This is a genomic window from Pseudomonas graminis (assembly GCF_900111735.1).
GTDB classification, from domain to species: domain Bacteria; phylum Pseudomonadota; class Gammaproteobacteria; order Pseudomonadales; family Pseudomonadaceae; genus Aquipseudomonas; species Aquipseudomonas graminis.
On record NZ_FOHW01000005.1, the window covers coordinates 1 to 56,621 of the forward strand.

Genomic DNA, 56,621 nt, shown 5'->3' on the forward strand with positions numbered 1-56,621 from the left:
CAACGTTGCGTTGAGCTTCTCGCTCGAGGCGTCGGCTTGACTGGATGCGGTTGAGATAGCCATAGATGTAGATCTTCAGCAGGACTTCAGGGTGATAAGCAGGTCGGCCTGTATCAGCAGGAATAGCGCCGTCAAAACCCAAGTTGACCAGGTCGAGTTCGTCGACAAACACGTCAACCACGCGCACCGGATTGGTATCGCTGACGTAGTCGTCGAGGCTTTCGGGAAGCAAAGTGCTTTGGCCTCGATGTTCACCTCGGATGAAACGCTTCATGGGCGATCCTTTCGATGAAATCCTCAGAAATCATAGCAAGGGTTTGCGAAGGCGTTTTCACACACTCTGGGCCGAAAGCGGTCGTTATTGACCGGCAATAGTCAATGCCTAATGGCGTTGCACGGGTAAAGGGAAGCACACGACTGAACACCTCTCACCAACATGAGAGAATTTTTGAGCTATCCTTTTGGTAAGGAATCGCATACAGAAATTGTAAAATATTTAGATTTAAAATCTAGCACAAATATCGTGGAGACAGATGATGGCTGATCAAACGGACAAAAATGCTTACTCAATCTTAGGCTTAGAATGCCCGGAGGAGATGCACTTTAAAGCAAACTTAGTGGCGGACATATTGCTAAAAATGCAGAGTGCAGGTATAAATGTAAGAGAGGCCTCAATTACCTTAAGAGTAGAAGAGTCGGTAATTTACAACGCCTTGTCAGGTCAATTCCACAATATCGAGCGGGCGGAAATTTGTCGGTGGGCGGACGAGATTTTAACTAAATAGTCTAACTCGAAAACTTATTCCAAACATTTTTTTCCACGAGTGCGAGACACTTCCATTGTGCGTACCAAATCTTAAATTCTTGTGCGCTCTCGATAACCAGTAACTCTTTATTCTTATTACGATAAAATTTTGCAGTTTCATAGCCGTTTACAGCCCGCGGTATGCGAGTTTCTTCATTGTCGTGCCAAGCAATTCCTTTACTATAAAACAAAACCTCCTCGCCTTCACAACCAAACAAAAGATAGTATTTATTATCTAGTTTAGGACTCCTTTTAAAACACCGCATCCGGACTTTATCTTCAACATGTCCGTCACCACTGATATCTAAAATTGACATCTAACATATCCGATTCAATTAATTGGATGCTGCGCTGGTTGAAAGTACCGCGCGGCTTCACGATATTTCATGAATGCGCGAAACACCAAGAATATACTCTATAGAGCATAGTGTTTTCTAGCCATAGACGGCTTCATTTTCTCTTTTTTTGAGACGTGAAAATGACGCCGGACGAAGCTATCGGAATCGCCATTAGACAGAGCCGGATGGCTCAACGTCTGGCGCAGGAGGAAATCGGTGCAAGCCAGAGCTTTGTAAGTGATGTGGAGCGAGGCAAGAAATCTTTGACGGTGCAAAGGCTCGACGCTTTTGCAAAGACGCTAGGAATCCAACCCTCAACCCTGATGATACATGCAGCGCTGATTTCACAGCCAGAGATGACTATAGATGAGCTGTTTGAAACAGTCCGCAGTGAGCTAAGGAGAAGCTGCATAGATAGCCAACCGCCCCCATCCTTGGCAAAGTGAGCACCTTCAACCAGCCACCCTTTTCGTGAGCCTCGCTACGCGCCATGCAGAAACCCTGCTCCGAACTCGAATATTCCGGCAATAAAAAGCAGACTCGTCGCAATCGCTTCTTGGCGGACCTCGAACAGCTGGTGCCGTGGGCACAACTGGAGGCGCAGGTAGCCTCGTTCTACGGCGACACCACAGGCAAGCGCGGGCGCCGCGCGATTGGTTGTCGCGAATGCTGCGCATATATGTTGTGCAGCAGTGTTTCGGTTTCTCTGATGAAGGCACCGAAGATGCCGTTTACGACAGCCAAGCCATTCGTGGCTTTACGGGCATCAACCTAGGCCGCGAGTCGGCACCGGACGCCACCACCTTGCTGCGTTTTCGCCGCTTGCTGGAAACCCATCAACTGACGCGGGTGCTGTTGGAAACGATCATTCAGCATCTGGCTGGTCGTGGCTTACTGCTCAAGGAAGGCACTATCCTTGATGCCACTCTGATTGCCGCGCCGCCCTCGGTGAAGAACCGAGAAGATAAGCGCGATCCTGAGATGCATCAGGCCAAGAAAGGCAATTAGTGGCACCTCGGGATGAATTGCCACATTGGCGTCGACGCAACGCCGGGACTGGTGCACAGCCTGGTAGGAACGGCGGCCAACGTGGCCAATGTCAACCAAGTCGACAAGCTGCTGCACGGTGCCGAAACCTATGTGTCGGGACACCCTGGATACACCGGTGCGGCTATCACCATTTCCGGAACTCTTCACCAGCGTGACCGGTAGACGAACCCTTTCGCGGCGGTGACAAAACCGGGCGTTTTGTCACCGCAATGGGCATCATTTCGGTGACATTTGCAAATCTCCGCAAAATGAGGCGATAAAAGGCTTAGGGGTATATCACTGCATTGGTATGTAATGGGTGGCGAAAGGATCAATCCCGCCGAGTTGTGGGCCAGTGCCCGTTTGACTACCTGCCGCGCGTGAACATGCGCCGTGTTGATCGTGCCATGAAACAGCACTTCAAACGTCTGAACCCGGTTCTTGCTGTCCAGAAACAGGCAGCCAAAGACTTCATGGGGCTCGTGCCGCAACAGCGCCTTGAGGTAGCGACGCACCTGAGTCGGGTTTTCCAACACAGAATCGCGCTTCAAATCCTCGCCCATGTTGCGCCGGGCCATTTCCATGACCGCCTGCAACTGCGCGAATTTGGCGGGCCCAAGGCCCAGCTCGCTACTGAACGCCGTCAGGTTTGCTTCGAGCAAAGCGCGAAGGCTGCCGAACTGATTCAAAAGGTGCCGGGCCAAGTCCACGGCACTTCTGCCCGAGACGCCCGTGCGCAAGAAAATCGCCAGTAATTCGGCGTCCGACAGACTCGACGCCCCCCGTTCCAGCAGCTTCTCCCGCGGACGCTCTGCCGCCGGCCAATCGCGAATACTCATAGCAGCTCCCTGTCTGTGGCGCCGCTGTTCCCGTGCGGTCGCTGTGCTATCTTAGCCGCTCTTTTTTGCGCGACAGTCAGGCCTGGGGAGGCGTAATGATTGCCGCGTGTTAACCGACCAAAAGGCAGGCCTATGCAGCGGCTGTATCGAAAACGCATCGTTCTCGGCGTCGGCGGTGGCATCGCGGCCTACAAGAGCGCGGAACTGGTCCGCCGTTTGCGCGACCACGGTGCAGAAGTCCGCGTCGTCATGACCAAAGGCGGCGCCGAGTTCATTACCCCGCTGACCATGCAGGCCTTGTCCGGCCATCCGGTTCACCTTGATTTGCTCGACCCCGCAGCCGAAGCCGCCATGGGCCATATCGAGCTGGCCAAGTGGGCCGACATGATCCTCATCGCGCCGGGCACCGCCGACCTCATGGCGCGTCTGGCACAAGGCATTGCCAACGATTTGCTGACTACCGTGGTGCTGGCGACCGACGCTATCGTCGCCGTCGCGCCCGCGATGAATCAGGCCATGTGGCGCGACCCCTCCGTGCAGGCCAATCTGCAACTGCTCGAACAGCGCGGTCTGCGCATGTTCGGCCCGGCCAGCGGAAGTCAGGCCTGTGGCGACGTGGGCTACGGGCGCATGCTCGAACCCAATGATCTGGCGCAATCTGCCGCCGATTGCTTCCAGCGCCTGACACTGACCGGCAAGCACGTACTTATAACTGCCGGCCCGACTCAGGAAAACATCGATCCGGTTCGCTACATCACTAACCACAGCTCCGGAAAAATGGGCTTCGCTCTGGCCGAAGCCGCTGCCGAAGCGGGCGCGCGCGTCACCCTGATCACCGGCCCGGTGAACCTGCAGACGCCTGATCGGGTATCGCGCGTCGACGTCGTCAGTGCCCGTGACATGCTCGCCGCCTGCGAAGACGCCATGCCTTGCGATCTTTTCATCGCCTCGGCAGCCGTTGCGGACTACCGGCCGGAAGTCGTCGCCACACAGAAATTGAAGAAAGATCCCACGACCGGTGATGGTCTTCTGCTGCAGATGGTCCGCAACCCGGACATTCTCGCCACCATTGCCCAGCGCCCGGATCGCCCGTTCAGCGTCGGCTTCGCGGCCGAAACCGAACACCTGCTCGACTACGCCGCTCGCAAGCTCAAGGACAAGAACCTTGATCTGATCGTCGCCAATGACGTCGCCAATCCCAGCATTGGCTTCAACAGCGAAGAAAACGCCTGCAGCGTGATCGACCGAGCGTTGCAAGCGACGCTCTTCGCCCAGACCAGCAAAGCCAAGATCGCGCGGCAGCTGGTGACTTTTATCGCCGATCGCATGAACCAGGTTTAATCACGAATGCACGCTCTACAAGCCAAGATCCTCGACCCACGCATTGGCAGCGAATTCCCGCTTCCCGCTTACGCCACTTCAGGCTCGGCCGGCCTGGACCTGCGCGCCATGCTGAAAGAAGACACTCTGCTCGAACCCGGTCAGACCCTCTTGATTCCTACCGGACTGTCGATATACATCGCAGACCCTGGCCTGGCTGCGTTGATTCTGCCGCGCTCAGGCCTGGGCCATAAACACGGCATCGTGCTGGGCAACCTGGTGGGCCTGATCGACTCCGATTATCAAGGCGAGCTTATGGTCTCCTGCTGGAACCGCGGCCAGAGCGCCTTCAAAATTTCCATCGGCGAGCGTATGGCCCAGCTTGTACTGGTGCCTGTGGTGCAGGCGCACTTTGAAATCGTCGAAGAATTCGATGAAAGTCAGCGCGGCGCTGGCGGCTTCGGTCACTCCGGCAGCCACTGATCCTGCAGCGAACACTCACTTTGGCTAGCGCATCGCTTTTGGCCTGACGGGCTTTGAGCGGTGCGAAAACAACAAGAACGCGTCAGGACGACCCAGCAGGGAGAGTTAGTTTGAAAGGCATCAAACGCACAGCCAAAGCGACCCCCAATACGGAAACAACTGTCCCTGCTGGCAAAGACGCCAATCTGAGCCTGGCGAGCCCTGGTCTCATTCCTGCGCTCATCGGCCTGATCGCGGCAATGGTGCTGGTGTGGCTTGCCATTCAAAGCCAGCCGCAGCAACAGGAGCAACTGGTTCAGGCCTGGGGAAGCGCGCAGGCAGGGGCCGTCAACAAGGCCCTGCGCCAGATCAACGCCGACACCCAGGCCGCGGCAATGGACGTCGGGCTAAGCCAGGCTCTGCTGAGTAACGATCCGTCGCTCATCGAAAACGCGCAGAATCAGCTGCGTTACCGAGACGGTGTGGTGGGCGCACGGCTCAATCCGGTGGGGTTCAACAACGTAGACACCCAAACCACGCTGCCGATCAGCTTCGCCACGCTGGACATGCTGGCCAAGGCCGCCAAGGGTGAAACGCCTGTGCCCGAAGCACGCAAGGTCGGCGAGAAATGGCTGATTTACAGCGCCGCGCCCCTGCGCACGGCGCCAGATGCGCCGATCACCGGCACTCTACTGCTGGCGTTCAATCCGCAGCGCCTGATCAACGCACTCCCCGAGACACCCGCCGATGTGGGCCAGGTGGTACTCGTTCAACAGTTTGGTAACGCCACTGCGCAGACTTTTCTCACCCGTGGCGAGGACGATGGTAGCCGTGCGCAGGAATTCTCCACGGGCTACCCCAACTGGAAACTGACGTTTGCCGCCGGTCCCGCGCTGCAAGGCTCGACGCCCTGGCTGATGCTGCTGCTCGCCTTGCTAGTTGCCGCCGGCGCGATGCTGTTGGGGTTGTATCTGAACGAGAGTGGTCTCAAGCGCCGGGTCGCGGCGGACGCGCGGCAGCTTGAGCAGCTGCTGCAAGAACTCTCCGGGGGCAAGGCCGTCAAAGCCTTCAGTTTGAGCCTGCCCGCGCTGAACGGGCTTGCCCAAAGCCTGGCGCGGTTCTCGCTGCGCAATAGCCCCACAGGCGCTGGGTCGGCTGATCACCCATCGACAACCGGGACACCGCTGCATGGTCCTGCACCGGGCCTTCCGGTCGTGTCGGAAGAAGACCACCTGACCGATCCGCTGTTCCAGGACACCGATATTCTTGACCTCGACTTGATCGATGATCCCCAGGAACTTACGCAGCAGGCGTCATCCCACGCCATGAGCAGCAGCACTTCCAGCGCCCCGTCCTTTCCCGAGACGATATTTCGCGCCTATGACATTCGCGGCATTGTTGGCGATACGCTGAGCGCCGAGACCGCCTACTGGATCGGCCGAGCCGTCGGCGCGGAAAGTCTTGCGCAGGGCGAGCCGCATGTTTCGGTAGGCCGTGACGGTCGGCTGTCAGGCCCCGAACTGGTCGCGCACCTGATCAAGGGTCTGCACGACAGCGGCTGCCACGTCAGCGACATCGGCATGGTGCCCACTCCCGCGCTGTATTACGCCACCCACGTGCTGGCGGGCAAAACAGGTGTGATGCTCACGGGCAGCCACAACCCAAAGGATTACAACGGTTTCAAGATCGTCATCGCCGGCGACACGCTGGCAGACGAGCAGATTCAAGCGCTGCACGAACGCATCAAGGCCAATGACCTGCCATCCGCCAAAGGCAGCATCATCAAGGTCAATATTCTCGAACGTTATGCCAGCCAGATCATTGGCGATGTCGTGCTCGCGCGGCGCATGAAGGTGGTGGTGGACTGCGGCAACGGTGTTGGCGGCGTCGTCGCCCCGCAATTGATCGAAGCGCTGAATTGCGAAGTCATCCCGCTCTATTGCGAGGTCGACGGCAATTTCCCCAATCATCACCCTGACCCGGGCAAGCCGGAGAACCTTCAGGACCTGATCGCCAAGGTCCGGGAAACCGGTGCCGATCTGGGGCTGGCGTTCGACGGTGATGCCGATCGTGTCGGTGTCGTCACCAATACCGGCACCATCATCTACCCTGACCGCTTGCTGATGCTGTTCGCCCGCGATGTGGTCAAGCGCAATCCCGGGGCCGACGTGATTTTCGACGTCAAATGCACACGCCGCCTGATACCGTTGATCCAGGAATACGGCGGCCGCCCGGTTATGTGGAAAACTGGGCATTCGCTGATCAAGAAGAAGATGAAAGAAAACGGCGCGCTGCTGGCAGGCGAGATGAGCGGACACATCTTCTTCAAGGAGCGCTGGTTCGGTTTCGACGACGGCATCTACAGCGCAGCACGGCTGCTGGAAATCCTCAGCCAGGAAAAGCTCAGCGCCGAGGAGCTTTTCCAGACCTTTCCAAACGATCTATCAACGCCCGAGATCAACATCAAAGTCACCGAGATCCGCAAGTTCAGCATCATGGAAGCGCTGGAGCGCGACGCGCAGTGGGGCAACGCCAACCTCACCAGCATCGATGGTGTGCGGGTTGATTATCCGAAAGGCTGGGGCCTGGTTCGCGCGTCCAATACCACCCCGGTGCTGGTATTGCGCTTCGAGGCCGAGACAGAGCTCGAGCTGCAACGGATCAAGGACGTCTTTCACACCCAGTTGAAACACGTAGCACCGGATCTAGAACTTCCTTTTTGACCCTATTTTGAGTGGAGCCCAAATGACCCTCGAACGTGATGCCGCAGCCAATGCCGCCAAGGTCCTCTCCGAAGCGTTGCCCTACATCCGACGCTTTGTCGGCAAGACGCTTGTTATCAAATACGGCGGCAACGCCATGGAGAGTGACGAGCTGAAAACCGGCTTCGCCCGCGACATCGTGCTAATGAAGGCGGTGGGTATCAACCCGGTCGTGGTTCACGGCGGCGGCCCTCAGATTGGAGACCTGCTCAAGCGTCTGTCCATCGAAAGCCACTTCGTCGACGGCATGCGCGTGACCGACGCAGAAACCATGGACGTGGTGGAAATGGTGCTCGGCGGCCAGGTCAACAAGGACATCGTCAACCTGATCAACCGCCACGGCGGCAGCGCGATCGGCCTGACCGGTAAAGACGCGCAGCTGATTCGCGCGAAAAAGATGAACGTCACGCGCCAGACCCCGGACATGCTCAAGCCGGAAATCATCGACATCGGCCATGTGGGTGAAGTCGTCGGCATCAACACCGACCTGCTGAACATGCTGGTGAAGGGCGATTTCATTCCGGTGATTGCGCCGATTGGCGTGGGTGCAGATGGCGAGTCCTACAACATCAACGCCGATCTGGTGGCAGGCAAAGTCGCTGAAGCCCTGAAAGCTGAAAAGCTGATGCTGCTGACCAACATCGCCGGCCTGATGGACAAGGAAGGCAAGGTGCTGACCGGCCTGACCACCGAGCAGGTGAACAGCCTGATCGCCGACGGCACTATCTACGGCGGGATGCTGCCGAAGATCCGCTGCGCACTGGAAGCGGTTCAGGGCGGAGTGAACACCTCGCACATCATCGACGGCCGTGTACCGAATGCCGTGCTGCTGGAGATCTTCACCGATACCGGCGTCGGCACGCTGATCAGCAACCGCAAGCGTCACTGATTGATGCTGTAAAAAGCCCCGCTCGGCTCAGTGCCAGGCGGGGCTTTTTTGTGGCCGGGTCTTAGCAACACCCGTGGACGGTTATTACCGACCGAGAAGCTTCTGCAATCGCGCCCGATCTTGCGCAAACTCGGCCTCAGCCTGGGTTCGCGCCGTCTGGTACCGCAGGATGTCGACTTTCAGGTTTTGCTGCTGATCACGTAGATCATCCATCTGATCAAGCAGCGTCTTCGGCACCGGGTGCCCTGCCCGCTCCTGATCAGCCGCCTGTGTCTGGAGCGTGCCTTGCTGGGTAACGAGGTTCTGGATATTGCCTTGCGCCACGACGATCAGGCCGTCGAGTTCGGCGAGCCGACGATTCTTCGCCCGGTCGACGTCCTCAACGCTGCTGTAAAACCGCAGCAGATGCGCGTCGGCGTCAGACTGAAGCTTGGCGGCCTGAGCGTCGCGCAACTCATCGGCGGACGGTGCGGGCGGGACCGTCTGCACCACGCGACCGCGCTGATTGAGCACTTCATAACCCTTGCCGACGTACTCCGGAGGCACGCCCTGGCGATCGAGCACGGTCACGCCGCGACTGTCGACGTAGCGATAAAGCACGATGCCTGGGGTCTCGTCCGCATGAACGCTCGCGATGCAACCCAAACCCAGCCACAGACAAAAACCCAACGTGCCCAGCTTGAGCATAAACCGCATCCTTTTGGAGGCTCAGATTCCGTATTGGGCCCGGTACGCTTCGACGGCGGGCAAATGCTGCTTGAGCTGCGGATCGTCGGCCAGGAATTCCAGCACCTGATTCAACGATACGATGCTCACCACCGGAATGCCGAAATCACGCTCGACTTCCTGAATTGCAGACAGCTCGCCGTTGCCACGCTCCTGGCGGTTCAGCGCAATCAGCACGCCGGCAGCGTTCGCGCCCTGGGCCTGAATGATCTGCATGACTTCGCGAATAGCGGTGCCTGCGGTGATGACGTCATCGATGATCAGCACGTTGCCGGTCAACGGCGCGCCCACCAGGCTGCCGCCTTCGCCATGGGCCTTCGCCTCTTTGCGGTTAAAGCACCAAGGAAGGTCGAGACTGTGATGCTCGGCAAGCGCTACGGCCGTCGCCGCTGCAAGGGGAATACCCTTGTAGGCCGGGCCGAACAGAACATCGAAGGAGATACCGCTTTCAACAACGGCGGCGGCGTAGAACTTACCCAGCTGGGCAAGGGCCGAACCACTGTTGAAAAGACCGGCATTGAAGAAGTAAGGGCTGGTGCGCCCAGACTTCAAAGTGAACTCACCGAAGCGCAAAACTCCGCGATCGATGGCAAAACGAATGAAATCGCGTTGATACGCCTGCATGAAAAAAGCCCCGAATACCACGGATTTAGCTAATTAGGTAGAGCTCGGGTATCATACACGCACGTGATTTTTGGGGCCATTTATGCGGATCATCAGTGTGAACGTTAATGGTATTCAGGCTGCAGTCGAGCGTGGTTTGCTCAGTTGGCTGCAAGCCCAGAATGCCGACGTCATCTGCCTTCAGGACACCCGCGCCTCCGCCTTTGAACTGGACGACCCAGCCTTCCAACTGGACGGCTACTTCCTATATGCCTGCGAAGCCGAAGTGCCTGCCCAGGGTGGCGTGGCGCTTTACTCGCGGCTGCAACCGAAGGCGGTCATCAACGGTCTTGGTTTCGAGACGGCCGACCGTTACGGGCGTTACCTGCAGGCAGATTTCGACAAAGTCAGTATCGCAACCTTGCTGCTCCCCTCTGGGATGAACGGCGATGAAGACTTGAATCAGAAGTTCAAGCTCATGGACGATTTCGGCAAGTACCTCGACAAGCAGCGACGCAAACGTCGCGAGTACATTTACTGTGGCTCGCTGTACGTGGCGCAACAGAAGCTGGACATCAAAAACTGGCGCGACAGTCAGCAATCTCCGGGCTTCCTCGCACCAGAGCGTGCTTGGATGGACGAGATCGTTGGCAATATGGGTTATGTCGATGCCCTGCGCGAAGTCAGCCGCGAAGGCGATCAGTACAGCTGGTGGCCGGATAACGAACAGGCCGAGATGCTCAATCTGGGCTGGCGCTTCGATTATCAGCTGCTGACCCCGGGCCTGCGCCGTTTCGTACGCAGTGCACGTCTTCCACGCCAGCCGCGCTTTTCGCAACACGCGCCACTGATCGTGGACTACGACTGGACGCTCACCATCTGACGTTCAGTTGCTCAAAAAAAAGCCGACGTGAAGTCGGCTTTTGTTTGTCCGCAGATCAGGCCATCGCCCGATCTCTGGAAGCGCTTACTTCAGCAACCGCCAGGTGAACGGATAGCGGTAAGCAACACCGTCATTGACCTTGACGCCCGCGATGATCGTCAGCACCAGCGCGCCGACGCCCACCAGCATCAACAGCGGAAAGCCAATGATCACCACCATCAGCAAAAAACAGATCATCGCGGCAATGGCCACCGTGATCTGAAAATTGAGGGCTTCCTTGCCCTGGGCATCGATGTACGGGTCGACTTCTTTCTTGAGCTGCCAGACGATCAGCGGCCCAAGCAAATTGCCGAACGGAAAGATCAGGCCGAAAAACGCCGCGAAGTGGCACAGCATTGCCCACTGACGGACTTCCTTGCTCGGCGTTGGCAACGGCGACTGACTCTCGATCATCATGCTTTCCCTGTTTTGATGTAGTGCTCTGAGGTAATGGAAACCGCTCAGTCGGCCAGTGCCGCCTGTTGCAGTTCGAAGATTTCGTTCATGCCTTTTTGAGCCAGTGCCAGCATCGCGTTCAGGTCTTCAGGCTGGAATGGCGCGCCCTCGGCAGTACCCTGCACTTCGATGAAACCGCCCGCGTTGGTCATGACCACGTTGAGGTCGGTCTCGGCCGCAGAGTCTTCCAGGTAATCGAGGTCCAGGACCGGCTCGCCCTGATACATGCCCACCGAGACTGCAGCAATCATCTGCTTCAGCGGATCGCCGCCCTTGAGGCCGCCACGTTTTTTGATGGACTTGAGAGCATCGATCAGCGCGACCATGGAACCGGTGATCGACGCCGTGCGCGTCCCGCCGTCCGCCTGGATGACATCGCAGTCGACGTACAAGGTGATTTCACCCAGCTTGGACATGTCCAGTGCCGCGCGCAGAGAACGACCGATCAGGCGCTGGATTTCGAGGGTACGGCCGCCCTGTTTGCCACGGCTGGCTTCGCGCTGGTTACGCTCGCCGGTTGCGCGAGGCAGCATGCCGTATTCAGCCGTCAACCAGCCCTGGCCCTGCCCCTTGAGAAAACGCGGAACGCCGTTTTCAACGCTGACGGTGCAGATCACCTTGGTATCACCGAACTCAACCAGCACAGAACCCTCAGCGTGCTTGGTGTAATTGCGCGTGATATTGATCAGGCGAAGCTCATCGGCAGCGCGGCCACTTGGACGTTTCATCTGGAATACCTGTACTGGGAGACGGAAAACTGGCGTGCATTATAGAGGTGCAGGCACGGTTTGGGACATCTAATGACACATTGCTCACGGCGGGCGCCGCAGATTCACACTGCCAGGACGCAGGATCACCGCACCGCGCATCGCTTGCGACAATGCCACATTTGGGCGCATGCCTTGCACTGAGCTACAATCCTGCGCCTTTATAGCCAGTCGTTTCCCCACGACACTTCGCCGGGCATGCGTCCCGGACCGGCTACCCGCAAATGCCTGAATTTATAGAGGTACTTCCCATGGTGCACAGCATGACGGCTTTTGCCCGCGCTGAACGAGCCGGCCCACAAGGCACGCTGAGCTGGGAAATGCGCTCGGTCAATCACCGTTACCTCGAACCCCATCTGCGCCTGCCGGAATCATTTCGTGACCTCGAAGGCGCCGTGCGTGAGGCGCTGCGCCAGGGACTTTCCCGGGGCAAAATCGAATGCACCCTGCGCTTCACCGAAGAGACCGCAGGCAAACCGCTGCAGGTTAACCGCGAACGCGCCGGTCAACTGGTCGCGGCAGCAGAGGTCATTGCCAGCCTGATCAAGCAGCCTGCTGCGCTCAACCCGCTTGAAGTGCTGGCCTGGCCCGGTGTTCTGGTTGCCGATGCTGCCGATCCGCAAGCGCTGAACAACGACGCACTGGCGCTGTTCAACGAGGCGCTCGAAGAACTCAAGGCCGGTCGCGCCCGCGAAGGCGCCGATCTTGCCAGGCTTCTCGACGAACGGCTCACCTCGATCAAGACTGAAGTCGCGACCTTGCGTACCCTCGTGCCGCAGATGCTCGCCGCCCAGCGCCAGAAGGTGCTCGATCGTTTTGCCGACATGAAGGCCGAACTCGATCCGCAGCGTCTGGAACAGGAAATGGTCCTGCTGGCGCAAAAAAGCGACGTCGCCGAAGAGCTCGACCGCCTGAGTACTCACGTCACCGAAGTGCGCCGCGTACTCAAGGCCGGCGGACAAGCCGGGCGCCGGCTGGATTTCCTGATGCAAGAGCTCAACCGCGAAGCCAACACACTGGGCTCCAAAGCCTTTGATCCTCGAAGCACGCAAGCCGCCGTCAACCTCAAAGTGTTGATCGAGCAGATGCGCGAACAAGTGCAGAACATTGAGTAAGGCCACCTCCGACATGACCCACAGCACCGGCACCCTGTACATCATTTCCGCCCCATCGGGCGCGGGCAAGACCAGCCTGGTCAACGCCTTGATCAACGCTCAGCCGCAAATCCGCGTGTCGGTGTCCCACACCACCCGGGCCATGCGTCCGGGCGAAGTGGACGGCGTGAACTACCACTTCGTCGATCGCGCCGAATTCGTGCGCATGATCGAGCACGGTGACTTTCTCGAACAGGCGGAAGTCTTCGGCAACATGTACGGGACTTCACAGAGTCGTTTGCAGCAAACGCTGGACGAAGGCCATGACCTGATTCTGGAGATCGACTGGCAGGGTGCGGAGCAGGTTCGCAAACTGATGCCCCATGCGCGCTCGATCTTCATTCTGCCGCCGACGCAGCAGGCGCTGCGCCAGCGCCTGACCAATCGCGGCCAGGACAGCGACGAGATCATCGAAGGCCGCATGCGCGAAGCCGTCAGCGAGATGAGTCACTACGCCGAATACGATTACATTGTGATCAACGACGATTTCGCCACGGCGCTGGAAGACCTGAAAGCGATCTTCCGCGCCAATTTGCTGAGCCAGGAACATCAACAGCAGCGCCACACCGAGCTGTTGGCTCAACTGCTGGCCTGACCGGTTCTTACACGGCAAAACCTATCCATTCGAAATCAGCGCGTCCCTAAACGCTGGTGATTTTTTAGACTGTCGAGTCCGCTCGCCCATTCGGGCACCGCGCATATCGCATTTGCTACGAGGAATACCCATGGCTCGCGTGACCGTTGAAGACTGCCTGGAACATGTAGATAACCGTTTTGAGCTGGTCATGCTCGCCACCAAGCGCTCGCGTCAACTGGCGACCGGTGGCAAAGAGCCAAAGCTGGCATGGGAAAACGACAAGCCTACCGTAGTGGCCCTGCGTGAAATCGCTGCAGGCCTGATGGATTACGCTGTTATCGCAGAAGCCGAAATCGTTGAAGATGAACCACTGTTCGCCGCATTCGAGGACGAGTCCAGCGAGGCCGTCTAAGCCTATGCCTGGTCGACGTAGCAAGGCGCAGGGTCGAAGCCTTCGGCAAGGAGTTTTATCTTGCCGAGCATAGACGCCCTCGCCGATCGCCTGTCGACCTACCTCGGCGCAGACCAGGTCAATCTGGTCCGCCGGGCGTACTTCTACGCCGAACAAGCCCACGACGGCCAACGCCGTCGTAGCGGCGAAGCCTACGTCACGCATCCGCTGGCAGTGGCCAATATTCTTGCCGACATGCACATGGACCATCAGAGCCTGATGGCCGCCATGCTGCATGACGTGATCGAAGACACCGGCATCGCCAAAGAAGCGCTCTGTGCGCAGTTTGGCGAAACGGTAGCCGAACTCGTCGATGGGGTCAGCAAACTGACCCAGATGAACTTCGAGACCAAGGCCGAAGCTCAGGCCGAAAACTTCCAGAAGATGGCGATGGCCATGGCGCGGGACATCCGCGTGATTCTGGTCAAGCTCGCCGACCGCCTGCATAACATGCGCACCCTGGAAGTCCTTTCCGGAGAGAAGCGCCGTCGCATCGCCAAAGAAACCCTCGAAATCTACGCACCTATCGCCAACCGCCTAGGCATGCACAGCGTGCGTATCGAATTCGAAGACCTGGGCTTCAAGGCGATGTACCCGATGCGCTCTTCGCGCATCGGCCAGGCGGTCAAGCGCGCGCGCGGCAACCGCAAGGAACTGGTCAACAAGATCGAAGAGTCGCTGAGCCACTGCCTTGCGGTTGATGGCATCGAAGGCGAAGTCAGCGGCCGTCAGAAGCACTTGTATGGCATCTACAAAAAGATGCGCGGCAAGCGTCGGGCCTTCAACGAGATCATGGACGTCTACGCGTTCAGGATCATCGTCGACAAGGTCGACACCTGCTATCGCGTGCTCGGCGCTGTACATAATTTGTACAAGCCGCTGCCCGGCCGCTTCAAGGATTACATTGCGATTCCGAAAGCCAACGGCTATCAGTCGCTGCACACCACCTTGTTCGGAATGCACGGCGTGCCCATCGAGATCCAGATTCGTACCCGCGAAATGGAAGAGATGGCCAACAATGGCATCGCCGCGCACTGGCTGTACAAGTCATCTGGCGATGAACAGCCGAAAAGCACCCATGCGCGGGCCCGTCAGTGGGTCAAGGGCGTGCTGGAAATGCAGCAGCGCGCGGGCAATTCGCTGGAGTTCATCGAGAGCGTGAAGATTGACCTGTTCCCGGACGAGGTCTACGTGTTCACGCCCAAGGGCCGGATCATGGAGCTGCCGAAAGGCTCCACGGCCGTCGATTTTGCTTATGCCGTACACACCGATGTCGGCAACAGCTGCATCGCCTGCCGCATCAATCGCCGGCTGGCACCGCTCTCCGAACCCCTGCAAAGCGGCTCAACCGTCGAGATCGTCAGTGCGCCCGGGGCGCGCCCGAATCCGGCATGGCTCAACTTTGTCGTCACCGGCAAGGCCCGCACGCACATCCGTCATGCGCTCAAGCTGCAGCGCCGGTCGGAGTCGATCAATCTCGGCGAGCGCCTGCTGAACAAAGTACTCAATGGCTTCGACAGCACGCTGGACAAGATTCCGACCGAACGCGTGCGCCTGATCCTTGCCGAGTATCGGGTCGAGGTCATCGAAGACCTGCTCGAAGACATCGGCCTGGGTAACCGCATGGCTTATGTGGTCGCTCGCCGCTTGCTGGCCAGTGAAGGCGATCAACTGCCGAACGCGGAAGGTCCTCTGGCTATTCGGGGTACCGAAGGCCTCGTCCTCAGTTATGCCAAGTGCTGCACGCCGATCCCGGGCGACCCGATCGTCGGGCATCTGTCCGCAGGTAAAGGCATGGTCGTGCACTTGGACAACTGTCGGAATATCGCGGAAATCCGTCACAACCCCGAGAAGTGCATTCAGCTGTCCTGGGCCAAAGACGTCACTGGCGAATTCAACGTCGAGCTGCGCGTCGAACTGGAACACCAGCGCGGCCTGATCGCCCTGCTCGCCAGCAGCGTCAACGCCGCAGACGGCAATATCGAAAAAATCAGTATGGATGAGCGCGATGGTCGTATCAGCGTGGTCCAACTGGTGGTCAGCGTGCACGATCGCGTGCACCTGGCCCGTGTGATCAAGAAACTGCGTGCCCTGGCCGGCGTGATCCGCATCACCCGTATGCGCGCGTAGTCAAACCGCAAACAGGAGTTTTTCATGAGCAAGACCGTCATCTCCAGCGACAAAGCCCCAGCCGCCATCGGCACCTATTCCCAGGCAATCAAGGCGGGCAACACCGTTTACATGTCGGGCCAGATTCCGCTGGACCCCAAGACCATGGAGCTGGTCGAAGGCTTTGAAGCACAGACCGTTCAGGTCTTCGAAAACCTGAAGGCTGTGGCCGAAGCCGCAGGCGGTTCGTTCAAGGACATCGTCAAGCTGAATATCTTCCTCACCGACCTGAGCCACTTCGCCAAGGTCAACGAGATCATGGGCAAGTATTTCGAGCAGCCGTACCCGGCCCGTGCCGCTATTGGCGTTGCTGCGCTGCCGCGTGGCGCGCAGGTCGAAATGGACGCCATTCTGGTCGTCGAGTAATCCCGGTGCGGAGCTCAAGCACGCTCCGCCTCCTCAGAAAAGGAAGGACTCCACCCATGCGCGTTGCGTTTGCCCTCTCGCTGCTGGTCGCACTGCTCAGCGGCTGCGCCAGCCACTCCGACAAAAGCCCGGACGGCACCTGGATCAACCAGGCCGCCATCGATGCAGCAGCCCAGGGCGGCAATCTGCGTCAGGCGCTACTGGCCTACGGCCCGAATCTGGAATGGAACATCAACACCAAGGCCGGACAGGCCACTGCCTCCAACGGCTTCGAGCTGAGTGAAGGCAAGATCGCCAGCAATGCCGATGGCAAGCTGCGGGTCGACTTCTACGGCAATGCGTCTGATGAGTTGACCATCAAGGGCGACGAGCTGGTGCAGCATGCCAGCGACACCGGGCCCGAGCAGCATTTCCGCTCGCCGAAAGAAGCACCTCCGGCCGGCGCCCAACCCGGCACCAGCTTCGAGCGTGCGCTTTACACCGCCTACCTCGGCGGCAAGTGGACCATCGTCAATGGCGAAGGCCAGGGCAGCGCGGTTGAGTTCCTGCCGGACGGTAGCGTCAGCGGCCTGCCGGGCAATGATCGCTATGCGCTGTGCCTCGCTGGCGACTGCGCGGCCATGAGCGGTGAATACGACAGCATGTGGCTGGAGAAGAACGAGCGCGGCAATCCGTGGATCTTCGTACGCAATGGCAAGCAGCTGGAGCTGTTCCAGGCGGTGAACAACGCCCAGGCAACCGAAATGCCGGACCTGCGCCCGGGTGAGAAGCGCTGGGTGCTTGAGAAGAACTAACTCGCCACGTTCGAAAATGCAGGAACGCGCTTGCCCGCGATTGGGATGGGTCATCTGGGACGGTATAGCCAGAAAATCCATTCGCGGGCAAGCGCGCTCCTACAGTAGTTATATGATCCGACCTACTTCGGCTGGTCTGCCAACATCGCCTCATACCCTTCTTTATACGTCACATAACGCGGCGTCCAGCCCAGCGACTTGGCGCGGGCGTTGCTGCAGCGCTTGCTGCCGGCCCGGCGCACGTTGTTCTCATCCGACCACTCTGTAACGCCCAGACGCTGACGCATCCAGTCGACCACTTCAGACAGCGGCGCGGGCGCATCGTCGACGCCGATATAGCAATCTTCCAGCGCCACATCGTCCGATGCCGCTCGCAGCAAAAACGCCAGCAGGCCTGCTGCGTCATCAGCATGAATGCGGTTGCCGTACAGCGGCGGATCGATCGCGACGCTGTAGCCCTGGCGCACCCGATTCATCAGATCACTGCGCCCCGGACCATAGAGCCCGGTCAACCTGACGATTGTCGCTGGCACCCCGCTGTCCAACGCCACTTGCTCCGCCTCGCGCATGATCTGGCCGGAGTACCCGGTGGCTTCGACAGGCGACGTTTCATCGACCCACTCGCCGTGCTGCTGACCATAAACGCTGCTGCTGGACACGAAAAATATCCGCTTCGGCCTCTGTCCGCTGCGCTCGCTCCAGCCCAGTACGTGCCGGAGGCCTTCTACATAAGCCGCGCGGTAACCCGCCTCATCCCGGTCAGTGGGTGTAGCGCAGTAAACCAGGTAATCCAGCCGGCCTTCCGGCCAGTGCGCAGGAATGCGGGCGTCGAACAAGTCGCCGCTGACGCCGAGCACACCGGCGGGCAATTTCTCAACGGAGCGGCGCAAGCCGTACACCGTCCAGTCGTCGGGCAACAGTTGGGAAGCCAGTCGGCTCCCGATGTCGCCACATCCAGCAATCAAAACGGATGGCGCTGACATGTCCAATCTCCACATCACTCATTGAATATCAGCCCGTCAAACGGACCATAAAACCGACCATTGGGAAGCATTCTCAGGAAAAAGAGACGCTCTTACTTTTGTTAACAAGAATTACTTGCAATAATGGCGACCCTTTGTTCTCCTCCGCTCGCCTAGCGCCAGCGTGACGCTCTCAGAACAAACACCTATTTTCATATCAGGTCGGGCCAGCATGACATCTATTCAAACCCCCGCTTCGTCACTCGCCAACCGAGGTCTGCCACGCGCAGGACGCGCCGTTGCCGCGCTGCTGTTCAGCCTGATGTTGACGCCTGTAGCGCTTGCCGACTCCAGCGCGCCTGTACAAAAACCTGCCGTACAGGCAGAGGCGCCGGCCACCACACCGGTTGACCCTTCTACAGCGCCAGGCGTTCAAGAGCTTACCCCGGCATCTGCTCCGACTGATTCGCTCGACGCCGCCGCCGCGGAAGATAACAGCCTGGGGATGTCTCACGATCTCTCGCCCTGGGGCATGTACAAGAACGCGGACATCATCGTCAAAGCCGTAATGATCGGTCTGGCCATTGCATCGGTCATCACCTGGACCATCTGGATCGCCAAAGGCTTCGAACTGTTGGGCGCCAAACGTCGTCTGCGAAGCGAGATCGCTGCGCTGAAACGCGCACGCAATCTGGACGAAGCCAGCGCAGGTGCCAGGAAAGAAGGCACCCTTTCCCATTTGCTGGTGCACGACGCACTCGAAGAAATGCGCCTGTCGGTCAACACCCGCGAGCGTGAAGGCATCAAGGAGCGCGTTGCTTTCCGCCTTGAACGCCTGGTCGCCGCTTGCGGCCGCAACATGAGCATGGGCACCGGCGTGCTGGCCACCATTGGCTCTACTGCGCCGTTCGTAGGTCTGTTCGGCACCGTCTGGGGGATCATGAACAGCTTCATCGGCATCGCCAAAACCCAAACCACCAACCTTGCCGTTGTGGCACCGGGCATCGCCGAGGCCTTGCTGGCCACGGCACTGGGCCTGGTTGCGGCGATTCCAGCCGTGGTCATCTATAACGTCTTCGCCCGCTCCATCGCCGGCTACAAGGCGCAAGTGTCCGACGCTTCGGCGCAGGTTCTGCTGCTGGTCAGCCGCGATCTGGATCACCAGCCTGCGGCCGAGCGCAGCCAACCGCCGCACATGGTAAAGATGGGGTAAACCATGGGCCTGCATTTGAAAGAAGGCGATGACGATCTCGCCGAGAACCACGAAATCAACGTGACGCCGTTCATCGACGTCATGCTGGTACTGCTGATCATCTTCATGGTTGCCGCCCCGCTGGCAACCGTGGACATCAAGGTTGACCTGCCCGCTTCTACCGCCAAACCGGCGCCTCGCCCCGAGAAACCGATTTTCCTGAGCGTGAAAGCAGACCAGAGCCTGTACCTGGGCGATGAGAAAGTGGCCCGCGAACAGATCGGTCAGGTGCTGGATGCCAAAACCAAGGGCAAGAAAGACACCACGATCTTCTTTCAGGCTGACAAGGGGGTCGACTATGGCGACCTTATGGAGGTCATGAATGCCCTGCGCGGCGCCGGCTACCTGAAGGTGGGCCTGGTGGGTCTCGAGACGGTCGGCAAGAAATGATCAATACGCGCCAAAAGCTGACGCGCTATAGCGGTAGTCTGTTGTTGGTGCTGGCGGTCCATGCCGTGGCGATTGTCGTCGCATTGCGCTGGCCCTCCTCCCAGGCCATTGAGCTGCCGCCGGCCGCGATGATGGTCGAGCTGGCGCCCGTTCCCGAGCCTGCCCCGCCGCCTCCGCCAAAAGTCGTGCAGCCGCCGCAGCCGCCTGCGCCTGAAGAGCAACTGCCCATTCCGCCAGTCGCCGAAGCGCCCAAGGCCGAAATCGCTGTGCCCAAGCCGGTCAAGCCCAAGCCCAAACCACAGCCGCCGAAACCTGTGAAGAAGGTCGAGCCACCGAAGGAAGAAAAGCCAGCCGACGACAAGCCGCTGGACGCACCGCCGTCCAACGCAAAGCCAGAGAAGTCAGCGTCACCGCAGCCGGCTCCGCCCACGCCGCCAAGCAATGCATTACCGACGTGGCAGGGTGAATTGCTGAGTCACCTGAGCAAGTTCAAGCGTTATCCGGAAGACGCCCGACGTCGGGGCATGCAGGGCACCAGTCGTCTGCGCTTCGTGGTCGATGGCGAAGGCCGCGTGTTGTCCTATGAGCTGGCCGGAGGTTCAGGAAGCGCCTCACTGGATCGAGCGACGCTGGAAATGATCCGCCGCGCTCAGCCATTGCCCAAGCCGCCGCCGGAATTGCTGAAGAACGGGTCACTGGAAGTGGTCGCTCCCTTCGTTTATTCCCTGGATAAACGCTGAAACCAGAATTTTGTCAGCCGCGACGGGTTGATAACGTGCGTCTATCGATTGCACCCGCTATGCTGGGGCCGCAACTTCATGGACGCACGTTATGACCCTCACAGAATTGCGCTACATCGTTACCCTCGCTCAAGAGCAGCACTTCGGCCATGCCGCTGAACGTTGTCACGTCAGCCAGCCGACCCTGTCGGTGGGCGTCAAAAAGCTGGAAGATGAACTCGGCGTGCTGATTTTCGAGCGCAGCAAGAGTGCTGTACGTCTGACACCGGTTGGCGAGGGCATCGTGGCCCAGGCGCAGAAAGTCCTCGAACAGGCCCAGGGCATTCGTGAACTGGCACAGACCGGCAAGAACCAACTGACCGCGCCGCTCAAAGTCGGCGCGATCTACACCGTCGGCCCGTACCTGTTTCCTCACCTGATTCCCCAACTGCACCGGGTCGCCCCGCAGATGCCGTTGTACATCGAGGAAAACTTCACCCACGTGCTGCGCGACAAGCTGCGCAATGGCGAGCTTGACGCGATCATCATCGCGCTGCCGTTCAACGAAGCCGATGTCCTGACGCTGTCGCTTTACGACGAGCCGTTCTACGTGCTGATGCCGGCCGATCATCCATGGACCCAGAAAAAGACCATCGATGCTTCGGCGCTGAACGACAAGAGCCTGTTGCTCCTGGGTGAAGGTCACTGCTTCCGCGATCAGGTGCTCGAAGCCTGTCCGACGCTGGTCAAGGGCGGCGACGCTGCCAAGCACACCACAGTGGAATCCAGCTCGCTGGAAACCATTCGGCACATGGTTGCGTCGGGGCTGGGTATTTCCATCCTGCCGATGTCCGCCGTCGACAGCCATCACTACGCGCCGGGCGTGATCGAAGTCCGTCCACTGTCGCCTCCGGTGCCGTTCCGCACCGTGGCAATCGCGTGGCGTGCCAGCTTTCCGCGTCCGAAAGCCATCGAAATCCTCGCTGACTCGATTCGTCTGTGTTCCGTCGCTCGCCCTAAAGCTCAGGCTGAAGCGAGTTAAGGGACGGTATGACGGAGCTGTCTCATGTCTCGGTCACGGCGCTAAAGGGCGTCGGTGAGGCAATGGCTGAAAAGCTGGCGAAAGTCGGTCTTGAGAATATTCAGGACGTACTGTTTCACCTGCCGTTGCGTTATCAGGACCGCACTCGCGTCGTGCCCATCGGCGAGCTGCGCCCGGGCCAGGACGCCGTAGTCGAAGGAGTGGTCAGCGGCGCCGACGTGGTCATGGGCAAGCGCCGCAGCTTGCTGGTCAGGATTGGCGACGGCACCGGTGTGTTGAGCCTGCGTTTTTACCACTTCAGCAATGCACAAAAGGACGGTCTCAAGCGCGGTACCCACGTGCGCTGTTATGGCGAAGCCCGGCCCGGCGCTTCGGGGCTTGAGATCTACCACCCGGAATACCGTGCGATCACCGGCGATGAGCCGGTGGCTGTAGAGCAGACGCTGACGCCGATCTACCCCACAACTGAAGGCCTCACCCAGCAGCGCCTTCGGCAATTGTGCCATCAGAGCCTGTCGATGCTCGGCCCCAAGAGCCTGCCTGACTGGCTGCCGGATGAGCTGGCGCGCGACTATCAACTCGCGCCCCTGGCTGACGCCATTCATTACCTGCACAACCCGCCTGCCGATGCTGACGTCGAAGAGCTCGCCCTGGGCCATCACTGGGCGCAGCACCGACTGGCATTTGAAGAGCTGCTGACGCATCAGCTTTCCCAGCAACGCCTGCGTGAAAGCCTGCGCTCGCAACGCGCGCCTGCACTGCCACCGGCGAAACGCCTGCCGAAGAAATTCCTCGCCAACCTTGGTTTCCCGCCCACGGGTGCGCAGCAGCGGGTCGGCAACGAGATCGCTTACGACCTCAGTCAACACGAGCCGATGCTGCGTTTGATTCAGGGTGATGTAGGCGCAGGCAAAACGGTCGTCGCAGCCCTCGCGGCCTTGCAGGCCCTCGAAGCGGGCTATCAGGTCGCACTGATGGCGCCCACCGAGATCCTCGCCGAACAGCATTTCATCAATTTCACCCGCTGGCTGGAGCCTCTCGGCATTGAGACGGCGTGGCTCGCGGGCAAACTCAAAGGTAAGGCGCGGGCGGCCTCACTGGCGCAGATCGCCGGTGGCACGCCCATGGTGGTCGGCACCCACGCGTTGTTTCAGGACGAGGTGCAGTTCAAGAACCTCGCGCTGGTCATCATCGATGAACAGCACCGTTTCGGCGTTCAGCAACGTCTGGCGCTGCGCAAGAAGGGCGTCGGCGGCTCGATGTGTCCGCATCAGTTGATCATGACCGCCACCCCCATCCCTCGCACCCTGGCGATGAGCGCCTACGCCGACCTCGACACTTCCATCCTCGACGAACTGCCCCCCGGGCGTACGCCGGTGAATACCGTGCTGGTGGTCGACAGCCGACGCATCGAAGTCGTCGAGCGCGTACGCAATGCATGCGCCGAAGGCCGGCAGGCGTACTGGGTCTGCACGCTGATCGAGGAGTCTGAAGAGCTGACGTGTCAGGCCGCTGAAACCACGTTCGAGGAGCTGACCAGCGCGCTGGGCGAGCTCAAGGTCGGCTTGATTCACGGACGCATGAAGCCCGCCGAAAAAGCAGCCGTCATGGCCGAATTCAAGCAGGGCAACCTGAATCTGTTGATTGCCACGACGGTGATCGAGGTCGGTGTGGACGTCCCCAATGCCAGCCTGATGATCATCGAAAACCCGGAACGTCTGGGCCTGGCGCAGCTTCATCAATTACGCGGTCGGGTCGGCCGGGGCAGCGCGGCCAGTCATTGCGTGCTGCTGTATCACCCGCCGCTTTCGCAGATCGGTCGTCAGCGCCTGGGCATCATGCGTGAAACCAACGACGGCTTCGTGATCGCCGAAAAAGATCTGGAACTGCGTGGACCGGGCGAGATGCTTGGCACGCGCCAGACAGGGCTGCTTCAATTCAAGGTTGCTGACCTGATGCGCGATGCAGATTTGCTGCCGGCAGTCAGGGACGCGGCGCAGGCGCTGCTTGAGCGCTGGCCGCAACATGTCAGTCCTCTGCTGGAGCGCTGGCTGCGCCATGGCCAGCAATATGGCCAAGTGTGAAGCAGTCAACGCAATAACAGGGTGTCTCACCTCTATAACAACTAAGCTGGTTATACTTCAGCGATTGTAGGAATCTGGATTCAGGCCATGACAGAAGTTGCCCACATCGACGCAACCCCACACTGCCCTTCTATCATTCGGCAGTTGCTGGGCAAAGCTGCCATCAACTTCCGTGAAGTGACTGACGACGAGTCTCTTCCGCTTGATCGGAAAGTGCAGGCCATTCTGGTCGACGACTCAGTCGGCGCGCTGTTCATCCTGTTCCCGCAGAACCATTTGCTCGACCTCAATCGCATTACCGAGTTGACCGGCCGCAAGTTGAAAGCGGTTCCGAAGGAGTCGCTCGAACTCATGCTGCAAAAACATAAACTGGGCACGTTGCCCGGTCTGCCCTCGCTGACCAGCTCGCCTTGCCTGTATGAAGAGCGGATTCTGTCCGGCACTACTGTGCTGATCGATTCCGGTGAGCCCGGCCTCTTGCTGGAAATCAGCAGCGAGGACTTCAGGACGCTGTTGACCAAAGCCAGCGCTGCCCGCTTCGGCGAACCAGTGACGTCCGTCACGCCCAACCTCACGCGTCCCCATGACGACCGCGAGGAGATCACCAAGGCCGTACAGAATTTCACTGCCCGGCGCATCCAGCAGCGTCTGGAATCCACGGTGGAAATCCCGCCACTGGCCGACACGGCGCAGAAGATTATCAAGCTGCGTGTCGACCCCGACGCAACCATCGACGACATCACCGGCGTGGTTGAAACCGACCCGGCACTGGCGGCACAGGTAGTGAGCTGGGCGGCTTCGCCGTACTACGGTTCGGCCGGCAAAATCCGCTCAGTAGAAGATGCCATCGTCCGCGTGCTGGGTTTTGATCTGGTGATCAATCTGGCGCTGGGCCTCGCGCTGGGCAAAACCCTGGCGCTGCCGAAGGATCATCCGCAGCAGGCAACCCCTTACTGGCAGCAGTCTATCTACACAGCTGCGATCATCGAAGGCCTGACCCGCGCCATGCCCCGTGCCGAGCGCCCGGAAAGTGGCCTGACGTACCTCGCCGGCTTGCTGCACAACTTCGGCTATCTGTTGCTGGCGCATGTGTTTCCGCCGCACTTTTCGCTGATCTGCCGCCAGATTGAAGTCAATCCGCATCTGCATCACAGCTACGTCGAGCAGCACCTGCTGGGCATCAGCCGCGAGCAGATCGGCTCCTGGCTGATGCGCAACTGGGACATGCCGGAGGAGTTGGTCATTGCCCTGCGCTTCCAGCACGACCCGCACTACGCAGGTGAGCATTACAAGTATGCAAACCTGGTGTGCCTGGCGGTGAGACTGCTTCGCAAGGAAGGCATCGGCTCAGGCCCTATGGAAAGCATTCCAGACGAGCTGCTCGAGCGCCTGAAGCTGTCCCGCGAGAAAGCTCAGGATGTCGTGAAGAAAGTGCTGGAGGCCGAAGTGCTGTTGCGCGAACTGGCCGCGCAGTTCAGTTAATCCAGAAGTGTCCGGGGAGGACTACTTCTTCTTCCTCGGCTTCAAATACTTTGTCAGGCCCTGAAACCACATCACCAGACCCGCGTTGCCGGTAACGAGGATGTTCTTGTCCTGAATGCCCTGCATGAACGCGAGCTGCTTGTTCCGGGCCTGCATTGTGGCGAAGCCGCAATCGGCATCCTTGAAAGAAATTACGAAAGCCGGCGCCGCAAAAGTGCCGGCGCGGCTCTTGACGCGTTGATCGCGCACGATGAAATGCCGGGCGATCTTGCCGTCAGCCGTCTGCAACTGGAAAGCCAGATCCTTCCCCGCGAGTTGCTGCTGAAACGCAGGGTTATTGCGACTGGCACGGGCCATCAACAGGCCCAACATCCAGAGTAGAAAACGAAACTTCATGCGTGGGCCTCACAGGATCAGCGGCGGTCAGGGTGACCAGCCGCAGTGTAGCGAGCTTGATTGGCCGGTGAGCAAGCAGAACCGGCCGGTCGCAAAGTGGCGGGCTAGGCGGAAACGCGCAGGTTAGCGGGGCTCGATTCATCGCGCATAAAAAAATGGACATGCCGACTGATCGGCATGCCCATCTCCGTGCTGCTCGCCCTCCGCAGGGCGCTCAGCGAATTACTTTTTCTTTGCTGCGGGTGCCTTGGCGGCTGCCGCCTTGGCTGGCTTGGCCTCTTTCGCGGCTGCAGCCGGCTTGGCTGGTTTCGCTGCCTTGGCCGCGTCCGGATTAACGCTGTCTTTGAGAAACTTGCCCGGCTTGAATGCCACCGTGTTGCTGGCCTTGATCTTGACGGGCTCGCCGGTCTGAGGGTTTTTACCGGTACGGGCGCCACGATGGCGTTGCAAGAAAGTACCGAAGCCAACCAGCGTGACGCTGTCCTTCTTGTGCAGCGCGTTGGTGATTTCGTCGAGCACGGCGTTGAGGACGCGGTTAGCTTGTTCTTTGGTGAGATCTGCTTTCTCGGCAATAGCCGCTGCGAGTTCTGGTTTACGCATATGAAGCCTCTTTTACGGTTTTTTGTTTTTATGTCCCGTGCAGCCCTTGCGGACAGCGAGCAGGTGCCGCAACAGCTCTACGTTGCGGCAGACCGGAATGAGAATGGCACGCCACCGGGACCCGCGCCAGTACGTGGGCCACGTTTGTTTCAACTAAAAGATGGCTTATCCGACAGAACGACTGTTAATCATGCCAGCAGCGGTGGCAAAGCCTTGTTCAGAGCGAGCTTATCCATCACGGCAGCGCCCGTCAGGGCGTAACCCAGCAGATTGCCGTCGCCGTCGCGGCACAGTGCCTTGATGTCGGCGCCCTCACCTTCCACGGTCCAGACACCTTCCGAGCCCTTGGGCGGCGGGGACACTACCAGCGGGCAAACCGGCGTTTTTACCGTGACCGGCATCGGGCCATATTTGACGGGCGTGGGTGTGCCGGCGAGCGTCTGCGCCAATGCTCGGGCGCAGTTCATCAGCGGCATGACGTAAAGCAGGCTCAGCCCATCTACTTCAGCGCAGTCGCCCAGCGCATAGATGTTTGCGTGGGACGTCTGCAAATGCCGGTCGACCACAACGCCACGCCCGATTTCCAGGCCCGCCGCTGCGGCGAGATCAGTGCGGGGACGCAGGCCAATGGCCGACACCACGAGATCGCAGTGCAGCACCTCGCCATCGGATAGATGCGCCTCGAGCCCGTTGTCGGCACGATCAAGGCGAGTCAGCAAGGGGCCGAGGTGAAAACGTGCGCCCAGGCTTTCCAGCCCGGCCTGCAGTGCCGCGGCAGCCGCAGGGGGCAGCAACGTGGGCATCACCTGCTCGCACGGCGCAACCAGGTCGATCTGGTGGCCGCCGAGAATCAGATCATTGGCGAACTCGCAGCCGATCAGGCCCGCGCCGAGGATTAGCACGCGCTTCTTGCCAGAAGCTGCGGCGCGGAAACGCGCATAGTCTTCAAGATCGTTGATCGGGAATATGGCGTCGGCAGCGTCACCCGCCACCGGCACGCGCACCGTTTCCGCGCCCCAGGCCAGAATCAGGTCGCGATAAGGCACCGCTTCCTCCCCTATCCACAGACGCTTGTGACCCGGATCGATGCCGCTGACGCGGGTGTGTGTGCGCACTTCAGCCTTGAGTTGATCGGCCATGGCGCCAGGCTCGGCCATGCTCAGTCCGTCGGCTTCCTTGTTTTTGCCAAAACCGGTGGAGAGCATGGGTTTGGAGTACGAACGGCCGTCATCGGCGGTGATCAGCAACAGCGGCGTCTCGCCATCCAGCTTGCGAAATTCGCGGGCGAGGTTATAGCCCGCCAGCCCGGTACCGATGATCACGACAGGTGCGTTCATTCATTTCTCCAGAGGGATCGTGGAAGTCGGCGGATCAGCCGATTTCGATCATTTCAAAATCCATTTTGCCGACGCCGCAATCAGGGCACAGCCAGTCTTCCGGCACATCCTGCCAGAGCGTGCCCGGCGCGATGCCGTCATCCGGCCAACCGTCGGCTTCGTTGTAAATCAGGCCACAGACTACGCATTGCCACTTTTTCATCGCTCGGTTCTCTTGGTTTCAGGCTAGACATCCCAGACGCTCCGCTGTCGTCGCGAAGTTTAGCGAATGGGTGAGGCCTTTTACTGATCACAGCGCGATGACGCAAGTTTCATTGATGTTCAACGCGTGTACTTTCTAGTGGGGCTGGCTTTAGCCGGGAAGGCGCCAGTGGCTACGCCGCGAAATCGATGGCGCTCGCACTGGCCTCTTCCCGGCTGAAGCCGGTCCCACTAACACCGCATATCCAGTAGGACTGGCTTTAGCCGGGAAGGCGCCAGTGGCCACACCGCAAAATTGATGGCGCTCGCACTGACCTCTTCCCGGCTGAAGCCGGTCCCACTAACACCGCATGTCGCCAGTAGGACTGGCTTTAGCCGGGAAGGCGGCAGTGGCCACACCGCAAAATTGATGGCGATCAGACCGGCCCTTTCCCGGCTGAAGCCGGTCCTACTAACACCGCGTGTCGACAGCAGGACTGGCTTTAGCCGGGAAGACGTCAGCGGTCGCACCGCAAAATTGATGGCGCACACACCGACCTCTTCCAGGCTGAAGCCGGCCCCACTGACGCACCGCATATCCCCTGCGGGACCGGCTTCAGCCGGGAAGGCGTCGGGGGCCCCAACGCTTAAATGGCGGGGGCTCCGGTCGTCGGCCAAAAATCGCAATCATGCTAAGCTCGCCGCCTCGATTGCCGCCTGTGTTTGTCTCCCGTGATCCAGCAAACCCCTTCATTTCCAGCGCCCGAGTGGCAATTGCGCGATCAGTTGATCGAAGCACCCTCGCCTCTCGCTCTTGAGTGGCTGTTCCACGAAGATTCCCTGACCCGGCGCCTGACCTGGCTCTCTGACGACCGCTTTTGCGTCAAGCCGCAGTTCGAAGGCTGGCAGCGCCTGCGTGAAGATGAATGCGCCGCGCTGCACTTGCCAGAGGGCAGCGAAGGCTGGGTGCGTGAAGTCTATCTGCTGGGCCGCGATGAAAGATGGGTGTTTGCCCGCAGTGTCGCCGCCCGCAGCGCACTGGAGCATGACGGCCTGCACATGGACGAACTCGGCACCCGTTCGCTGGGCGAATTACTGTTCAGCGATAAAGCCTTCGCCCGCGGCCCGCTGCAGGTCTGCCGCTATCCTGCGCAATGGCTGCCCGAGACTGACGCACAGCAGGGCTTGTGGGGGCGCCGCTCCTGTTTCAGCCGGGGAGCCTTGAGCATTCTGGTAGCGGAAGTGTTTCTGCCCACTGCATGGCGCGCCATCGAAGCCAACCCGCCACTGCTCGCCCAGGAGGGCCGCTGATGTACCTGTCGCTGCTCAAATCCCTGAACCGTCTGAACCCGCGCGCCTGGGACTTCATTCAGCTCACGCGTATCGACAAGCCCATCGGCATCTATCTATTGTTGTGGCCAACCTTGTGGGCCGTGTGGATTGCCGGCAAAGGCTCGCCGTCTCTGAGCACGCTGCTGATTTTCGTCGTTGGCGTGTTCCTGATGCGCGCGGCGGGTTGCGTGATCAACGACTTTGCCGACCGCAAAGTGGACGGCCACGTCAAACGCACCGAGCAGCGGCCTTTGGTCAGTGGCAGGGTGACGTCAAAAGAAGCGCTGGTTCTGTTCGCAGTGCTGGTGACGCTGAGCTTTGTGCTGGTGTTGTTCACCAACGCGACGACAATCTGGCTGTCTTTCGGCGGGCTGGCCCTGGCGGCGTGTTACCCCTTCATGAAGCGCTACACCTACTACCCGCAAGTGGTGCTCGGTGCGGCGTTTTCGTGGGGCATGCCGATGGCGTTCACCGCCGAGACCGGCGAGCTGCCCGCTGCCGCGTGGCTGCTGTATATCGCCAATCTGCTGTGGACAGTGGGATACGACACGTATTACGCGATGACGGATCGCGAGGACGACTTGAAGATCGGTGTGAAATCGACCGCTGTGCTGTTCGGCGACGCGGATCGGGTGATTATCCTGACGCTGCAATGCCTGGCGTTGTTCTGCCTGATGCTGGCGGGTACGCGCTTCGAGCTGGGCCTGTATTTCTTCATCGGCCTGCTGGTTGCGGCGGGATGCTTCGGCTGGGAGTTCTGGTCGACGCGGGACAAAGACCCGCAAGCCTGCTTCAGGGCCTTTCTGCACAACCATTGGGCAGGACTGGCGATCTTTGTCGGTATCGTAATGGACTACGCGCTGCGCTGACCGATTCGGACCAACGCAGCGCTCAAAGCCTCAGTTCACGGCTTGGCGATGTGCCAGACATCACCCTTGCCGTCGCCGGTTTTATCACCAGCGGCTTTGTCATTTTTGAAGGTGTACAGCGGCTTGCCCTTGTAAACCCACTGCGAAGCACCGTCATCGCGCTTGATAATGGTCCAGTCGCCCTCAGGCTTGTCGCTTGCTGTGGCAATCAGCGGCGGCCAGTTGGTTGCGCATTGGTCGTTGCAGACGGATTTGCCCGCCGACGTGTCTTTGTCGTAGGTGTAGAGGGTCATGCTTTTATGATCAGTGAGCATGCCGTCACTGGTCATCGCGGGCGCCGCCGCGAATGCCATGCCGGAAGATGCCAACGCTGCTGCCGCCAAAAGGCGCATCAGAGCGGAAGAAATTTTAGCCATGGATGAATCCTCTTCTTGTTTGTCGTTGTATGGACATTTCTTGTAGGACAAGTCCCCAGCTTAGCCCTAGACCGGCGAATACGCCTACCCCGAACTAACCTGTCACACGACTGCAATAATTCCGTTATCTAATGCGCCCCAAGACAGTTAAATGACATGAGGTTCGAGGCATGGCTGGCAGAAGCATTCTGATCGTCGACGACGAAGCACCCATTCGCGAAATGATTGCCGTCGCACTGGAGATGGCCGGCTATGACTGCATTGAGGCTGAGAATTCGCAACAGGCCCACGCCGTTATCGTCGACCGCAAGCCGGACCTCATCCTGCTGGACTGGATGCTGCCCGGCACATCCGGCATCGAGCTGGCCCGTCGTTTGAAGCGTGACGAGCTGACCGGTGACATCCCGATCATCATGCTCACGGCCAAAGGCGAAGAGGACAACAAGATCCAGGGTCTTGAGGTCGGCGCCGACGATTACATCACCAAGCCCTTCTCTCCCCGCGAGCTGGTCGCCCGGCTCAAGGCCGTGCTGCGGCGAGCTGCCCCCAACGACGGCGAATCGCCGATCGAAGTGGGTGGCCTGCTGCTGGACCCGATCAGCCATCGCGTGACCATCGACGGCACACCTGCCGAGATGGGACCAACCGAATACCGCCTGCTGCAATTTTTCATGACCCATCAGGAACGTGCCTACACCCGTGGGCAGTTGCTCGATCAGGTTTGGGGCGGAAACGTCTACGTGGAAGAGCGCACCGTGGATGTCCATATCCGGCGTCTGCGCAAAGCCCTCGGCGAGGCTTATGAAAATCTGGTACAAACCGTCCGCGGTACTGGCTACCGTTTCTCCACCAAAAGCTGAAAAAGCTTTTGGCAGCGATTCAGACCGCTGAAGACAAGGACGCGTTAATTGAATCACAACTGGCATGGCACCCTGATCCGGCACTTGCTGATGTTGGTCACAGCCTCGTTGCTGGCCGGTTTGATCAGCGGGCATTACGGTGGGTGTCTGGCAATCGGTCTGGGGCTTTATCTGGCCTGGACCCTCAAACAGCTGCTGCGCCTGCATGACTGGCTTCGCCATCACAAACCCGACGAGCCGCCACCCGATGGCTATGGCTTGTGGGGTGAAGTATTCGACAGCATTTACCATCTCCAACGGCGCGACCAGCGCGTGCGTGGCCGCCTGCAAGCGGTTATCGACCGTGTCCAGGAATCCACCGCCGCGCTGAAAGATGCCGTGATCATGCTCGACAGCGACGGCAACCTCGAATGGTGGAACCGCGCCGCAGAAACCTTGCTGGGCCTGAAGACCCCACAGGACAGCGGTCAGCCGGTGACCAATCTGGTACGCCACCCGCGGTTCAAGGAATACTTCGAGCACGCCAACTACGCCGAGCCGCTGGAGATCCCTTCGCCGGTCAATGATCGCCTGCGCATTCAGATGCTGATCACCCGCTACGGCAACAACGAGCATCTGATGCTGGTGCGCGACGTGACGCGCATGCATCAGCTGGAGCAGATGCGCAAAGACTTCGTCGCCAACGTGTCCCACGAGCTGCGTACACCGTTGACGGTCATCTGCGGGTATCTGGAGACGCTGCTGGATAACGTTGAAGAAGTGAACCCGCGCTGGGTCCGTGCGTTGCAGCAAATGCATCAGCAAGGCGGACGCATGCAGACGCTGCTCAACGATCTCCTGCTGCTGGCCAAGCTGGAAGCCACCGATTACCCCTCCGACAACCAGCCCGTGGCCGTGTCGTCGCTGCTGCAAAGCATCACCAATGATGCTCAGGCACTGTCAGGAGACAAGAACCAGCAAATCACCCTGGAGCTGGAAAGCGATGCCAGCCTCAAGGGCAGCGAGGCGGAGCTGCGCAGCGCGTTCTCGAACCTGATCTTCAATGCCGTCAAATACACGCCGGCCGAGGGCAAGATCCGCGTCCGCTGGTGGAGTGACGGCCGTGGCGCGCACCTGAGCGTGCAGGACTCCGGCATCGGCATCGACAGCAAACACATTCCGCGCCTGACCGAGCGCTTCTACCGCGTCGACTCCAGCCGCGCGTCAAACACTGGCGGGACAGGCCTGGGCCTGGCGATCGTCAAGCACGTGCTGCTGCGCCATCGCGCAGCACTGGAAATCAACAGCGTCCCCGGCAAAGGCAGTGTGTTTATCTGCAACTTTGCCCCGGCCCAGATGACCAAAGCCTAGGCAAGCCGGTAGATAGCCGCTAAATTGCGTCCCTTGTGCCCTCCAATTGTGAGGGCTTGTTTCATTTCACACTTCAAAACGGAACCTGCAAAACCCCATCATGGACCCTTCCCCTGGTATCAGCCTGGCTTCACTCTTCGCCGATTTCGGCATGATTCTTTTCGCAATGGTGTTGGTTCTGCTCAACGGATTCTTCGTTGCAGCGGAATTCGCCATGGTCAAACTGCGCTCCACCCGCGTCGAGTCCATCGCCGACAACAATGGCTGGCGCGGACGCATTCTGCGCACCGTTCACAGCCAGCTGGATGCTTATCTGTCGGCGTGCCAGCTGGGTATTACGCTGGCGTCGCTGGGTCTGGGCTGGGTCGGTGAGCCGGCGTTCGCGCACTTGCTGGCCCCTTTGCTCGAGACGGTGGGCGTGGAGTCGCCTGAAGTCGTCAAAGGCGTGTCGTTCTTCAGCGCCTTTTTCATGATTTCTTACCTGCACATCGTGGTGGGTGAACTGGCCCCGAAATCCTGGGCCATTCGCAAGCCCGAGCTGTTGTCGCTGTGGACGGCGGTGCCGCTGTACCTCTTCTACTGGGCAATGTATCCGGCCATCTACCTGCTCAACGCCAGTGCCAACGGCATTCTGCGCATCGCAGGCCAGGGCGAGCCCGGCCCGCATCACGAGCATCATTACAGCCGTGAAGAGCTCAAGCTGATCCTGCACTCAAGCCGCGGTCAGGACCCGAGTGACCAAGGCATGCGCGTGCTGGCGTCGGCTGTGGAAATGGGCGAGCTTGAAGTGGTGGACTGGGCGAACTCCCGCGAAGACATGGTTTCGCTGGAATTCAACGCCCCGCTCAAGGAAATCCTTGCGATGTTCCGCCGGCACAAGTTCAGCCGGTACCCGGTGTACGACTCGGACCGCAACGAGTTTGTGGGTCTGTTGCACATCAAGGACCTGCTGCTGGAACTGGCGGCGCTGGACCACCTTCCCGAATCCTTCAACCTCGCCGAGCTCACGCGTCCACTGGAGCGTGTGTCCAAGCACATGCCGTTGTCGCGTCTACTGGAGCAGTTCCGTCAGGGCGGCGCGCACTTTGCGCTGGTCGAAGAAGCCGACGGCAAGGTCATCGGCTACCTGACGATGGAAGACGTGCTGGAAGTGCTGGTGGGCGACATTCAGGACGAACACCGCAAGGCCGAGCGCGGGATACTGGCCTATCAGCCGGGCAAGCTTTTGGTACGTGGGGACACGCCGCTGTTCAAGGTCGAGCGCCTGCTGGGCATTGATCTGGACCACGTTGAAGCCGAAACCCTGGCGGGCCTGATCTACGACAGCCTCAAGCGCGTGCCCGAGGAAGAAGAAGTCATGGAAGTCGAAGGCCTGCGTATCATCATCAAGAAGATGAAAGGCCCGAAGATCGTGCTGGCGAAGGTGTTGAAGCTGGATTGATCTCGCCGCTGGCCGGGTCTCGGTTGTGCCATTTTGCTGCCGCTACGCGCCAGATCGCGGGACAAGCCACGCTCCTACAGGTCAGCGGTAGATGATCAATTCCCGCCAATCGCGAAGTTGGGCAGGCTCTGGACCGGTTGCGAGAATTCGTACGGGATAGACTCCAGTGCCAGCCCGACATTGCGCTGCACCACGAAGTGCAAATGCGGGCCGGTGCTGTTGCCGGTATTGCCAGACCGTCCGAGCGGCGCGCCCACTGCCACATGCTGCCCTTCCTTGACGCTCACTGATCCTTGCTGCAGATGCAGATACACGCCCATCGTGCCGTCGTCGTGCAGGATGCGCACGAAGTTGCCCGATGGGTTTGCGCCTCGGCCTGATTGCGCATTCTCGGTCTTGATCACGGTACCGCCCCGGGCAGCGATGATCTGCGTGCCTTCGGGCATGGCGATGTCGATCGCATAGCGGCTCTTGGCCCCGATGTGGCTGTAGGACCCATTGGCACCCTGACTGATGCGAAACGGCCCGCCCACCCACGGCAACGGATAGCGATAGGCAAATCCACTCGCCGAGACGCCCCGCTGTGGGTCGCCCACGATAGATCGCAGGCTGGGCTTGTAGGTCATGGCCTTGCTGGCGACTTGCGGGCTGAGGGCGATGAGGCGTTCATTGCTGCGCGCCGCAATGGTGCGGCGAATGACTTGGTCCGACACGCCCACCACGTTCTTCACCCCGGCCAGACGCAGCTCGACTTCCACGGGAGCGTAAAGGTCGTTTCGCACGTAAAGGCTGTCGCTGCCATTGGCTTTCTTGACGCTCAGGCGCACCTGGCTATCGATGCGCTCGACCATCCGCTCGCGAAGCTTCATTACCTGGGCGCCACGCACCGGCTGGTCGGTAAACGACACCACGCCATTGGCATCAGTGAACCGATAAATCGTGACTGCCCCGGCGGTCTGCGTGGCCAGCAGCAAGGCACAGACAACCAGCACGCGCTCTAACATCGGGATAGACCTGGTGAGTGGACGATTAGCGCCCAGCCTAACAGTGATGCCAACGCAATTGGACTCATCCGAATCAATCGGTAATAGACGGAGCGTCAAGGAAATCGCGTCAGCACGGTGCGCGATCGGAATTGCAATTTCTATGCAGGCCAGGCGTGCGTTTCGTCAGGCCGCTACCCGCCTCGGTTGAATATGACCCGTCGTCCAGACGCTGCGCTGGCGCGCAGCGAACTGGCTGGCCAATCAGGCACCCGGTACGAAGTGCTTCTGCGCTGTACCACGGGCAATCAGGCGCGAGAGGTAATCAAGCTTCTGGGTGTCCTTGTCGACGAAGCGGAAGGTGACCTGCAGCCAGTCACTGTCCGGCTTCTGCTCGAATGCGGCAATCGCGTGAAGATAGCCATTGAGACGCGCGACCTCGGCGTTATCACCCTGCTCCAGATCGAGCACGGCGCTTTCGAGGATCTGCGGCAGCACCTCGCCACGTCGGACCAGCAGCGACGCTTCCTTGAGCGTCAGCGCTTTGATCACGCAGGGCTGGTTCCCGCTCGGAAGACGCAACTGGCCCTGGCCACGACCCGCAGGTGCAGCAGCTGGTGCCGCCTTGGCCATAGGCTGGACCGGAGGCTGAGCCGCTTGCGATGCCGCCGAAGCAGCGGGTGCCGTGTTGACGACTTCAGGGCGATTACCCGTCAAGGCGCTGAGCGAATCATTGGCAAACGCCGCATTGACGCGGGCCGGACCACTGGACATCAACGCGTCGAGCTTGCCGACCTTGTGCAGCGCTTTTTTGACCTTGGTCAGCAGTTGCTCGTTGGTGAACGGCTTGCCGATGAAGTCCGATACGCCGGCCTGGATCGCCTGAATCACGTTTTCCTTGTCGCCACGGCTGGTGACCATGATGAAAGGCATGGTCTTCAGGCTGTCCTGCTGACGGCACCAGGTCAGCAATTCCAGCCCGGACATCTCGGGCATTTCCCAATCGCACAACACCAGATCGAATACTTCACGGCTCAACAGCACTTGCGCTTTGCGGCCGTTGACTGCGTCTTCCAGCGCGATTCCTGGAAACGCGTTGCGCAGGCCTTTCTTGACCAGATCACGGATGAACGGTGCGTCATCCACCACCAATACACTGACTTTACTCATCGACGCTCCTGATGGCGTGTTCACCGTAAATGGCGAGCATTCGCTGGCGGATGACCAGCTGCCAAACTGTTTGACGACACCGGGACTTTTACTCGCGGGTGACTTGAAAAATACGGGCAGACCGGAGAAATAAAAACGCCCGGCGGTCGCCAGGCGTTTTTTCTCAGGCAATCTTATTTATCGTCAGGCGCGTCCAGAACATTAATCCTTTCGGCGGTAAGGCCTTTGACCTCTTCCTGCATGCGTTTGAGGCCCAGGTGGCGGACGTCGGTACCGCGCACGAGGTAGATGACCAGTTCGGAGATGTTCCGCGCGTGGTCACCGATGCGCTCCAGCGAACGCAGTACCCAGATCACATTGAGCACGCGGGAGATCGAGCGCGGATCTTCCATCATGTAGGTGACCAGCTCACGCAGCGCCGTCTTGTACTCGCGGTCGATGTTCTTGTCGTACTGCGCAACCGACAACGCCAGATCGGCATCGAAGCGGGCGAACGAGTCCAGTGCATCGCGTACCATCTTGCTGACCTGATCGCTGATATGGCGCACTTCGACGTAACCGCGGGGCGACTCACCCTCTTCGCACAGCTGAATCGCACGTCGGGCGATCTTGGTGGACTCATCGCCGATGCGCTCAAGGTCGATGACCGACTTGGAGATGCTGATGATCAGACGCAGGTCGGAGGCAGCAGGCTGACGACGGGCCAGGATGCGCAGGCACTCTTCGTCAATGTTGCGCTCCATCTGGTTGATGCGGTCGTCCACCTCACGCACTCGCTGGGCCAGGCCCGAGTCGGCTTCGATCAACGCAGTGACCGCGTCGTTGACCTGCTTCTCGACCAGACCACCCATTTCCAGCAGGTGGCTGCGAACTTCTTCCAGTTCAGCGTTGAACTGCTGGGAGATGTGATGTGTATGGCTGTCTTTGATCATGAGTGTCCGTCCAATTGATTGCGGTGGTTCAAGGCTGACGAAGCACGTGCTAGCCGTAACGACCGGTTATGTAGTCTTCAGTCTGTTTTTTGGTCGGATTGGTGAACAACGTATCGGTGTCCCCGTATTCGACCACCTTGCCCATGTGCAGAAACGCGGTGTAATCCGACACGCGCGCCGCCTGCTGCATGTTGTGGGTAACGATCACAATGGTGTATTTGGATTTCAGTTCGTAGATCAGCTCTTCGACTTTCAGGGTCGAAATCGGGTCGAGCGCGGAGCACGGCTCATCAAGCAGCAGCACTTCAGGTTCGACGGCGATAGTGCGAGCGATCACCAGACGTTGCTGCTGACCACCGGAAAGCCCGAGCGCCGACTCATGCAGGCGGTCCTTGACCTCGTCCCACAATGCAGCGCCACGCAACGCCCACTCGACGGCTTCATCGAGGACACGCTTCTTGTTCACGCCTTGAATACGCAGCCCGTAGACCACGTTTTCATAAACGGTCTTGGGGAACGGGTTGGGCTTCTGGAAGACCATGCCGACCCGACGACGCAGCTCAGCGACGTCCTCGCCTTTAGTGTAGATGTCGTGGCCATAGAGCTTGATCTCGCCCTGTACGCGACAGCCATCCACCAGATCGTTCATGCGGTTGAACGTGCGCAGCAAGGTGGACTTCCCGCACCCGGACGGCCCGATGAACGAGGTGACGCGTTGTTTCGGGATGTTCATGCGAATGTCGAACAGCGCCTGCTTCTCGCCATAGAAGAGATCCAGCCCCGGCACTTCCAGCGCAACGGCTTCGTTCGCCAGATCCAGCACCTGGCGCTTGCGACCCAGGGCCGACATATTGATGCCGTGGGCGTGGGGTTCGTGTTGCATGGTCTCTCTCCGTTCGTAGCTGCAAGCCTTTAGCCGCAAGCTGCAAATGTGGTGCTGATACGGTATGCGGCTTTTCAGCTCGCCGCTTGAAGCCTGGAGCTTGTCGCTGACTTAGTCTTCAAACGCCTTGTACTTGTCGCGCAGGCGGTTGCGAATCGTTACCGCCGACAGGTTCAGCAGCGCGATTACCAGCACCAGCAGCAGCGCCGTGGCGTACACCAGCGGGCGCGCGGCCTCGACATTGGGGCTTTGAAAGCCGACGTCGTAAATATGGAAACCCAGGTGCATGATCTTCTGGTCGAGGTGCAGGTACGGGTAATTGCCGTCCAGCGGCAGCGACGGCGCCATCTTGACCACGCCCACCAGCATCAGCGGCGCCACTTCACCCGCTGCCCGTGCCACGGCCAGAATCAGGCCGGTCATCATGGCCGGGCTGGCCATCGGTAGAACAATCTTCCACAGCGTTTCGGCCTTGGTTGCGCCCAAGGCCAGCGAGCCCTCGCGCAACGTCAGCGGGATACGCGCCAGACCTTCCTCGGTAGCGACGATCACCACCGGCACGGCGAGCAGTGCGAGGGTGAGTGACGCCCACAGCAAGCCTGGCGTGCCGAACGTCGGCGCCGGCAGGGCCTCGGGGAAGAACAGTTGATCCAGAGAACCGCCCAGCACGTAAACAAAAAAGCCCAGCCCGAACACCCCATAGACGATCGCTGGAACGCCCGCGAGGTTGTTCACGGCGATGCGGATCAAGCGCGTCATTACGCCCTGGCGTGCGTACTCACGCAGATACACAGCCGCGAGCACGCCAAAGGGCGTCACGATCACGGCCATGATCAGCGTCATCATCACGGTGCCGAAGATCGCCGGGAAAATCCCGCCTTCGGTGTTGGCCTCGCGCGGGTCGTCGCTGAGGAACTCCCAGAGCTTCTGGAAGTAGAACCCCAGCTTGGTCATCGTGCCCATGGCGTTGGGTTGATACGCGTGAACCACTTTGCCGATGCTGATCTCGATCTCTTTGCCGTTGGCGTCACGGGCCGTCAGGCTGTCGCGATTGTATTCGGCGTGCAAAGCGCCCAGCCGCGACTCGACTTCCTTGTAGCGCGCGTCGTATTCGGCGCGCTCAGTGGCCATGTCGGCCTGGGCGGCGGCATCGAGTTCGCCGTTGAGCTCAAGCTTGCGCGCGTGCAGACGCAGCCGCTCGATGCCGTGGTTGATCGCGCCGATCTCGCCCTTCTCCAGGTCGTCCAGCTGATCGGAAATGCCCTGCACCCGCTCGATACGCGCCTGCAGCTGCGGCCATGCAGCTTCGCCTTCCGCGACGACTTTACCGTCTTCCTTGACGTTGACCAGATAGCCGTAGAAGTTGCCCCACTCGCGGCGCTCGAGGGTCATCAACTCCGAAGGCTTGCGCTGGTCCTTGAGCCATTCGCCAATGACCCAGTTGAAATCGCTGGGGCTGATATCCCGGTTGCCGACCTTGAACAGATCGCGGGTCATGAACTCGGGCCCCTGATCAGGGACTGGCAACCCGGCGGCCTTCAGCCTGGCGCGCGGCACTTGTTCAGACTGAACCAGTTCGCCCACCAGTACGTGGTTTTCCTGCCCGGGAACGTCGTACCGGGCGGAAATGACATCGGCGGGCCAGAAGTGTCCCAGCCCGCGCACGGCGATCACCGCCAGCAGGCCGATGGTCATGATCACTGCGATAGATACCGCACCTGCGCTCAGCCAGACGCCGGGGCCGCCACTGTTGAACCATCGTTTGAGGGAGGTCTGTTTCATCGGTTTCAACCTGCCCTAGAGAGACGAATACTGCTTGCGCAGGCGCTGACGAATCAGCTCTGCCAAGGTATTCATGACAAATGTGAACATCAGCAGCACCAGGGCGGCGAGGAACAGCACGCGATAATGACTGCCGCCCACTTCCGACTCGGGCATCTCCACCGCCACGTTGGCCGCCAGCGTGCGCATGCCTTCGAACAGGTTCATGTCCATGATCGGCGTGTTGCCGGTGGCCATGAGCACGATCATGGTTTCGCCGACGGCGCGCCCCATGCCGATCATCAGCGCAGAGAAAATCCCCGGGCTGGCCGTGAGAATCACCACGCGAACCAGCGTCTGCCACGGCGTGGCGCCGAGGGCCAGTGAACCGAGCGTCAGACCCCGCGGCACGCTGAACACGGCGTCCTCGGCGATCGAATAGATGTTGGGAATGACCGCAAAACCCATGGCGATTCCCACCACCAGTGCGTTGCGCTGATCGTAAGTGATGCCCAGGTCGTTGGTGATCCACGAGCGCATGTCGCCGCCGAAGAACCAGTTCTCCAGGTGCGGGCTCATGCTCAGTGAGGCCCAGCCGATCAGCAGAATGACCGGAATCAGAATCGCGCTTTCCCAACCGTCGGGCACCCGCAGGCGAATCGAGTCGGGCAAGCGCGTCCAGCCAAACCCCGCCAGCAAGATGCCGATGGGGGTGAAGATCATGAGGCTGAAGATGCCTGGCAGGTGCCCTTCCAGATACGGCGCCAGGAACAGCCCGGCGAAGAAGCCGAGAATGACCGTCGGCATCGCCTCCATCAGTTCGATGATCGGCTTGACCTTGCGACGCATGCGCGGCGCCATGAAGTAAGCGGTGTAGATAGCAGCGGCGACGGCAATCGGCGCAGCCAGCAGCATGGCGTAGAACGCGGCCTTGAGCGTGCCGTAGGTGAGCGGCGCAAGGCTGAGCTTGGGCTCGAAATCACTGTTCGAAGCGGTGGATTGCCAGACGTATTTGGGTTCGTCGTAGTTCTCGTACCAGACCTTGTCCCACAGCGCGCTCCAGGAGATCTCCGGGTGCGGATTTTTCAGGCTCAAGGGCAGCAGCTTGCCGTCGTCCTCAACGATGATGCGATCTGCCCGCGGCGACAAACCCATTACGGCCGGGCCGCTGGCAATCGGGTCGATCAACAGCGTGCGGTGAGCGGTGCTGTGGAACACGCCGAGCTTGCCGGAGGTGTCCATGGCGATGAAGCCTTTGCGGCGCTGCTCGCTGGTGATCTGGGAGATCGGCGCGCCACTCATTTTGAAGTCACGAATGTGCTGCAGACGCATCTCGCCATCGACGTCCCGCGCCATGAACCACTGCGCAATATTGCCTCGGGAGCTGCCGATCACCAGCGAGATGCCACCCACCAGTTGCGTACTGGCGGTGGTTTCGGCGTTGGCGTCCTCGAGCAGCTTGTAGCGACCGTTCAACGTGCGATCGCGCAGGTCGAACACATCCGCCAGCGCACGACCATTAATCACGTACAGCCATTGCTGACGCGGATCGATATAGATGGCTTTGACGGCCGCTGACAGCTGCGGCAGGTCGATGCGACTTTGCTCGCGGTTGGTCTCGCCCGTCATCAGGTTTTCGGACTGGGTCAGCGACAACACATGCAGCTGGGAACCGGTTGCACCGGCCAGAATCAGCGTCGTGTCGCTGGCGTTCAGACTGACGTGCTCGAGCGCCCGCCCTTCTTCGTCCAGTACCAGCGGCGTCTCGCCGTAGGGATAGGTAATCGTGGGGGTGATGGTTTTTTTGCTGTCGGGATAGCTGATCGGGTACGCGTGCTTGAACACCAGTACCTGGCCGTTGGACAGGCCAACCGCGATCAAGGGCTTGCCGGGCTGATCCTGTGCCACCGACGTCACCTTCGCGCCAGCAGGGATCGGCAAGGCCACGCGAGAAATCTCGTCGCCGTCCTTGAGGTGGAAAAACAATGCTTCGCCCTTGTCGGACACACGCATGGCGACCTGGTTCTGCTCTTCGATGACCAGCACCATTGGTTTGCCGCCATCCTGCAGCCAGGCAGGTGTTTGGGCATCGCTGCGTGTCAGTTTCGCACCCTGAAACAACGGCGCGACGACGTAAGCCAAGTAGAAGAAGATCAGGGTGATGGCGGCCAACACGGCAAGACCGCCCACTAACACGTACCAACGCGTCAGGCGGTCTTTGAGCGCACGGATCCTGCGCTTGCGTTGCAGCTCGGGCGCATTGAAATCGATGCGCTCGGGACGGGGTTTTTCGGTCATTGATGAATTGGCCAAATCATTCATGCGCACACCGTAGTCGCTGTGTATGACAAATACGTTACAGCGAGGTGACGCAAAAAAGCCCGCCGCCCCTGAATCGGGGCAACGGACTGTTCAGTGTTATGCGAGCCTCGTTCCATAAGGCCTTTTCGTGTAGGGCGGGACGAACCTGTCACCCCGCATCAGGGTTGTCTGGGCAGCGCGCTCGCTACCGTTCTTGTAGTCCCAGATCAGCCAAGGCTTTGCTGACGACCTTGGCTGGTAACGGAATGTACCCGTCTTTCATGACAACTTCCTGACCTTGTTTTGACAGGATCAATCTGACGAACTCGGCTTCGAGCGGATTCAGCGGCGTGTTAGGCGCCTTGTTGACGTACACATAAAGGAAGCGCGCCAGCGGGTAGGTGCCATTCAGCGCGTTGGCTTCGTTGTCTTCGACAAACTCGCCGCCCTCTTTTTTCGCGAGGGGTACGGTGCGCACGCTGGAGGTTTTATAACCAATGCCCGAGTAACCAATACCGTTCAGCGAGTTGCTGATCGAGCTGACCACCGAAGCGGAGCCGGGCTGTTCGTTGACATTGGGTTTGAAGTCGCCTTTGCACAGGGCCTCTTCCTTGAAGAAACCGTAGGTGCCGGAAACCGAATTACGCCCGAACAGCTGGATGGCCTTGCCGGCCAGATCCCCCGTAACACCTGCATCGCCCCAGGTTTTCGCGTCGGCTCTGGCACCGCACAGCCGGGTTGCGGAGAAGATCGCGTCGACCTGCTGCAACGTCAACCCCTTGATCGGGTTGTCCTTGTGAACGAACACTGCCAGGGCATCGACGGCCACGGGAATCGCCGTCGGTTTGTAGCCATGCTTCTGCTCGAACGCCGACAATTCGCCGTCTTTCATCTTGCGACTCATGGGCCCCAGCGTCGCAGTGCCCTCCGTCAATGCGGGCGGCGCTGTCGAGGAACCGGCGGCCTGAATCTGGATGTTCACGCTTGGGTATTCTTTCTTGTAGGCCTCGGCCCACATCGTCATCAGGTTGGCAAGGGTGTCGGAGCCCACGCTGGACAGATTCCCGGAGACACCGCTGGTTTTGATGTAGGGCTTGATTGCCGGATCGACGGCGGCAACCGAAGCCGCAGTGGTTAAGCCAGCAGCGGCAAAAGTCAGTGCAGTCATCAAACGTCTGAAGGTCATGCCTTGCTCCTGGCGAGATTAGGGTGCCGGCCCGGGGGGAGAGTGATGGCCATGTGACTACTCTATGTCTGAATTGTGACAGATCCATGAAATCCAGAAAAACATGCACTCCTTTCCAGAGTCAGTGGCAGGTCATTAATCAGCGTGTCTGCACACGCTTGAGTGCGCCCACATGGCAAGTCCACTATCAGGTCAGCGTATTTTTTACCGCGCGCACCGATTCGTAATTGTCAGGTGAAGTGCTTACTAGTCGGAACCGGTGTATTGAAAGCGCGATAAGAGAAAAATCTGAAATCGCGATTCAATCTACCGTAATCGCTCGCGCTGATCCAGACTCACTGTATGGCGATCGCCCATCCAAGATATTCGCCTAAAGTTGTTATATATATCCCTATCCGCACTTTTTCTCAGATAGCGAATACGTGCCAGGGAAGCGCACCTTCATACCGAGGCAATACATCATGGACAATAAACTTCGTGAGGAGATATCGAAATCTTATCTCTATGGCAATACCGGTGATCGTCAGACTTCTCCTCGATCACTGGGAACGCTCGAGTACGATCAAACATTCGGGGCTGCAGGCAAATTAAGGCTCGGGAATGACAATGGCTGGGCTACATGCATAATACCCAGTGTCGCCAAACCAGGTTATTTCCTCGCAACCTATTACGATATCCTCAACGTCGACGCTCCGCCACGACAATACGACGCCTTTGTGGTGCGGTTCGACGCCGCCGGAAACATCGACGCTTCATTTGGGAACCTTGGAACAGGGTCTATCAAAGCACATTTCACGAAGGATCCCGGGAAGATATCCGTACTCAGAGGCCTTCACGAAACAACGACTGGCGATATATTCAATTGGGGACACGCTTTGTGGGTAGACAATCAGATAATCCAACACGCTTATGCCCTTACAAAAAGATTGAGCGATGGTGCGCCAGATTCAAGCTTCGGCATTGAAGGCAAAGTGGATATCGACACATTTGCGGCTCCTGATGCACAACTCTTTGATGGCAACGCCTGCATTGTGTGTTCATCGGGTATATTTGTTGGCACTGCTGAATATAATAAGTCTCCTCCTGACTTTCATATTGCACGCTTAACGCAAGAAGGCGCACTGGATACCGCATTTCAAAAAGATGGGATATTGACTCCTAGACATCCTGATTACCCCAAAAAAATGATCAGGATATGGAGCCTTGCCCCAAGTCAGGACGGCGGTATTCTCGCATGCGGGACGACTCACTTGCCCGATGGTTTTGGACTGGGCGGGCTTATTATGAAGTTCGACACTGAGGGCAATCTTGATAAAAGTTTTGGCACAAACGGGTTCAGCGAAACCGAGATAGCAGGTCAGTTTTATGAGTTTCACTCTGTCTGCGAAGCCCCTCCCTTCATGCTTGTAGCAGGCACGTCACTTCAATATGCATGGAGAAGTCTGGTCGGGCTATACGGTACCAATGGCTCGCCGGAAGAGAGTTTTAACGGGGGCAAGCCAGCTGTTCACGCCTTCATTGACCCGCCCTACCTGGATAGGTGGCATCAGGCGAGCATAGCAGCGCAGACGCCCGAAAAAGTGATTGCAGTGGGGAGCTGGGATCTCCCTGCGTCGCCGCGTGGACCTGTAATCGGGCGTTTCAACATGGACGGCAGTGTCGACGAGACCTTTGTGCCAAATCCGGCAAAGTTCGGGACACTGATCGACGCGGACTTTTTACCCAACGCGTCGACCGGATTTGTCCATCCCAGGCCAGACCAGATACTGGTCGCAGGTGAGTCCAATGGAAAACCGACGATACTTGCTGTCAAAGTCTAACGGTGCAAGCGAAGCGCTCGCGGCTTGATCATGCCGCGGGCGCCAACCTTTTACATCAATTGATCCGCCGGCTGCGCAGCAGATACACGCCGATCACCATTCCCAATGCACACAAAATCGCCACATACCACGCGGGCGCCATCGGGTTCACTTTGTTCAGCCCCTGCACCACCATTGGGGTCAGCCCGCCGAAGATTGCATAGGCCAGATTGTAGGAAAAGGACAGTCCGGAAAAGCGCACCACCGGTGGGAAGGCTTTGACCATCACGAATGGAACGGCGCCAATGGTGCCAACGAACAACCCTGTGATCGCGTAGAGCGGATAAAGAAGCTCGGGCTGCGTGCCGACCGTGTGATAGAAGGTCCATGAACTGACCAGCAATCCCAGCGATCCGAACAGGAACACCAGGCCAGCGCCAATGCGATCCGCCAGTGCGCCCGCGCCGATACAGCCCAGGCTCAAAAAGACAATGGCAAGGCTGTTGGCTTTCAACGTGAGCGCTGGCGCGAAGCCAAAGTTGGTCTGCAGCAGTGTCGGGGTCATGAGAATCACCACGACAACGCCTGCCGACAGCAGCCAGGTCAGCAACATCGACAGCACAACGGCACCGCGGTGATCACGCAGTACGGCTTTTAGCGGCACTTCTTCAGCCAGTTGCTTGCGCAATTGCAGCTCAGCGAACACCGGGGTTTCGTGCAGCCAGCGACGCAGGTAAACCGACATCAGACCGAAGACACCACCGAGCAGGAAGGGAATCCGCCAGGCGTAGTCCGAGACTTCAACGGGCGAGTACACGCTGTTGATCCAAGTGGCGACCAGCGAGCCGAGCAAAATCCCGGCAGTCAGACCGGACGTGAGGGTACCGCAGGCGTAACCGACGTTACGGGCGGGAACGTGTTCGGAAACGAATACCCACGCGCCAGGCACTTCGCCACCGATCGCGGCGCCTTGAATGACGCGCATCAGCAGCAGCAAGAGCGGCGCCCAGATGCCGATCTGCGCGTAGGTGGGCAGCAGACCCATGATCAGCGTCGGCACGGCCATCAGGAAAATGCTCAGGGTGAACATTTTCTTGCGGCCCAGCAGATCGCCAAAATGCGCCATGACGATGCCGCCCAGCGGCCGAGCCAGATAACCGGCGGCAAAAATGCCAAACGTTTGCATCAAACGCAGCCATTCGGGCATGTCTACGGGGAAAAACAGCTTGCCTACCACCGCTGCGAAGAACACGAAAATGATGAAGTCGTAGAACTCCAACGCTCCGCCCAGTGCAGACAGTGAAAGGGTTTTGTAATCGTTGCGGTTCAGCGGGCGCGAAGGCTGTGTGGCGCTTAAAGGCACAGAGGACATAACAATGGCTTCTCTTTTGAGGCTCTCTTTGGGCGAAAATCAACGGTGACTCAACCGTGGGTAACGGCTTCACACGCGATTTCTCGACTCGAAAAGTTAATCGGGCATCAAAATTGCGTGCCAAAAATGGCGTAGTGCGCCAGGTCGGTCCGGCACGATAGCAAATTGCGTACAAATGCACATGGATTGCAATGACACGAAGGCATCATGGAAAACCTGCGGTCGTTTCAAGACGGCGCGCTCGATATACTTGCCGGCCGCGACTCAACCGGGCTCTTCAGGGAAGTTGTGCGAAACCATTTGCCCAAGTCGTTTTCGCAGAGTTTCCCTTTAAACAAAATGAAGACTTAGTAGAGTCATGGGTCAGAGGGACCCAAAAATGATTGAGCTCGAACAAGAAGATCCAATACCGCAGGGCGATCTGGCCCTGCAGATTACCGCCCTACCCCGCGAAACCAACGGCTTTGGCGATATTTTCGGCGGTTGGCTGGTTTCACAGATGGACCTTGCCGGGACTGCCATGGCGAGCAAGGTGGCCGGTGGACGTGTGGCGACTGTTGCCATCGACCGCATGGCGTTCCTGGTGCCGGTCGCGGTGGGGGCGCAGTTGTCGTTTTATACCCAAACCCTGGAAATCGGTCGCAGCTCGATTCAAATGATGGTCGAGGTGTGGAGCGATGATCCGCTGTCCAGCGAATGGCGCAAGGTGACAGAAGCGGTGTTCGTTTTCGTCGCCATCGACGGCAGCGGCCGCACCCGCTCAGTCCCGGCTCGACGCTGATCGTTAAGCCAGGGTGGGCCGATGTGCCGCCCTTGGCTTTGCGCAACAAACTCATCAAGCTTGGCGCAGTCTGATTCAGTCACTGTCCTTCGAGTGAGAACCCCTATGCCTACGTCAAACGTCGAATCCTTCCAGCTCGGTGAGCTCAATTGCTGGCGCATCCGCCACGGCCAGGCCGAACTGGTGATCGCCCAACAGGGCGCGCACATCATCAGCTACCAGGTCGACGGCGATGAGCCGCTGATCTGGTCGAACCCGGGCGCGCTGTTCAAATCGGGCAAGCCTATTCGCGGCGGGATGCCGATCTGCTGGCCGTGGTTTGGCAATTTTCAGCGTAACCCGTCGAGCGTGCAGGCCATGCGCGCGAGCAACGAGCCGGCAAAGGCCCACGGTGAAGTCCGGGCGATCGACTGGGAATTGATGGGCGTGGGTGAGGACGGCGACGCACTGATCGTCGAATTCATTCAGCCTCAGGCCGAAGGACAGTTGCCGGGCTGGCCGCATACCGTCGGCCTGAAACTGCACATCCGCCTGGATGCCGCGCTGAATGTCAGTCTGGTGAGCTTCAACGCTGGCGCTGAAGACGTCACGCTCAGTCAGGCGCTGCACAGTTATTTCGCGGTGAGCGATGTGAGCCAGATCAGCATCGAAGGGCTGGATGGCGTCGAGTACCTGAACACGCTGGAAAGCTGGGACACCCAGAACGTGCAGGTGGGTGACATCACGTTCACCGGCGAGACGGACCGTATTTACCAGGACACGCCTGACCTGATTTCAGTGGTCGACCCGGAATGGAAGCGCCGGATTCAGATTCAAACGACGGGTTCGCACTCGGCCATCGTCTGGAACCCGTGGATCGACAAGACCAAAACCTTCGACGACATGCAGCCGGATGGCTGGCGCAGCATGGTGTGCGTTGAGACGGCTAACGTCATGACCGACGTCGTGACGCTCAAGCCGGGTGATATGCACGCGCTGAGCGTCAGCATCTGGGCCGAGCCGTTGGCAGAAGCCTGACAACACTGCGCTATTTTGTAGGACCGGCTTCAGCCGGGAAGAGGCCTGCATGGACACCATGAATTTTTCGGTGTGACACCCGACGCCTTCCCGGCTAAGGCCGGTCCCACAGTGGATTCCAAGACCAGTCCTACAAATCCGCCTCAACCACCACACGCACTTTCGATGCGTCCAGCGCATAGGCGGCGTCGGCGAGATCATTGTTGACCTTCTCCACCTTCAACGTGCCGATGACCCACAACGGTGTGTAAATGTCGGAAATCTTCAGGCCTTTCGGATAACGCACCAACACCAGCTGATTCGGCGGCGGCGGCGGCACGTGGATGCAGGCGCCCGGGTACGGGACGAGGAAGAACAGCGTGCTGCGACCCTTCGCGTCAGTCTCAAGCGGCACCGGATAGCCACCCAGGCGGATGGTTTTGTCGTTCATCGACGCGACGGTTTTGGTGGAGTACATGACGGCAGGCAAGCCCTTGCTCTGCTTCAAACCGCCCTTGCTGTCGAACGTGCCCTGGCCTTCCGGCGAGTTGTGGTCGATTTCGGGCATGGCTTCGAGGGCTTTCTGATCCGACTTCGGCATCAGTTCAAGCCAGTCGGTTTCGGGTAATTCAGTGGCGCGTACCAGTCCGCAGACCAGCAGCAGTGAAACGAAGAGGAGATGACGCATTGGAGATGCTCGGCGAGAGGAGTTGAATGCCGGGCATTCTAGCCCTCTGCGCTGCAATAGCGCAGAGGGCCAGGCGTGCTTAACGCTTTTTAATCATGCCGTAGATCACCAGCAGGATGATCGCGCCGACGAGCGCACCGAGGAAACCTGCACCCTCGCCTGCGCGGTAGATACCCAGCGCCTGACCACCATAAGTGGCAGCCAGCGAGCCGCAGATGCCGAGCAGGATGGTCATGATCCAGCCCATGCTGTCGTCGCCTGGCTTCAGAAAGCGCGCCAGCAGACCTACGATCAAGCCGATGAAGATGGTTCCGATGATTCCCATGCCATGTCCCTCTGTTTGAATGAATATGCCAAAAGCCTAGCTGGCTCTTGGCAACACGCTATGAGAGGGGTGGCCCGGCGAATGGTTCAACAGGAAAGTACGCCGGTCTTTGTAGGAGCGCGCTTGCCCGCGATGGCGGTGGGTCAGACAGCAAGGATGTCGCGGACAAATGCTATCGCGAGCAATCTCACGCCAACAGAGGCGATCAAGACTGGCCAGCGCAGTGATCAGTTTCTGATCAGTGCCTCGACCTGCTTCACCTGACGATCCAGCGTTGCGCGGTCTTTGCTGCGCACCGTGGCGTGGCCGACCTTGCGCCCGGCCTTAAAGGCTTTGCCGTAGTGATGCAGATGGCAATCTTCGACAGCGATGACCTGATCCACTGCCGGCACTTCACCGATGAAGTTGAGCATCGCGCTTTCTCCGACCTTGGCCGTCGAACCCAACGGCAGCCCGGCAACGGCGCGCAGATGGTTCTCGAACTGGCTGCACTCGGCGCCTTCGGTGGTCCAGTGGCCCGAGTTGTGGACGCGCGGGGCAATTTCGTTGGCTTTAAGGCCGCCATCAACTTCGAAGAATTCAAAGGCCAGCACGCCTACATAATCCAGCTGCTTGAGCACCCGCCCGGCGTAATCCTCAGCCAGCGCCTGCAGCGGGTGATCGGTGCTGGCGATGGACAGGCGCAGGATGCCGCTGTCATGGGTGTTGTGAACCAGCGGATAGAAGCGGGTTTCACCGTCACGGGCGCGCACGGCGATCAGCGAGACTTCGCCGGTGAACGGCACGAAGCCTTCCAGCAGGCAAGGCACGTTGCCCAGTTCGGCGAAGGTGTCGATCACGTCTTCCGGTGTGCGCAGGACTTTCTGACCCTTGCCGTCGTAACCCAGCGTGCGGGTTTTCAGCACAGCCGGCAGACCAATGCTGGCTACCGCAGCGTCCAGATCGACCTGGGACTGGATATCAGCGAACGCCGGCGTCGGTATGCCGAGGTCCTTGAACATGCTTTTTTCAAACCAGCGATCGCGGGCGATGCGCAGCGCTTCTGCACTCGGGTAAACCGGCACGAACTGCGACAGGAAGGCGACGGTTTCAGCGGGCACGCTTTCGAATTCGAAGGTGACCAGATCGACATCATTGGCCAACTGGCGCAGGTGCTCCTGATCGCCATAATCGGCGAGCAGGTGCTCGCCAAGGGCAGCGGCGCAGGCGTCCGGTGCAGGGTCAAGGAAGGCGAAGTTCATCCCCAGCGGGGTGCCCGCCAGTGCCAACATGCGACCCAACTGGCCGCCACCGATTACGCCGATCTTCATGAAAACCTCAGGCCTCGCGTGGGTCTGGATTGTCCAGAACGCTGTCTGTCTGCTCAGCGCGGAATTTCTTCAGCACTGCGTGGAAGTGTGGGTGCTTGGCGCCCAGGATACTGGCCGACAACAGCGCAGCGTTGATCGCGCCCGCCTTGCCAATGGCCAGGGTCGCGACCGGAATGCCGGCAGGCATCTGCACGATGGAGAGCAATGAATCAACGCCCGACAGCATGGAAGACTGAACCGGGACACCCAGAACGGGCAGATGAGTTTTGGCAGCGCACATGCCCGGCAGATGAGCAGCGCCACCGGCGCCGGCGATGATCACCTCGATACCACGGCCTTCGGCTTCTTCGGCGTACTTGAACAGCAGATCGGGCGTGCGGTGCGCCGAAACCACTTTGACTTCGTACGGAATGCCGAGCTTTTCAAGCATGTCGGCGGTGTGGCTAAGGGTGGACCAATCGGACTTGGAGCCCATGATCACGCCAACCAGTGCGCTCATCGTCGTGCCTCTCATCGGGCGCCCGCAGGCGCGACTAAAAACAACAAGCCACGCGGGAGGACCGGCGTGGCTTGTCGTACAAATTATGACCAGTCGAACCGGCCGAAGGCCGCGGAGTATACCGCAAAGATTCTCGTTTGACAGGCTGCCGGCGACCTCCCGTCAGCCCGCCAAACCGGCCCGTGGAAGCCCGGATTTACTGACTCCAAGGTCAGGCCGCCGGCGAGGTGCCGCCGGCTTCCAGCTTGCGCCACAGCAGCCGGACATTGGCCTTGCGAACCAACGCGCAGCGGTACAGCCGGATCTCCAGCGGAACATGCCATTGGGGCCCTCCGCAGATCACCAACTCTCCCCGTTCAAGCTCCGCCGTCACGCTCAGCCGCGGCACCCATGCGATCCCCAGCCCTTGCAACGCCATGCCTTTGAGGCTGTCGGCCATCGCCGTTTCGTAAATCGTCGTGAAACGCACGCTGCGCTGGCGCAACAATAGGTTCACCGAGCGACCCAGAAACGCACCCGCGCTGTAGGCCAGCAACGGCACGCTCTGCTCCCCTTCCAGATCGAACAGCGGCCGTCCCTCTTCGTCCGTCGAGCAGACTGGCAGCATTTCGGTCACGCCCAGGTGCAGCGACGGGAAGATCTCGGCGTCCATCTGCAGCGCGGCATCGGGGTCGTAAAACGCCAGCATCAGATCGCAGCCGCCTTCACGCAGCGCGTGCACCGCGTCGCCAACGTTGGTGGCCACCAGGCGCGTGGCGATGTTCAGCCCTTCGTTGCGCAGTTGCGCGATCCAGCGAGGGAAGAAACTCAATGCCAGCGAGTGCGCGGCCGCGATCTGCATGACCTCGCCCTGCCCGCTTTCCAGATGGTGCAAATGACGCAGCACTTCGCCGAGCTGGTCGACCACAGTGCGCGCGGTAACGAGAAATAATTGCCCCGCCGCCGTCAGCTCGATCGGCGTGCGCGAGCGATTGACCAGCGTCAGCCCAAGCGCAGCTTCAAGGCTGCGAATGCGCCGACTGAAAGCCGGTTGCGTGACGAACCGACGCTCCGCTGCCTGGGAAAAACTGCGGGTCGCGGCCAGCGCACTGAAATCTTCCAGCCATTTGCTTTCCAGGTTCATCGTTTCTCCAGCCTTAGAAATTGCGCATTCGCGGGTGCGGACGAGAGCCTCATACACTGATTCACACGCCCGTAACAATCCCCGCGTCCCTGCGGCATTATGCCGATTGTGCATAGGGCAGCGTTTTACAGCATTGGTCCGCAATAGCCCACAGGCCTAGTATCAAGGGCGTTCCGGCTTAGTCCGTGCCCATCTTGAGACTTTCTCTATCATGTCCTCCGCTGCATCATTTCGCATCGAAAAAGACTTGCTTGGCGTTCTCGAAGTACCCGCTGAAGCGTATTACGGCATCCAGACCCTGCGCGCAGTGCACAACTTCCGCCTCTCCGGCGTTCCGCTTTCGCACTACCCGAAGCTGGTCGTAGCGCTGGCGATGGTCAAGCAAGCGGCGGCGGATGCAAACCATCAGCTGGGCCATCTGAGCCCCGAGAAGCATGCGGGCATCAGCGAAGCCTGCGCACGACTGATCCGCGGTGATTTCCATGATCAGTTCGTCGTCGACATGATTCAGGGCGGTGCCGGCACCTCCACCAACATGAACGCCAACGAAGTCATCGCCAACATCGCGCTCGAAGCGATGGGCCATGCGAAGGGCGAATACAAATACCTGCACCCGAACAATGACGTGAACATGGCGCAGTCCACCAACGACGCCTACCCGACGGCTATTCGCCTGGGTTTGCTGTTGGGACACGACGCACTGCTCGCCAGCCTCGACAGCCTGATTCAGGCGTTCGCGGCCAAAGGTCACGAGTTCAACCACGTGTTGAAAATGGGCCGTACCCAACTGCAAGACGCGGTGCCAATGACCCTGGGTCAGGAATTCCGCGCCTTTGCCACCACCTTGACTGAAGACCTCAACCGCCTGCGCAGCCTTGCGCCTGAGCTGCTGACTGAAGTCAATCTGGGCGGCACCGCCATTGGTACCGGCATCAACGCCGACCCTGGTTATCAGCACCTGGCCGTTCAGCGTCTGGCGACCATCAGCGGCCAGCCGCTGGTGCCGGCTGCGGACCTGATCGAAGCGACTTCCGACATGGGTGCTTTCGTGCTGTTCTCCGGCATGCTCAAGCGCACCGCGGTCAAGCTGTCGAAGATCTGCAACGACCTGCGCCTGCTCTCCAGCGGCCCGCGCACCGGCATCAACGAAATCAACCTCCCTGCCCGTCAACCAGGCAGCTCGATCATGCCGGGCAAGGTCAATCCGGTGATTCCGGAGGCGGTGAACATGTGCGCCTTTGAGATCATGGGCAACGACCTGGCGCTGACCATTGCTGCCGAAGGCGGCCAATTGCAGCTGAACGTGATGGAACCGTTGATCGCCTACAAGATCTTCGACTCGATTCGCCTGCTTCAGCGCGCCATGGACATGCTGCGCGAGCACTGCATCGTCGGCATCACCGCCAACGAAGCGCGCTGCCGCGAGCTGGTCGAGCACTCGATCGGCCTCGTCACTGCGCTGAACCCTTACATCGGTTACGAGAACGCCACCCGTATCGCTCGCGTTGCACTGGAAACAGGCCGTGGCGTGCTGGAGTTGGTCCGTGAAGAGGGCCTGCTCGATGACGTCATGCTGGCGGATATCCTGCGCCCCGAGAACATGATTGCGCCGCGACTCGTGCCCTTGAAGGCTTGATCGTCCGGCTCTGCAGCACTTGCAACACGATCACCAGGCTGAGGGTCTAGACACCCCTCACCCTTTTGAGGGCCGGGAGCATACGCTTCCAGGCCCTTTTTTTTGCCCAGCGCCATTCGGGCTTGAAACAAACCGGATAAAGACTCCAATAACGCGCGCCGGTATAGTGCGCACCCTCTAAGAAAGCGAGGAAACACCAATGCTTGAAGTCATCAACGACTTCCTCTCGGGAAAAGTACTGATCGTGCTCATTGTAGGGCTCGGTGGATATTTCACGATTCGCTCGCGTTTCGTTCAGTTCCGTCACTTCTTTCACATGTTCGCGGTGTTTCGCGACAGTCTGCGCAGCAGCGCGGGCCAGTTGAGTTCATTTCAGGCCCTGATGCTGAGCCTTGCCGGCCGCGTCGGCGCCGGTAACATCGCAGGCGTCGGCATCGCCGTCACCCTGGGCGGGCCAGGCGCGGTGTTCTGGATGTGGGTTACAGCCCTTGTCGGCATGGCGAGCAGCTTTTTCGAATGCTCCCTCGGCCAGCTGTACAAACGCTGCGACGCCGAAGGCCAATACCGCGGCGGTCCGTCGTATTACATTCAGCACGGTCTGGGCAAACGCTGGCTGGGCATGATCATGGCGGTGTTGTTGCTGGTGACCTTCGGTTTCGCCTTCAACGGCCTGCAATCCCACGCCGTGACTCACTCGCTCAACGACGCGTTCAAGGTCTCGCCAGGCTACGCTGGCGTCGGTCTGGCGATTTTGCTGGGCCTGGTGTTCGTCGGCGGGATCAAGCGAATCGCCAAGGTCGCCGACCTGCTGGTGCCGATCAAGACGCTGGTCTACATCGCCGTCACGCTGTACGTCATTGGCGTGCAGTTCGAACACGTTCCGCACATGCTGATGACCATCGTCAAAAGCGCGTTCGGCATGGATGAAGTGTTCGGTGGCCTGATCGGCAGCGCCATTGTCATGGGCGTCAAACGTGGGGTCTTCGCCAACGAAGCCGGCCTGGGCAGCGCACCCAACGTGGCAGCGGTCGCTCAGGTCGAGCACCCGGTTGCACAGGGTGTGGTTCAAGCGTTCAGCGTGTTCCTCGACACCTTCGTCATCTGCACCTGCACCGCGTTGCTTATTCTGCTCTCCGGTTTTTATACCCCGGGCTTCGAAGGCGATGGCATTGCCCTGACGCAGAACTCCCTCGCCGCCGTCGTCGGTGACTGGGGCAGGCTGTTCATCAGCGTGGCGCTGGCGCTGTTCGTGTTCACATCAATTCTCTACAACTACTACTTGGGCGAAAACAGCCTGCGCTTCCTGCTGGGTGAGAACCGCAAGGCGATCTTCTTCTATCGCGTGTTGGTCCTTGCGCTGATTCTGTGGGGCGCAGTCGAGGATCTGGGCACGGTGTTCGCCTTCGCAGACATCACCATGACGCTGCTGGCCTTCGTCAACCTGATTGCGCTGGCGATGCTGTTCAAAATCGCGCTGCGGGTGCTGAAAGACTACGATGACCAGCGTAAAGCCGGAATCAAGACGCCGGTTTTCGACTCCAGCCAGTTCCCCGATCTGGACCTGGACCTGAAAGCCTGGCCAAAGCCTGATGCCGCTCACCCTTCGGCGCACACGGAAGCGATCAGCAGCAAACCCGTCGCGGACGCGCGTTAATCACTTGAACGTCAATCCAGGGAGACAGGCATGACTCGCGAAAACCACGCATCAGCCCGCCAGGTAATGGTGCTGTACACCGGTGGAACCATCGGCATGCAGGCCAGCGAAAACGGGCTGGCACCCGCTTCCGGCTTTGAAGCACGCATGGCTGAGCAACTGGCCGCACTGCCCGAAATGGTGGTGCCGCAGTGGTCGTTCCGCGAAATGTCTCCCCTGATCGACAGCGCCAACATGACCCCTGCCTACTGGCAGCGCTTGCGAGAGGCGGTGGTCGATGCAATTGAAGCGCAAGGTTGCGATGCCGTGCTGATCCTGCACGGCACCGACACCTTGGCCTACAGCGCAGCGGCCATGAGCTTTCAACTGTTGGGCCTGAATGCCCCGGTTGTGTTCACCGGTTCCATGTTGCCAGCCGGTGTTCCCGACAGCGATGCCTGGGAAAACGTCAACGGCGCCTTGCAGGCCTTGGGTCAAGGGCTCGCCTCGGGGGTGCATTTGTACTTCCATGGCGAGCTGCTTGAGCCGACACGGTGCGCGAAGGTTCGCAGCTTCGGCCGTAACCCTTTCGCGGCGCTTAATCGCGCCCGGGGTGGTGAGGCTGTATCGGCGTTGCCGACGGCGCTGGATTACCGCCAGCCTAAGAAACTGGCGAATGTCGCCGTGCTGCCCCTGTTTCCCGGCATTGGCGCTGCACAGCTCGACGGTTTGATCGACAGCGGCATTCAAGGTCTTGTGCTGGAATGCTTCGGCAGCGGCACTGGCCCCAGCGATAACGCAGGATTCCTTGCCAGCCTGCAGCGTGCGTATCAGCAAGGCGTCGTGGTCGTGGCGATTACCCAATGCCACGAAGGCGGCGTCGAACTGGACGTATATGAGGCTGGCAGTCGTCTGCGCGATGCCGGCGTGCTGTCCGGCGGAGGCATGACCCGCGAAGCCGCATTCGGCAAGCTGCATGCACTGCTGGGGGCTGGTCTGGAGGGGGAGGAAGTACGACGGCTGGTTGAGCTGGATGTTTGCGGCGAGTTGCGTTAAAGCTACTCTGAAATCAGTAGCTTCAAACGGGGCCCTACTTCGCGAA

General features: G+C 59.5%; 54 protein-coding genes and 3 pseudogenes. 31 read left to right on the top strand and 26 right to left on the bottom strand.

The genetic code is table 11. From position 1 onward, the window contains the following. Positions 1-274: transposase (locus tag BMY98_RS05420; RefSeq protein ID WP_139214442.1), on the bottom strand; the 274-nt coding region annotated here is incomplete at its 3' end. A gap of 262 nt (positions 275-536) precedes the next feature. Here BMY98_RS05420 and BMY98_RS05425 point away from each other — a divergent pair. Further along, positions 537-785 (top strand): hypothetical protein, encoded by a 249-nt coding sequence (locus BMY98_RS05425; RefSeq protein ID WP_139214443.1) that lies wholly within the window; start codon positions 537-539, stop codon positions 783-785. A gap of 1 nt (position 786) precedes the next feature. Here the strand turns inward: BMY98_RS05425 and BMY98_RS26690 are convergent, their stop codons facing one another. Beyond that, positions 787-1,122: a hypothetical protein gene (locus BMY98_RS26690; RefSeq protein WP_139214444.1), complete on the bottom strand. Its 336-nt coding sequence runs from the start codon at positions 1,120-1,122 to the stop codon at positions 787-789. 161 nt (positions 1,123-1,283) lie between these two features. Here BMY98_RS26690 and BMY98_RS05430 point away from each other — a divergent pair, with 161 nt between their 5' ends. Both BMY98_RS05430 and BMY98_RS05435 read left to right on the top strand, forming a co-directional pair. Further along, positions 1,284-1,589: a helix-turn-helix domain-containing protein gene (locus tag BMY98_RS05430; protein WP_074885823.1), complete on the top strand. Its 306-nt coding sequence runs from the start codon at positions 1,284-1,286 to the stop codon at positions 1,587-1,589. A 44-nt stretch (positions 1,590-1,633) separates the two neighbouring features. Further along, positions 1,634-2,316, top strand: a pseudogene (locus tag BMY98_RS05435) (IS5 family transposase); the annotation flags it as partial. A gap of 182 nt (positions 2,317-2,498) precedes the next feature. On the opposite strand, the pseudogene radC reads toward BMY98_RS05435, so the two are convergent. Then, positions 2,499-3,011: pseudogene (radC, locus tag BMY98_RS05440) on the bottom strand (RadC family protein); the annotation flags it as partial. 132 nt (positions 3,012-3,143) lie between these two features. Between radC and coaBC the strand changes: the two are divergent. The 4 genes from coaBC (at position 3,144) to argB (ending at position 8,444) form a co-directional block, all read left to right on the top strand. Next, complete coding sequence (coaBC, locus tag BMY98_RS05445) at positions 3,144-4,352, top strand: bifunctional phosphopantothenoylcysteine decarboxylase/phosphopantothenate--cysteine ligase CoaBC (RefSeq protein ID WP_074885825.1); 1,209 nt, start codon at positions 3,144-3,146, stop codon at positions 4,350-4,352. A 6-nt stretch (positions 4,353-4,358) separates the two neighbouring features. Next, positions 4,359-4,814, top strand: coding sequence for a dUTP diphosphatase (dut, locus tag BMY98_RS05450; protein ID WP_074885828.1), 456 nt, complete (start codon positions 4,359-4,361; stop codon positions 4,812-4,814). 1,304 nt (positions 4,815-6,118) lie between these two features. Next, a complete protein-coding gene (locus tag BMY98_RS27560; protein WP_245760023.1) occupies positions 6,119-7,516 on the top strand; it encodes a phosphomannomutase/phosphoglucomutase in 1,398 nt (465 codons plus the stop codon). Between the two features lie 22 nt (positions 7,517-7,538). Then, positions 7,539-8,444, top strand: coding sequence for an acetylglutamate kinase (gene argB / locus BMY98_RS05460; RefSeq protein WP_065988232.1), 906 nt, complete (start codon positions 7,539-7,541; stop codon positions 8,442-8,444). A gap of 84 nt (positions 8,445-8,528) precedes the next feature. Here the strand turns inward: argB and BMY98_RS05465 are convergent, their stop codons facing one another. Then, positions 8,529-9,131, bottom strand: a complete 603-nt coding sequence (locus tag BMY98_RS05465) for a DUF4124 domain-containing protein (protein ID WP_108121202.1) — start codon at positions 9,129-9,131, stop codon at positions 8,529-8,531. Positions 9,132-9,152: 21 nt separating this feature from the next. Further along, a complete protein-coding gene (gene pyrE / locus BMY98_RS05470; protein ID WP_074885836.1) occupies positions 9,153-9,794 on the bottom strand; it encodes an orotate phosphoribosyltransferase in 642 nt (213 codons plus the stop codon). A gap of 82 nt (positions 9,795-9,876) precedes the next feature. On the opposite strand from pyrE, the gene BMY98_RS05475 reads away from it, so the two are divergent. After that, complete coding sequence (locus BMY98_RS05475; protein ID WP_065988229.1) at positions 9,877-10,656, top strand: exodeoxyribonuclease III; 780 nt, start codon at positions 9,877-9,879, stop codon at positions 10,654-10,656. 84 nt (positions 10,657-10,740) lie between these two features. On the opposite strand, the gene BMY98_RS05480 is transcribed toward BMY98_RS05475, so the two are convergent. Then, positions 10,741-11,109 carry a DUF4870 domain-containing protein gene (locus BMY98_RS05480; RefSeq protein WP_074885839.1) on the bottom strand — a complete coding sequence of 123 codons (369 nt, stop codon included), beginning with the start codon at positions 11,107-11,109 and terminating at the stop codon, positions 10,741-10,743. A gap of 47 nt (positions 11,110-11,156) precedes the next feature. Then, positions 11,157-11,879 (bottom strand): ribonuclease PH, encoded by a 723-nt coding sequence (gene rph, locus BMY98_RS05485; protein WP_074885842.1) that lies wholly within the window; start codon positions 11,877-11,879, stop codon positions 11,157-11,159. 290 nt (positions 11,880-12,169) lie between these two features. Between rph and BMY98_RS05490 the strand changes: the two genes are divergently transcribed. The 6 genes from BMY98_RS05490 (at position 12,170) to BMY98_RS05515 (ending at position 17,429) form a co-directional block, all read left to right on the top strand. Then, positions 12,170-13,033 (top strand): YicC/YloC family endoribonuclease, encoded by an 864-nt coding sequence (locus BMY98_RS05490; protein WP_074885845.1) that lies wholly within the window; start codon positions 12,170-12,172, stop codon positions 13,031-13,033. 13 nt (positions 13,034-13,046) lie between these two features. Beyond that, positions 13,047-13,667, top strand: a complete 621-nt coding sequence (gene gmk, locus BMY98_RS05495; protein WP_074885848.1) for a guanylate kinase — start codon at positions 13,047-13,049, stop codon at positions 13,665-13,667. Positions 13,668-13,797: 130 nt separating this feature from the next. Then, the gene (gene rpoZ, locus BMY98_RS05500; protein ID WP_025257879.1) at positions 13,798-14,061 is read left to right on the top strand and encodes a DNA-directed RNA polymerase subunit omega; all 264 of its coding nucleotides are present in this window, start codon (positions 13,798-13,800) and stop codon (positions 14,059-14,061) included. A 60-nt stretch (positions 14,062-14,121) separates the two neighbouring features. After that, positions 14,122-16,230 carry a bifunctional GTP diphosphokinase/guanosine-3',5'-bis pyrophosphate 3'-pyrophosphohydrolase gene (gene spoT / locus BMY98_RS05505; protein WP_074885850.1) on the top strand — a complete coding sequence of 703 codons (2,109 nt, stop codon included), beginning with the start codon at positions 14,122-14,124 and terminating at the stop codon, positions 16,228-16,230. A gap of 24 nt (positions 16,231-16,254) precedes the next feature. Continuing rightward, positions 16,255-16,635 (top strand): RidA family protein, encoded by a 381-nt coding sequence (locus BMY98_RS05510; RefSeq protein WP_074885853.1) that lies wholly within the window; start codon positions 16,255-16,257, stop codon positions 16,633-16,635. Positions 16,636-16,691: 56 nt separating this feature from the next. Continuing rightward, positions 16,692-17,429 (top strand): hypothetical protein, encoded by a 738-nt coding sequence (locus BMY98_RS05515; protein ID WP_074885856.1) that lies wholly within the window; start codon positions 16,692-16,694, stop codon positions 17,427-17,429. 122 nt (positions 17,430-17,551) lie between these two features. Here the strand turns inward: BMY98_RS05515 and BMY98_RS05520 are convergent, their stop codons facing one another. Continuing rightward, positions 17,552-18,412 (bottom strand): SDR family oxidoreductase, encoded by an 861-nt coding sequence (locus BMY98_RS05520; RefSeq protein ID WP_074885859.1) that lies wholly within the window; start codon positions 18,410-18,412, stop codon positions 17,552-17,554. A gap of 211 nt (positions 18,413-18,623) precedes the next feature. On the opposite strand from BMY98_RS05520, the gene exbB reads away from it, so the two are divergent. From exbB to BMY98_RS05550, 6 genes are all read left to right on the top strand, one after another. Next, positions 18,624-19,604 carry a tonB-system energizer ExbB gene (exbB, locus tag BMY98_RS05525; RefSeq protein ID WP_074885862.1) on the top strand — a complete coding sequence of 327 codons (981 nt, stop codon included), beginning with the start codon at positions 18,624-18,626 and terminating at the stop codon, positions 19,602-19,604. Between the two features lie 3 nt (positions 19,605-19,607). Continuing rightward, the gene (gene exbD, locus BMY98_RS05530) at positions 19,608-20,033 is read left to right on the top strand and encodes a TonB system transport protein ExbD (protein ID WP_074885865.1); all 426 of its coding nucleotides are present in this window, start codon (positions 19,608-19,610) and stop codon (positions 20,031-20,033) included. Next, a complete protein-coding gene (locus BMY98_RS05535) occupies positions 20,030-20,773 on the top strand; it encodes an energy transducer TonB (protein WP_074885868.1) in 744 nt (247 codons plus the stop codon). Before exbD ends, BMY98_RS05535 begins: the two co-directional genes overlap by 4 nt. Positions 20,774-20,864: 91 nt before the next feature. Next, positions 20,865-21,794, top strand: coding sequence for a hydrogen peroxide-inducible genes activator (locus BMY98_RS05540; RefSeq protein ID WP_065988216.1), 930 nt, complete (start codon positions 20,865-20,867; stop codon positions 21,792-21,794). An 8-nt stretch (positions 21,795-21,802) separates the two neighbouring features. Continuing rightward, positions 21,803-23,878, top strand: a complete 2,076-nt coding sequence (recG, locus tag BMY98_RS05545; protein WP_074885870.1) for an ATP-dependent DNA helicase RecG — start codon at positions 21,803-21,805, stop codon at positions 23,876-23,878. Positions 23,879-23,965: 87 nt separating this feature from the next. After that, complete coding sequence (locus tag BMY98_RS05550; protein ID WP_074885873.1) at positions 23,966-25,360, top strand: aminoacyl-tRNA deacylase and HDOD domain-containing protein; 1,395 nt, start codon at positions 23,966-23,968, stop codon at positions 25,358-25,360. Positions 25,361-25,381: 21 nt separating this feature from the next. Here BMY98_RS05550 and BMY98_RS05555 read toward each other — a convergent pair whose 3' ends face one another. The 4 genes and pseudogenes from BMY98_RS05555 to BMY98_RS05575 all read right to left on the bottom strand — a co-directional run bounded on the left by BMY98_RS05555 (position 25,382) and on the right by BMY98_RS05575 (position 27,895). Next, positions 25,382-25,756, bottom strand: coding sequence for a helicase (locus BMY98_RS05555; protein ID WP_074885876.1), 375 nt, complete (start codon positions 25,754-25,756; stop codon positions 25,382-25,384). A gap of 330 nt (positions 25,757-26,086) precedes the next feature. After that, a pseudogene (locus tag BMY98_RS05560) lies at positions 26,087-26,356 on the bottom strand (HU family DNA-binding protein); the annotation flags it as partial. Between the two features lie 188 nt (positions 26,357-26,544). Beyond that, positions 26,545-27,693, bottom strand: coding sequence for an NAD(P)/FAD-dependent oxidoreductase (locus BMY98_RS05570; RefSeq protein ID WP_074885879.1), 1,149 nt, complete (start codon positions 27,691-27,693; stop codon positions 26,545-26,547). A gap of 34 nt (positions 27,694-27,727) precedes the next feature. Then, a complete protein-coding gene (locus tag BMY98_RS05575; RefSeq protein ID WP_032856748.1) occupies positions 27,728-27,895 on the bottom strand; it encodes a rubredoxin in 168 nt (55 codons plus the stop codon). A gap of 710 nt (positions 27,896-28,605) precedes the next feature. Here BMY98_RS05575 and BMY98_RS05580 point away from each other — a divergent pair. Then, complete coding sequence (locus BMY98_RS05580; RefSeq protein WP_074885882.1) at positions 28,606-29,184, top strand: chorismate--pyruvate lyase family protein; 579 nt, start codon at positions 28,606-28,608, stop codon at positions 29,182-29,184. Next, positions 29,184-30,074, top strand: a complete 891-nt coding sequence (gene ubiA, locus BMY98_RS05585; protein ID WP_074885885.1) for a 4-hydroxybenzoate octaprenyltransferase — start codon at positions 29,184-29,186, stop codon at positions 30,072-30,074. Before BMY98_RS05580 ends, ubiA begins: the two co-directional genes overlap by 1 nt. A 35-nt stretch (positions 30,075-30,109) precedes the next feature. On the opposite strand, the gene BMY98_RS05590 is transcribed toward ubiA, so the two are convergent. Continuing rightward, positions 30,110-30,490, bottom strand: coding sequence for a COG4315 family predicted lipoprotein (locus tag BMY98_RS05590; RefSeq protein ID WP_074885888.1), 381 nt, complete (start codon positions 30,488-30,490; stop codon positions 30,110-30,112). 170 nt (positions 30,491-30,660) lie between these two features. Between BMY98_RS05590 and phoB the strand changes: the two genes are divergently transcribed. The 3 genes from phoB (at position 30,661) to BMY98_RS05605 (ending at position 34,141) form a co-directional block, all read left to right on the top strand. Beyond that, the gene (gene phoB, locus BMY98_RS05595; RefSeq protein WP_065988205.1) at positions 30,661-31,350 is read left to right on the top strand and encodes a phosphate regulon transcriptional regulator PhoB; all 690 of its coding nucleotides are present in this window, start codon (positions 30,661-30,663) and stop codon (positions 31,348-31,350) included. A gap of 90 nt (positions 31,351-31,440) precedes the next feature. Beyond that, positions 31,441-32,700 (top strand): phosphate regulon sensor histidine kinase PhoR, encoded by a 1,260-nt coding sequence (gene phoR, locus BMY98_RS05600; protein ID WP_245760024.1) that lies wholly within the window; start codon positions 31,441-31,443, stop codon positions 32,698-32,700. 100 nt (positions 32,701-32,800) lie between these two features. Continuing rightward, complete coding sequence (locus BMY98_RS05605; RefSeq protein ID WP_074885893.1) at positions 32,801-34,141, top strand: hemolysin family protein; 1,341 nt, start codon at positions 32,801-32,803, stop codon at positions 34,139-34,141. Positions 34,142-34,236: 95 nt separating this feature from the next. Here BMY98_RS05605 and BMY98_RS05610 read toward each other — a convergent pair whose 3' ends face one another. From BMY98_RS05610 to BMY98_RS05640, 7 genes are all read right to left on the bottom strand, one after another. Next, a complete protein-coding gene (locus BMY98_RS05610) occupies positions 34,237-35,145 on the bottom strand; it encodes a peptidoglycan DD-metalloendopeptidase family protein (protein WP_074885896.1) in 909 nt (302 codons plus the stop codon). A gap of 243 nt (positions 35,146-35,388) precedes the next feature. Further along, positions 35,389-36,294 carry a response regulator gene (locus BMY98_RS05615; RefSeq protein ID WP_074885899.1) on the bottom strand — a complete coding sequence of 302 codons (906 nt, stop codon included), beginning with the start codon at positions 36,292-36,294 and terminating at the stop codon, positions 35,389-35,391. A 173-nt stretch (positions 36,295-36,467) separates the two neighbouring features. After that, on the bottom strand, positions 36,468-37,226 hold the full coding sequence (gene phoU / locus BMY98_RS05620) for a phosphate signaling complex protein PhoU (RefSeq protein WP_037016764.1): 759 nt from the start codon (positions 37,224-37,226) through the stop codon (positions 36,468-36,470). Between the two features lie 49 nt (positions 37,227-37,275). Continuing rightward, positions 37,276-38,109, bottom strand: coding sequence for a phosphate ABC transporter ATP-binding protein PstB (gene pstB, locus BMY98_RS05625; RefSeq protein ID WP_065988194.1), 834 nt, complete (start codon positions 38,107-38,109; stop codon positions 37,276-37,278). Between the two features lie 111 nt (positions 38,110-38,220). Further along, positions 38,221-39,891 (bottom strand): phosphate ABC transporter permease PstA, encoded by a 1,671-nt coding sequence (gene pstA / locus BMY98_RS05630; protein ID WP_074885902.1) that lies wholly within the window; start codon positions 39,889-39,891, stop codon positions 38,221-38,223. A 15-nt stretch (positions 39,892-39,906) separates the two neighbouring features. Beyond that, positions 39,907-42,192: an ABC transporter permease subunit gene (locus BMY98_RS05635; protein WP_074885906.1), complete on the bottom strand. Its 2,286-nt coding sequence runs from the start codon at positions 42,190-42,192 to the stop codon at positions 39,907-39,909. A 184-nt stretch (positions 42,193-42,376) separates the two neighbouring features. Continuing rightward, on the bottom strand, positions 42,377-43,357 hold the full coding sequence (locus BMY98_RS05640; RefSeq protein ID WP_074885909.1) for a phosphate ABC transporter substrate-binding protein PstS family protein: 981 nt from the start codon (positions 43,355-43,357) through the stop codon (positions 42,377-42,379). Between the two features lie 461 nt (positions 43,358-43,818). Between BMY98_RS05640 and BMY98_RS05645 the strand changes: the two genes are divergently transcribed. Further along, on the top strand, positions 43,819-45,177 hold the full coding sequence (locus BMY98_RS05645; RefSeq protein ID WP_074885912.1) for a hypothetical protein: 1,359 nt from the start codon (positions 43,819-43,821) through the stop codon (positions 45,175-45,177). 55 nt (positions 45,178-45,232) lie between these two features. On the opposite strand, the gene BMY98_RS05650 is transcribed toward BMY98_RS05645, so the two are convergent. Next, complete coding sequence (locus BMY98_RS05650; protein WP_074885915.1) at positions 45,233-46,528, bottom strand: MFS transporter; 1,296 nt, start codon at positions 46,526-46,528, stop codon at positions 45,233-45,235. Positions 46,529-46,907: 379 nt separating this feature from the next. Between BMY98_RS05650 and BMY98_RS05655 the strand changes: the two genes are divergently transcribed. Continuing rightward, positions 46,908-47,309: an acyl-CoA thioesterase gene (locus BMY98_RS05655; RefSeq protein WP_037016781.1), complete on the top strand. Its 402-nt coding sequence runs from the start codon at positions 46,908-46,910 to the stop codon at positions 47,307-47,309. 105 nt (positions 47,310-47,414) lie between these two features. Next, complete coding sequence (locus BMY98_RS05660) at positions 47,415-48,326, top strand: D-hexose-6-phosphate mutarotase (protein WP_074885918.1); 912 nt, start codon at positions 47,415-47,417, stop codon at positions 48,324-48,326. Positions 48,327-48,456: 130 nt separating this feature from the next. Here BMY98_RS05660 and BMY98_RS05665 read toward each other — a convergent pair whose 3' ends face one another. The 5 genes from BMY98_RS05665 to BMY98_RS05685 all read right to left on the bottom strand — a co-directional run bounded on the left by BMY98_RS05665 (position 48,457) and on the right by BMY98_RS05685 (position 52,250). Continuing rightward, complete coding sequence (locus BMY98_RS05665) at positions 48,457-48,993, bottom strand: DUF3299 domain-containing protein (RefSeq protein WP_074885922.1); 537 nt, start codon at positions 48,991-48,993, stop codon at positions 48,457-48,459. A gap of 79 nt (positions 48,994-49,072) precedes the next feature. After that, positions 49,073-49,318 carry a GlsB/YeaQ/YmgE family stress response membrane protein gene (locus BMY98_RS05670; protein WP_037016790.1) on the bottom strand — a complete coding sequence of 82 codons (246 nt, stop codon included), beginning with the start codon at positions 49,316-49,318 and terminating at the stop codon, positions 49,073-49,075. A gap of 227 nt (positions 49,319-49,545) precedes the next feature. Beyond that, on the bottom strand, positions 49,546-50,628 hold the full coding sequence (locus BMY98_RS05675) for a 5-(carboxyamino)imidazole ribonucleotide synthase (RefSeq protein ID WP_074885925.1): 1,083 nt from the start codon (positions 50,626-50,628) through the stop codon (positions 49,546-49,548). A gap of 7 nt (positions 50,629-50,635) precedes the next feature. Further along, positions 50,636-51,127, bottom strand: a complete 492-nt coding sequence (gene purE / locus BMY98_RS05680; RefSeq protein WP_074885928.1) for a 5-(carboxyamino)imidazole ribonucleotide mutase — start codon at positions 51,125-51,127, stop codon at positions 50,636-50,638. A 211-nt stretch (positions 51,128-51,338) separates the two neighbouring features. Beyond that, positions 51,339-52,250, bottom strand: coding sequence for a LysR substrate-binding domain-containing protein (locus tag BMY98_RS05685; RefSeq protein WP_074885933.1), 912 nt, complete (start codon positions 52,248-52,250; stop codon positions 51,339-51,341). 211 nt (positions 52,251-52,461) lie between these two features. Between BMY98_RS05685 and BMY98_RS05690 the strand changes: the two genes are divergently transcribed. The 3 genes from BMY98_RS05690 to BMY98_RS05700 all read left to right on the top strand — a co-directional run bounded on the left by BMY98_RS05690 (position 52,462) and on the right by BMY98_RS05700 (position 56,575). Next, entirely contained in the window at positions 52,462-53,886 is a 1,425-nt protein-coding gene (locus BMY98_RS05690; RefSeq protein WP_074885936.1) for an aspartate ammonia-lyase, read from the top strand. 199 nt (positions 53,887-54,085) lie between these two features. After that, complete coding sequence (locus BMY98_RS05695) at positions 54,086-55,540, top strand: alanine/glycine:cation symporter family protein (protein ID WP_074885939.1); 1,455 nt, start codon at positions 54,086-54,088, stop codon at positions 55,538-55,540. A gap of 30 nt (positions 55,541-55,570) precedes the next feature. Continuing rightward, entirely contained in the window at positions 55,571-56,575 is a 1,005-nt protein-coding gene (locus tag BMY98_RS05700) for an asparaginase (protein WP_074885942.1), read from the top strand. Positions 56,576-56,621 lie beyond the last annotated feature (46 nt).

Bases quoted from the DNA above. Each gene is read 5' to 3' on its own strand.
- exbB (WP_074885862.1), top strand. From the start codon at position 18,624: ATGACATCTATTCAAACCCCCGCTTCGTCACTCGCCAACCGAGGTCTG.
- BMY98_RS05670 (WP_037016790.1), bottom strand. From the start codon at position 49,318: ATGGGAATCATCGGAACCATCTTCATCGGCTTGATCGTAGGTCTGCTG.
- BMY98_RS05660 (WP_074885918.1), top strand. From the start codon at position 47,415: ATGCCTACGTCAAACGTCGAATCCTTCCAGCTCGGTGAGCTCAATTGC.
- BMY98_RS05695 (WP_074885939.1), top strand. From the start codon at position 54,086: ATGCTTGAAGTCATCAACGACTTCCTCTCGGGAAAAGTACTGATCGTG.
- BMY98_RS05550 (WP_074885873.1), top strand. From the start codon at position 23,966: ATGACAGAAGTTGCCCACATCGACGCAACCCCACACTGCCCTTCTATC.
- ubiA (WP_074885885.1), top strand. From the start codon at position 29,184: ATGTACCTGTCGCTGCTCAAATCCCTGAACCGTCTGAACCCGCGCGCC.
- dut (WP_074885828.1), top strand. From the start codon at position 4,359: ATGCACGCTCTACAAGCCAAGATCCTCGACCCACGCATTGGCAGCGAA.
- BMY98_RS05650 (WP_074885915.1), bottom strand. From the start codon at position 46,528: ATGTCCTCTGTGCCTTTAAGCGCCACACAGCCTTCGCGCCCGCTGAAC.
- BMY98_RS05475 (WP_065988229.1), top strand. From the start codon at position 9,877: ATGCGGATCATCAGTGTGAACGTTAATGGTATTCAGGCTGCAGTCGAG.
- BMY98_RS05685 (WP_074885933.1), bottom strand. From the start codon at position 52,250: ATGAACCTGGAAAGCAAATGGCTGGAAGATTTCAGTGCGCTGGCCGCG.
- BMY98_RS05430 (WP_074885823.1), top strand. From the start codon at position 1,284: ATGACGCCGGACGAAGCTATCGGAATCGCCATTAGACAGAGCCGGATG.
- coaBC (WP_074885825.1), top strand. From the start codon at position 3,144: ATGCAGCGGCTGTATCGAAAACGCATCGTTCTCGGCGTCGGCGGTGGC.
- exbD (WP_074885865.1), top strand. From the start codon at position 19,608: ATGGGCCTGCATTTGAAAGAAGGCGATGACGATCTCGCCGAGAACCAC.
- BMY98_RS05515 (WP_074885856.1), top strand. From the start codon at position 16,692: ATGCGCGTTGCGTTTGCCCTCTCGCTGCTGGTCGCACTGCTCAGCGGC.
- BMY98_RS05520 (WP_074885859.1), bottom strand. From the start codon at position 18,412: ATGTCAGCGCCATCCGTTTTGATTGCTGGATGTGGCGACATCGGGAGC.
- BMY98_RS05615 (WP_074885899.1), bottom strand. From the start codon at position 36,294: ATGAGTAAAGTCAGTGTATTGGTGGTGGATGACGCACCGTTCATCCGT.
- BMY98_RS05590 (WP_074885888.1), bottom strand. From the start codon at position 30,490: ATGGCTAAAATTTCTTCCGCTCTGATGCGCCTTTTGGCGGCAGCAGCG.
- purE (WP_074885928.1), bottom strand. From the start codon at position 51,127: ATGAGCGCACTGGTTGGCGTGATCATGGGCTCCAAGTCCGATTGGTCC.
- rpoZ (WP_025257879.1), top strand. From the start codon at position 13,798: ATGGCTCGCGTGACCGTTGAAGACTGCCTGGAACATGTAGATAACCGT.
- BMY98_RS05555 (WP_074885876.1), bottom strand. From the start codon at position 25,756: ATGAAGTTTCGTTTTCTACTCTGGATGTTGGGCCTGTTGATGGCCCGT.
- BMY98_RS05540 (WP_065988216.1), top strand. From the start codon at position 20,865: ATGACCCTCACAGAATTGCGCTACATCGTTACCCTCGCTCAAGAGCAG.
- gmk (WP_074885848.1), top strand. From the start codon at position 13,047: ATGACCCACAGCACCGGCACCCTGTACATCATTTCCGCCCCATCGGGC.
- argB (WP_065988232.1), top strand. From the start codon at position 7,539: ATGACCCTCGAACGTGATGCCGCAGCCAATGCCGCCAAGGTCCTCTCC.
- BMY98_RS05640 (WP_074885909.1), bottom strand. From the start codon at position 43,357: ATGACCTTCAGACGTTTGATGACTGCACTGACTTTTGCCGCTGCTGGC.
- rph (WP_074885842.1), bottom strand. From the start codon at position 11,879: ATGAAACGTCCAAGTGGCCGCGCTGCCGATGAGCTTCGCCTGATCAAT.
- phoU (WP_037016764.1), bottom strand. From the start codon at position 37,226: ATGATCAAAGACAGCCATACACATCACATCTCCCAGCAGTTCAACGCT.
- pyrE (WP_074885836.1), bottom strand. From the start codon at position 9,794: ATGCAGGCGTATCAACGCGATTTCATTCGTTTTGCCATCGATCGCGGA.
- BMY98_RS05690 (WP_074885936.1), top strand. From the start codon at position 52,462: ATGTCCTCCGCTGCATCATTTCGCATCGAAAAAGACTTGCTTGGCGTT.
- BMY98_RS05425 (WP_139214443.1), top strand. From the start codon at position 537: ATGGCTGATCAAACGGACAAAAATGCTTACTCAATCTTAGGCTTAGAA.
- BMY98_RS05700 (WP_074885942.1), top strand. From the start codon at position 55,571: ATGACTCGCGAAAACCACGCATCAGCCCGCCAGGTAATGGTGCTGTAC.
- BMY98_RS05570 (WP_074885879.1), bottom strand. From the start codon at position 27,693: ATGAACGCACCTGTCGTGATCATCGGTACCGGGCTGGCGGGCTATAAC.
- BMY98_RS05665 (WP_074885922.1), bottom strand. From the start codon at position 48,993: ATGCGTCATCTCCTCTTCGTTTCACTGCTGCTGGTCTGCGGACTGGTA.
- BMY98_RS05480 (WP_074885839.1), bottom strand. From the start codon at position 11,109: ATGATCGAGAGTCAGTCGCCGTTGCCAACGCCGAGCAAGGAAGTCCGT.
- pstB (WP_065988194.1), bottom strand. From the start codon at position 38,109: ATGCAACACGAACCCCACGCCCACGGCATCAATATGTCGGCCCTGGGT.
- BMY98_RS05675 (WP_074885925.1), bottom strand. From the start codon at position 50,628: ATGAAGATCGGCGTAATCGGTGGCGGCCAGTTGGGTCGCATGTTGGCA.
- phoR (WP_245760024.1), top strand. From the start codon at position 31,441: ATGTTGGTCACAGCCTCGTTGCTGGCCGGTTTGATCAGCGGGCATTAC.
- BMY98_RS05575 (WP_032856748.1), bottom strand. From the start codon at position 27,895: ATGAAAAAGTGGCAATGCGTAGTCTGTGGCCTGATTTACAACGAAGCC.
- BMY98_RS05465 (WP_108121202.1), bottom strand. From the start codon at position 9,131: ATGCTCAAGCTGGGCACGTTGGGTTTTTGTCTGTGGCTGGGTTTGGGT.
- phoB (WP_065988205.1), top strand. From the start codon at position 30,661: ATGGCTGGCAGAAGCATTCTGATCGTCGACGACGAAGCACCCATTCGC.
- BMY98_RS05610 (WP_074885896.1), bottom strand. From the start codon at position 35,145: ATGTTAGAGCGCGTGCTGGTTGTCTGTGCCTTGCTGCTGGCCACGCAG.
- pstA (WP_074885902.1), bottom strand. From the start codon at position 39,891: ATGAAACAGACCTCCCTCAAACGATGGTTCAACAGTGGCGGCCCCGGC.
- recG (WP_074885870.1), top strand. From the start codon at position 21,803: ATGACGGAGCTGTCTCATGTCTCGGTCACGGCGCTAAAGGGCGTCGGT.
- BMY98_RS05655 (WP_037016781.1), top strand. From the start codon at position 46,908: ATGATTGAGCTCGAACAAGAAGATCCAATACCGCAGGGCGATCTGGCC.
- BMY98_RS05490 (WP_074885845.1), top strand. From the start codon at position 12,170: ATGGTGCACAGCATGACGGCTTTTGCCCGCGCTGAACGAGCCGGCCCA.
- BMY98_RS05605 (WP_074885893.1), top strand. From the start codon at position 32,801: ATGGACCCTTCCCCTGGTATCAGCCTGGCTTCACTCTTCGCCGATTTC.
- BMY98_RS05645 (WP_074885912.1), top strand. From the start codon at position 43,819: ATGGACAATAAACTTCGTGAGGAGATATCGAAATCTTATCTCTATGGC.
- BMY98_RS05510 (WP_074885853.1), top strand. From the start codon at position 16,255: ATGAGCAAGACCGTCATCTCCAGCGACAAAGCCCCAGCCGCCATCGGC.
- BMY98_RS27560 (WP_245760023.1), top strand. From the start codon at position 6,119: ATGAGCAGCAGCACTTCCAGCGCCCCGTCCTTTCCCGAGACGATATTT.
- BMY98_RS26690 (WP_139214444.1), bottom strand. From the start codon at position 1,122: ATGTCAATTTTAGATATCAGTGGTGACGGACATGTTGAAGATAAAGTC.
- BMY98_RS05535 (WP_074885868.1), top strand. From the start codon at position 20,030: ATGATCAATACGCGCCAAAAGCTGACGCGCTATAGCGGTAGTCTGTTG.
- BMY98_RS05635 (WP_074885906.1), bottom strand. From the start codon at position 42,192: ATGAATGATTTGGCCAATTCATCAATGACCGAAAAACCCCGTCCCGAG.